The organism is Streptomyces sp. NPDC048479 (assembly GCF_040651435.1).
Classification (GTDB): domain Bacteria; phylum Actinomycetota; class Actinomycetes; order Streptomycetales; family Streptomycetaceae; genus Streptomyces.
Genome location: NZ_JBEZKA010000039.1, coordinates 1 through 54,350, shown reverse-complemented (window position 1 = coordinate 54,350; position 54,350 = coordinate 1). Strand labels below are relative to the sequence as shown.

Sequence of the window (54,350 nt, the reverse complement as noted above, 5' to 3'; positions counted from 1 at the left end):
GAGCAGGCCTTCGTGCTCTGGGACATGGTCCACGACCGCACCCACAGCCATGGCGACCTGCCCTTCGACCCCTTCATGATCAAGCAGCGCCAGCCGTTCTGGATGTACGGCCTGGAGGAGCTGCGCTGCGACCTCACCGCCTTCAAGGAGGCCGTGAAGCTCGAGGCCGAGGGCAACGCGCACGGCCGCGATGTGCAGTACGCCGTGCTCTTCGACCGGATGTTCCGCTTCCCGGTCAGCGGTGACCGCGTGCGCAACTACGACGGGCTCGGCGGCCAGCTGCTCTTCTCGTACCTCCACAAGCACGATGTGGTGCGCTGGACCGACAACACTCTGAAGATCGACTGGGACCGGGCACCGCAGGTCACCAATGATCTCTGCGCCGAGATCGAGAAGCTCTACCGCGACGGTATCGACCGGCCCAAGCTGGTCCACTGGTTCGCCGCGTACGACCTGGTCTCGACTTATCTCGCACCGCACCCCGGTTCCCGCTGGGCCAAGGGCCCCGATGCCCTCGATCTGTCACAGCCGCCCCGTAAACTTGTCGACGACGTGCTCCCGGACGAGTTTCCGCTCAGCATGTTCTATGAGGCGCTGTCGAAGAAGCTGAAGGCTGTGATCGCCTCCACCAAGGGGATCACCGCCGCGAGCGCCGAGCGGGTGGCCGCGTGAACGCTCGCACGGAGGAGGCGACGACCATGATGGAAAACGGCAGAGGTCCGCTGGAAGGCGCCGTGGTCGCGGTGGCCGGAGCGGCAGGCCCGGCCGGCCGGGCCTGCCTGCTGCGCCTGGCCGAGGCCGGTGCGACAGTCGTCGCCTCCGACGCTGACCCCGGGCGTCTCGCCGAGGCGGTCGATGCCGCCCGGTACGCGCACGGCGGTGCGACCGTCACCGGGGACACCGTCGACCTTCTCGACCTGAACGCCACGCGGGAGTGGGCGGACAGGACCGAGAAGGAGTTCGGCCGGATCGACGGACTGGTCCATCTCGTCGGCGGCTGGCGCGGCAGCGCCTCCTTCGCCGAGACCAACCTCGCCGACTGGGAGCTTCTCGAGAAGCTGCTGATCCGTACCGTCCAGCACACCTCGCTCGCCTTCCACGACGGCTTGCTGCGCAGCGACCGCGGCCGCTACGTGCTGATCAGCGCGGCCGGCGCCAGCCAGCCGACCGCGGGCAATGCCGCGTACGCCGCCTCCAAGGCCGCGGCCGAGGCCTGGACGCTCGCGCTCGCCGACGCCTTCCGTAAGGCAGGGGGCGAGGAGGGGCCGAAGACCGCGGCTGCCATCCTGGTGGTCAAGGCACTCGTGCACGACGCCATGCGTGCCGAGCGCCCGAATGCAAAATTCGCGGGCTTCACGGACGTGACGGAACTGGCCGAAGCCATCGCCGGAGTCTGGGACCGGCCCGCCCGGGAAGCGAATGGACAGCGCCTGTGGCTGACCCCCAAGCCGTGACACCGACGAAGACCGATGCTCGGCGCCACCATGATCCGTCCGTAAGAGGCTTTGCGAGCGACAACTACGCGGGCGCTCACCCCGAGGTCCTCGCGGCGCTCTCGCTCGCCAACGGCGGTCACCAGATCGCCTACGGCGAGGACGAGTACACCGAGCACCTCCAGCGGGTCATGCACAGTCACTTCGGCCCGACGGCGGAAGCCTTTCCGGTTTTCAACGGCACCGGCGCCAATGTGACGGCTCTTCAGGCGCTCACCGACCGCTGGGGCGCTGTGATCTGCGCCGAGTCCGCGCACATCAATGTCGACGAGGGCGGCGCGCCGGAGCGGATGGGCGGGCTGAAGCTGCTGACCGTACCGACTCCGGACGGCAAGCTGACGCCCGAGCTCATCGACCGCCAGGCGTTCGGCTGGGACGACGAGCACCGGGCGATGCCGCAGGTCGTCGCGATCACTCAGAACACCGAGCTGGGCACGGTCTACACGCCCGACGAGATCCGGGCCATCTGCGAGCACTCGCACGAGCGCGGGATGAAGGTCTATCTCGACGGTGCCCGGATAGCCAACGCCGCCGCGTCGCTGAACGTCCCGATGCGGACGTTCACCAACGCCGTCGGCGTCGATGTCATCTCCTTCGGTGGCACCAAGAACGGCATGCTCTTCGGCGAGGCCGTCGTCGTCCTCAATCCGGACGCCGTCAGCCATATGAAGCACCTGCGCAAGCTGTCGATGCAGCTCGCCTCCAAGATGCGCTTCGTTTCGGTGCAGTTGGAGGCGCTACTGACGCGCGATCTGTGGCTGCGCAACGCCAGGCACGCCAACAGCATGGCCCAGCGGCTGGCGCAGGGCGTGGGTGGGGTCGACGGTGTGGAGATCCTCCACCCCGTACAGGCCAACGCGATTTTCGCGCGTCTGCCGCACGATGTGAGCGCGCGTCTGCAGAAGCGTTTCCGCTTCTACTTCTGGGACGAGGCGGCGGGAGACGTCCGCTGGATGTGTTCCTTCGACACCACCGAAGAGGATGTCGACGCCTTCGTCCAGGCGCTGAAGGAAGAGATGGCGAAGTAGACCTCGCTGTATAAATATGTGGCCGACCGGAAATTGATTGACGTCCGGTCGGCCGCTTCCTTAGGGTCGGCGGGTATGGAGCTGATCCAGCAGAACCCTGAACTGTCTGCGTATCTCGCCGCTGACGAGGTCATCGACCATGAACACCCGCTGGTGCGGCAGACGGCCGCTCGTCTCCGTAGCGATGGTGTCGATGCATACGCATACGCCAAGGCGGCCTTTGAATTCGTCCGCGACACCATCCCGCACTCCAGCGACACGGGGGACGTGCGGGTCCCCTGGCGTGCTTCCGACGTCCTCGCGCAGCGCACCGGCATCTGCTGCGCCAAGTCCCACGCGCTCGTCGCCCTGCTGCGCGCCGGGTCCATCCCTGCCGCCTTCTGTTACCAGCGACTGAATGTCGTCCATGGGCTGGCGGCGCTGAAGCTTCCCGGCGGCAGCGGGGAGTGGGCGCGGCTGGATCCGCGCGGCAACAAGTCCGGAATCGACGCACAGTTCTCGCTCGCGAAGGAGCGCCTCGCTTACGAGGTGCGGCCGGAGTCCAATGAGATGGACTATCCAGTGCTCTATGATGTACCCCATCCAGTCGTGCTCGACGCTCTCCGGGCGGCGCCCGACCTGGAGACCCTCTGGACCCTGTACCCGGCCGAACTGTGAGGCACGACGAACCATGACGCTCACGCTCACCGTGTCCGACGAGGTCCTGGACCTCGCGCCCGGCTTCATCCATCTGGCCGTCGAGGCCCGCGGACTGGTCAACGGGGAGAGCAATGCCGACAGTTCGGCCCTGCTGGACGTTGCCGCGCGGAGGCTCGCCGAGCGCCTGGACGGGCACGCCCCGCACGAGGACCCGCACATGGTGGCCTGGCGTGCGGCGTACTCCGCCTTCGGTGCCAAGCCGTCCCGTACTCGCAATTCCGCCGAGGCGCTGGCCAAACGGGCGCTCGCCGACGGCGGGCTGCCGCGCATCAACCGGCTGGTCGATCTCTACAACGCGATCAGCGTGGCCCATCTGATTCCGGTCGGCGGTGAGGACACCGACCACATCCAGGGCGGATTGCGGCTCGTACGGGCCACGGGTGAGGAGCCGTTCGTCACCGTCGCCGGGGGTGAGGAGACAGTCGAGCATCCGGACGCCGGCGAGGTCGTCTGGTGCGACGACGAAGGCGTCACCTGCCGGCGCTGGAACTGGCGCCAGGGCGTACGCACCCGGCTCACCGAGGAGTCGGTGAACGCACTCTTCCTGCTGGAGGGCATGGCCCCCATGACGAACGGCGAGCTCGAGGCCGCAGCCGCCGAACTCGCCGAGTCGCTGGAGAAGCTGAGCCCCGGAGCGCGGATCACCGTCCGCCCGCCCCGGTAACGGCTCCTGTGGTCTCAGCCCGCCTCGCGGACCTCGGCCGGAGTCGGCGCCGTACCCCCGAGGTGGGCGGGCACCCACCAGGTGTCGCCCGCGTCCTTGGGGCGTACGGGATAGGCGCGCTGGGCCGCTTCCAGGAGCTCCTGGCAACGCTCGCGCAGCCGCCGGGTGATCGCGCCCGCGTACTGGTCGGCGGGGGCCTCGACCGGCTCGCCGACGCGGATGGTGACGGGGATGTGGCTGCGCCTGAAGTTACGCGGCCGGCCCTTGGTCCAGATCCGCTGGGTGCCCCACAGGGCCATCGGGATCAGCGGCACGCCGGCCTCCTGGGCCAGCCGGGCCGCACCCGACTTGAAGCTCTTGAGCGTGAACGACTGCGAGATCGTCGCCTCCGGGAAGACCCCGATGATCTCGCCCGAGCGCAGCGACTCGAGCGCGTGCGCGTACGCCGTCTCACCCTGCTTGCGGTCCACCGGGATGTGCTTCATTCCGCGCATCAGCGGGCCGGAGATCTTGTGCCGGAAGACGGATTCCTTCGCCATGAAGCGCACCAGGCGCTTCTGGGGGAGCGCCGCGAGTCCGGTGAAGATGAAGTCCAGGTAGCTGATGTGGTTGCTGACGAGCACAGCGCCGCCCGAGCGCGGGATGTTCTCCGAACCTTGAGTGTCGATCTTCAGGTCCCACGCCTTGAACAGGGTTCGAGCGGCGCCGACGACCGGCCGATAGACGAGCTCTGCCATCTGGAGAGGGCCCTTCTGTTGTGCCCGGGGAGGGTTCTCCCGGCGGAAGTTACGCAGCCGTAGGTTTTCGGCATTGGGCAGATCGTGCCGCATACGCAGCCTACTGACCAGTCCTGGCGGCTCGGGCGGGCGAGATTCTTGTCACGTGCTTACGTGTCCCCTCATGACCGTGCCGTGGTGGCGCGGCGGAAGAGCAGGTACAGCTCGCATCCCAAGCAGTACCCGAATGCGGCGTTGAGGAACGCGGCGGCGAGAGCGCATCCGGTGGCGGTGAGGGCCAGCCACGACGGACCCCAGAAATAGCCGACCAGGCCGAGCAGGGCGAAGGCCAGGCCCACGGCCTGCGCGAAGCGCGGCGGAGCCGGCGACTCGAACTCGGCCGGCGGCCCGATGCGCGGCCGTACCGCGGTGCGGAACAGCCATCCGTACGGAGAACGCGGCACGCCGAACACCGCTCCCGCGGCGAAGCAGAGAGCCTGCCAGGCGAGCAGGACGCCGCTGCCCGTGACAAGAACCGCGGCGAGTACGAGCGTGGTGACGGCGGCTCCGAAGCGCGGGCCCCTGACGTCGATGTCCATGCCCGACAGCATCGCGCAGAAGATCCGCTGTGCGGGGCCGGGAATCTTTGCGGTCCTGTGAACGCTGCAGCGGTGGATGACAGGACTCGTGGTGTGTGCGGTGGTGCTCGCGGCGGCGAGCGTCTTTGGGCTCTGGCAGCGGCGGAGCGGTGGGAGGATGAAGGTGCGCGGGCGGGACGCGGAGAGACGCCTCGGTGCGGCCGAGTTGGGCGTGGAGCTGGGCCGGCGGGCGACACTCGTCCAGTTCTCGAGCGCGTTCTGCCAGCCCTGCCGGGCGACCCGGCGCACCCTCGCCGAAGTGTCGGACATGATCGACGGCGTGTCGCATGTGGAGATCGACGCGGAGGAGCGGCTCGCTCTGGTCCGTGACCTCAACATCCTCAAGACACCCACCGTGCTGGTGCTCGACGCGAGCGGCCGCATCGTCACCAGGGCCTCCGGACAGCCCCGCAAGGCGGATGTGATCGCCGCGCTCGGACAGGCGGTGTGACGCCCCGTGACTCGTGTCGCACATCCTGGAACACGCTTGACTGCACCCGCCATCCATCGTCACGCTGACGCTGTGCCTCAAGAACTCCTTCTCTACGGGCGGCCCCATGTGGACCTCGTCCGAAACGCGAGTGCGCGCTGTCCGGCTGTCTGAGCAGCCACGGCCGCCCCGTTCGCATCCCCTGCAGAAGGACAACTCCATGACGGCTTCGCCCGATCTCGGCACCGCTCAGCTGGCCTCTCCCGACCTGCTCCGCTCCGTCTTCCGGCAGCACGCCGCGGGCGTCGCGGTGATCACCGCCCAGGGCGACCACCCCGTCGGATTCACCGCCACATCCCTCAACTCCGTGGCCGCCGAACCTCCGTTGATCTCGTTCGGTGTGGGTACGTCCTCGTCCAGCTGGCCGGTCATCGCCAGGGCCGAGCACATCGGCGTACACGTACTCGGCGAGCACCAGCAGGAGCTGGCCGCGACCTTTGCGCGCAGCGGCGCCGACCGTTTCGGGCAGCCCACCCGATGGAGTACCGGTCCGGAGGGCGTCCCGGTCCTTGACGGCGTACTGGCCTGGCTGGTGTGCCGTGTCGTCGGCCGCGTCCAGGCCGGGGACCATCGCATCGTGATCGCCGAGGCCGTCGTCGGCGACCCCGCGGGGGCCGGCCGTCCGCTGCTCTACCACCAGGGACGCTTCAACGCTCTGCGGGACTGAGAGTTCCCGGAGCCTGCCGGTTACGGAGCGTTGGCAAGGTCACAGGACTAAGCGCTTGCATATGTGGAAAGAGGTGGGTGTACTGACGAGTAATATTTCGTTCGGAGCGCGGGCCGCCCCGACCGGGATCCGCCCAGTAAGGCGCCTATGCTGCCAACAGAAGGCAGCTCAGTAGAGACGATGCAGTAGGAGAGCCGGCGTGAGCTTGAGGATCGTTGTCTGTGTGAAGTACGTGCCCGACGCCACCGGCGACCGGCACTTCGCCGATGACCTGACCGTGGACCGCGAAGACGTCGACGGCCTGCTGTCGGAGCTCGACGAGTACGCGGTCGAGCAGGCGCTGCAGATCGCCGACGAGGCGGACGACGCGGAGATCACCGTGCTGACCGTCGGCCCCGAGGACGCCAAGGACGCGCTGCGCAAGGCGCTCTCCATGGGCGCCGACAAGGCCGTCCACGTCGAGGACGACGATCTGCACGGCACCGACGTCATGGGCACCTCGCTGGTGCTCGCCAAGGCCATCGAGAAGACCGGCTACGACCTGGTCATCGCCGGTATGGCCTCGACGGACGGCACCATGGGCGTGCTCCCGGCGATCCTCGCCGAGCGCCTGGGCGTTCCGCAGGTCACGCTGCTCTCCGAGGTCTCGGTCGAGGACGGCGTCGTCAAGGGCCGCCGTGACGGCGACACCGCGAGCAAGCAGCTCGAGGCGTCCCTGCCGGCCGTCGTCTCCGTGACGGACCAGTCGGGCGAGGCCCGCTACCCGTCCTTCAAGGGCATCATGGCCGCCAAGAAGAAGCCGGTGGAGTCCCTGGACCTGGAGGACCTTGAGATCGACGCCGACGAGGTCGGCCTCGAGGGCGCCTGGACCGCGGTCGACTCGGCCGCCGAGCGCCCGGCCCGTACCGCCGGCACGATCGTCAAGGACGAGGGCGAGGGCGGCAAGCAGCTGGCCGAGTTCCTTGCGAGCCAGAAGTTCATTTAGCTGCCGGGGGTCCGGGGGTTGCCCCCCGGGTCAACACAGCATCTGAGGCTCGCTGAGCCCCCAACTGCCCCCAGATACTTCGCATTCGCAGGAGAGCAATCCCATGGCTGAAGTTCTCGTCTATGTCGACCACGTGGACGGCGCCGTCCGCAAGCCCACCCTTGAGCTGCTGACGCTGGCCCGCCGCATCGGCGAGCCCGTCGCCGTCGCCCTCGGCTCCGGCGCCGATGCCACCGCGCCCGCGCTCGCCGAGCACGGTGCGGTCAAGGTCCTCACCGCCGACGCGCCCGAGTTCGCCGACTACCTCGTCGTGCCGAAGGTCGACGCGCTGCAGGCGGCGTACGAGGCCGTCTCCCCGGCCGCCGTGCTCGTCCCGTCCTCCGCCGAGGGCAAGGAGATCGCGGCCCGCCTGGCGGTCCGTATCGGCTCCGGCATCATCACCGACGCCGTCGACCTCGAGGCCGGCGACGAGGGTCCGGTGGCCACGCAGTCCGCGTTTGCCGCCTCCTTCACCACCAAGTCCCGTGTCTCCAAGGGCACTCCGGTCATCACCGTGAAGCCGAACTCGGCCGCCGTGGAGGCCGCTCCGGCCGCGGGCGCCGTCGAGGCCCTGACCGTCACCTTCTCCGAGAAGGCCACCGGCACCAAGGTCGTCGCGCGCACCCCGCGTGAGTCGACCGGCCGTCCCGAGCTGACCGAGGCCGCGATCGTGGTCTCCGGCGGCCGTGGCGTCAACGGCGCCGAGAACTTCCACATCATCGAGGCGCTGGCCGACTCGCTCGGTGCCGCTGTCGGTGCCTCGCGCGCCGCCGTGGACGCCGGCTGGTACCCGCACTCCAACCAGGTCGGCCAGACCGGCAAGTCGGTCTCCCCGCAGCTGTACATCGCCTCCGGTATCTCCGGCGCGATCCAGCACCGGGCCGGCATGCAGACCTCGAAGACCATCGTGGCCATCAACAAGGACGCCGAGGCCCCGATCTTCGACCTGGTCGACTACGGCGTCGTCGGCGACCTCTTCGAGGTCGTCCCGCAGCTGACCGCAGAGGTCCAGACCCGCAAGGGCTGACCCGCGGAAGTCTTCTACGGCCCGGGGCCGCACGGTGAACACCACCGCGCGGCCCCGCACGCTTTCGGGTGACCATTGACGCAGGTCGCGACCGCCTATTAACTTCGCTATACGGATTGTTGATTCCGTGGAGCGGAAAACAGGAGGGTGCAGGATGGGCCAGCAGGAGAAGGTGGCAACGAGCCTCGCCGGAGCGGTCAGCGAGGGCATCAGCGCCTCCCTCGCGCCGGTGGACGCGGAACTCGCCCGCCGCTACCCGGGAGACCCCGGCACCCGCCAGCCCGTCCACACCGTCTACGTACCCGGTGATGTCTTCGTCGCCGACACCATCCGTTCCTGGGGCGACCAGGCGCTGGCGGCGCTCGACGAGCACGCACCGGACGCCGCATCCTTCGCCGCCGTCCTCGGCCTCTCCGACGAGCTCGCGGGACCGGTGTACGACCGCGTACGGGCCAAGCTGGAGCGCGAGCCCGTCGAGGACCTGCGCATCGACTTCGAGGACGGCTACGGCGGCCGCGGTGACGCCGACGAGGACGCCCACGCGGCCCGGGCCGCCCGTCTGATCACCGATGCGTACGCCAGTGGCACCGCCGCCCCGTACATGGGCATCCGCATGAAGTGCATGGAAGCAGCCGTACGCGACCGTGGCATCCGTACCCTCGACATCTTCCTCACCGGGCTGATGGAGGCCGGCGGTCTGCCCGACGGACTCGTCCTGACCCTCCCCAAGGTCACCTACGCCGAGCAGGTCACCGCCATGGTGCGGCTCGTCGAGGAGTTCGAGAAGGCGCGTGGCCTGGCGGTCGGCCGGATCGGCTTCGAGATCCAGATCGAGACCAGCCAGTCCATCCTCGCCGCCGACGGCACCGCCACCGTGGCCCGGATGATCGACGCTGCCGAGGGGCGGGCCACCGGACTGCACTACGGCACCTTCGACTACAGCGCCTGCCTCGGCGTCAGCGCCGCCTACCAGGCGAGCGACCACCCGGCCGCCGACCACGCCAAGGCCGTCATGCAGGTCGCGGCCGCGGGCACCGGCGTACGCGTCTCCGACGGCTCCACCAACGTCCTGCCCGTTGGCACGACCGAGAAGGTGCACGACGCCTGGCGGCTGCACTACGGACTCACCCGCCGCGCGCTGGCCCGCGCCTACTACCAGGGCTGGGACATGCACCCGGGCCACCTCCCGACCCGTTACGCCGCCGTGTTCGCCTTCTACCGCGAGGGCTTCGAGCAGGCCGCCGCACGGCTGTCCGCGTACGCCAACCACACGGGTGGCGACGTCATGGACGAGCCCGCCACCGCCAAGGCGCTGAGTGGCTATCTGCTGCGCGGCATCGACTGCGGCGCCCTGGACACCGCCGAGGTCGCCCGGCTCACCGGTCTCACCCGGGCCGATCTCGACGGGTTCGCCTCGCCCCGCCGCGGGGACCTCACGGCCACAGCCAAGTAGCCGCGGGACCTCATGGGCGTGGTCCGGGCGCGCCGTCGACGAGGTGCGCGGCCACGAGGACCGGGCGGAAGTTCGACCGCCGGCGGCTCCACCGGCACGACCGGCGGCAGGTCGACCGGTGGGTCGAGCACCTCGGGCGGCGGGCAGCACATCCACCAACCGCGGTTCGACGACTGGCGATCCGGACCCGGCCCCGGCGTCCGTCTGCCACTCCATCGGCGGCGGCAGATACATCTGCCAGGTCCGGGCCCGTCTGCGTCCAGGGCGGGTACAGCGACAAGCCGGTGCCCGGCCTACCCGTCTGCCGGCGGCGGGAGCTCGCCCGAGCCGCGCGGGATCAGCACCGTCTCCAGCGCCACCTGCGCGGGCTCGTCGTCCACGCCGTCGAGACGGCGGAACAGCCGCTCGGCGGCGGTACGCCCGAGAGTCGCGGCGTCCTGGGCGATGACCGTGATGCCGAGCAGGTCGGCGAGTTCGATGTCGTCGAACCCGACCAGCGCGACCGGCCGGTCGCGCTCCGCCAGGACCCGTACGGCCGTCACCGTCACCCGGTTGTTGCCCGCGAACAGCGCGGTGACCGGCTCGGGGCCCGCCAGCATCGCCTCGACCGCAGCCCGCACCGGTTCCGGAGCGGTGGAGCCCAGCGACACCCAGCTGTCGTCCACCGCGAGCCCGGCGTCCTCCATGGCGGCGCGGTAGCCACGCACCCGCTCGGCAGCGGTGTGGATACGCGGCTGGTCGCCGATGAATCCGATACGGCGGTGGCCGTGCGCGATCAGATGCGCCACGCCCTTGCGGGCGCCGCCGAAGCTGTCGGAGAGCACCACGTCCGCGTCGATCTGACCGGCCGGGCGGTCCACGAACACCGTGGCGACGCCCGCCTTTATCTCCGGCTCCAGATAGCGGTGGTCGTGGCCGGCCGGGATCACGATCAGCCCGTCCACCCGACGGGCGCAGAGCGCGAGTACCAACTCCTGTTCGCGCTCCGGGTCCTCGGCGCTCGAACCGTTGATGAGCAGGGCGCCGTGGGCGCGGGCGACCTCTTCGACCGCGCGGTTCAGCGGCCCGTAGAAGGGGTCGGCGAGATCTTCGAGCACCAGCCCGATCGAGGCGGTGCGGCCCTTGCGCAGCACCCGTGCGCTGTCGTTGCGGCGGAAGCCGAGGGACTCGATGGCCTCGTGCACCCGGCGTTCGGTGTCGGGCGTGACGCCGGGTTCGCCGTTGACCACCCGGGAGACGGTTTTGAGGCCGACGCCGGCCCGCGCGGCGACATCTTTCATGGTGGGCCGATTGCCGTAGCGGGGCTCGGGGCCTCGGGTGCGGCCCGCCGTCGGCGGGTGACGGTCGGTCTCGGCCACAGTGCGCTGTCCTGTCGTTGTCCGGTGTGCGAGGGTGTGGCGTCGAGCATAGGCCCTGGACAACGTTGTCAGGGGAATGGAGACTGTTACTGAATCCGCAGGTCCGACAGCTCCCCGGGGGATCCCACACCGATGCATACCGACCTCGTCGCCGCGCTCGATATCGGCGGCACCAAGATCGCCGGCGCGTTGGTGGACGGCAGCGGCGGGATTGTGCTGCGGGCGCAGCGCCCGACACCCGCCCGTGAGGACGGCGACACCGTGATGCGCGCCGTCGAGGCGGTTCTGGCCGAGCTCGCCGCCTCCCCGCTCTGGGTGCGGGCATCGGCCGTCGGCATCGGCAGCGCTGGTCCGGTGGACGCCTCCGCCGGTACGGTCAGCCCGGTCAATGTCCCAGGCTGGCGCGACTTTCCGCTGGTCGCGCGGGTGCGCCGGGCCGCCGACGGGCTGCCCGTCGCGCTGGTCGGCGACGGCGTCGCGATGACCGCGGCCGAGCACTGGCAAGGCGCGGCCCGCGGCTACGACAACGCCCTGTGCATGGTCGTCTCGACCGGTGTCGGCGGTGGACTCGTCCTTGGCGGGAAGCTCCATCCGGGACCCACCGGCAACGCCGGGCACATCGGCCACATCAGTGTCGACCTGGACGGCGATCTCTGCCCGTGCGGCGCGCGCGGCTGCGTGGAGCGGATCGCCAGCGGCCCGAACATCGCACGCCGGGCGCTGGAGAACGGCTGGCAGCCCGGCCCCGACGGCGACACCTCGGCCGCCGCCGTGGCCGTCGCCGCCAGGGCCGGACACCCGGTCGCGGTCGCTTCCTTCGAGCGGGCGGCCCAGGCCCTCGCCGCCGGGATCGCCGCCACAGCGACCCTCGTCGAGATCGAGATTGCCGTCATCGGCGGAGGAGTGGCGGGCGCGGGCGATGTGCTCTTCGCGCCGCTGCGCCGTGCCCTGCACGACTACGCCACGCTCTCCTTCGTACAGCGGCTGACGGTGGCTCCGGCCCTGACGGGCACGGACGCCGGTCTGGTGGGTGCGGCCGCAGCCGCCTCGCTCGGCCGTGACGGCGAGGCGGCAGCGGTTGTCAGCAGCCGATCCTGAGGTCGGCCCAGTCGGCGTGGTCGGAGTCGACCCCGTCACCGCCGTCGGTGACCACCAGACGTACGACCTTCGCACCACTGACATCCGCCGAAATCGGCTGTGCGGGCATGGCGTTGGTCAGTACGTCCGTCGAGGCGGCCTTCTTCCCGTCCGCCCAGATCTCGAAGGCGACCGTACCCTTCGCCCCCTTCTCGTCGTCCAGGCCGACCTGCGCGGTGACGGTGGTGCACTTACCGCCCGCGTAGTACGCCACGGCGCTCGCGGCGTGCACACCGAGGCCCTTGGTGAAGACCTGGCCGCCGATGGTGATCGGCTTGCCGTCGCCGGCCTTGCTCTCGCCGTTGCTGGTGTCCTGCTCCACGGGACCCCAGCCGTTCTCCGCGCTCAGTGCGCCGAGATCACTGAGATACGTCCCGCCAGCGGGCGGCGCCACGACCACATGCACGCTCGCCGGTGCGGAGGTGGTGAGCCGCTGTCCGGTCAGCGAGCGGTACTTGGTCGTCAGCGTCAGTCCGTACGAGCCGGTCGCCGGCGCGGGACCGGCCGGCGCGGCCGGGGCACCGGCGGCGAGAGCCGGTGTGCCCAGCCCCGCCGCGCCGAGCAGCGCGGCGGCCAGCGCTCCGACGACTCTGTGGCGGGTACTGCGGGTGGGAAGGTGACGCATCGTAACGTTCCTCCGTACTCGCGCATTTTGGGATGGTGGCATGTACGTGTCAGTCGCGAGCGTTTACGGTAGGCCGTGTTGGAGTCTGTTGGAAGAGATGCGGTAACGGTTGTTCGATGTCTCGCCAAAACCCTTGACGACACCCCTTTCTGGGAGTGAGATCCAATTCTCGCGTTGGGTTGTGTTGAGTTGCACCCCGGAGGAGGGGACATGGCGCAGTCATCGTTCAACGGTTCTGCCGCGCCCGGGAGCGTGGCAGGACATCGGATGTCCCGGCGGAATCTGCTGCGTGGCGCAGCGGCGGGCGCAGGTGCGGTCGCGCTGCCCTCGCTGCTCGCCGCATGCGGCAGTGGGCCCGGCGGGGACGGCAAGACCATCACTTTGGGGTCCAACTCGTCCGACCCGGTGCCGAAGAAGGCTTTCGCCGACGCGTTCTCCGCGTACGGCAAGCAGTCGAAGGACGGACGGAAGGTCAAGGTCAACACCGTTGACCACAACACCTTCCAGGAGAACATCAACCGCTACCTGCAGGGCAAGCCGGACTCCGTCTTCATGTGGTTCGCGGGCTACCGCATGCAGTTCTTCGCCAAGAAGGGCCTGTTGCACGACATCAGCGACAACTGGGCGGGCTACCAGGGCTTCTCGCCGGCGCTGAAGGCCCAGTCCACAGGTGAGGACGGCAAGCAGTACCTCACGCCGTACTACTACTACCCATGGGCCGTCTTCCACCGGAAGAGCGTCTTCGAGCAGCACGGCTACCAGGCTCCCAAGACGCTCGACGAGTACATAGCGCTCGCCAAGCAGATGCAGAAGGACAAGCTCGTCCCCATCGCGTTCTGCGACAAGGACGGCTGGCCGGCGATGGGCACGTTCGACTACATCAATATGCGCAGCAACGGATACGAATTCCACAAGAACCTGATGGCCGGCAAGGAGGCGTGGACCGACAAGCGCGTCAAGGACGTCTTCGACACCTGGCGCAGCATCCTCCCGTACTGCCAGCCCGGAGCCAACGGCCGCACCTGGCAGGAGGCCGCGACCAGTCTGCAGAAGAAGCAGGCGGGTATGGCGGTCTTCGGACTCCCGCACCCCGGCGCCCAGTTCCCCAAGGGCGAGCAGGCCGACATCGACTTCTTCCCGTTCCCGGTGATCAATCCCGAGCACGGACAGGACGCGGTCGAGGCGCCCATCGACGGGTCCTGCTCGCGAAGAAGTCGAAGGACCTCAAGAACGACAAGAGCCTGGAGAGCGCCAAGGACCTGCTCAAGTGGCTGGCCACGGGCAAGGCGGAGGACATCTATCTCGCCAGTGACCCCAACAACATCGCCGTGAGCGACCAGGCCGACATCTCCAAGTACTCCCCGCTGCAGAAGAAGGCCGTCGAACTCGTCTCCGGCGCCAAGCAGATCTCGCAGTTCCTGGACCGGGACACGAGGCCGGACTTCTCCTCGACCGTGATGATCCCGGCCATTCAGACCTTCATCAACAAGCCGAAGGACGTGGATGGGTTGGTCAACAGCATCGAGAGGCAGAAGAGGACCATCTTCGCCTCCGAAGACTGACTGACACCGGCCGAAACCGACTTGGAGCCACCACCCGTGCCGCTGCTGCAATCTCCCGGGGGACAACCCCCGGACCCCCGGCCGGAACCGCAGGCCGACCGGGGCACCCCGAACGACACCGCGGGGCGAACGAGAGTGAGCACCCCGCGGCGCGCCGCTCGACGAGGTCCGCGGCGGTTCACCCGCCGCGACCTCGCCGTACTCGGCGTGCTGCTGGGCATACCGATCCTGCTTGACGTAGCCATCGTGTGGGGGCCGACCCTCGCCTCCATCGTGCTCTCCTTCACCAGCTGGGACGGCATCGGAGACATCCACTGGGTCGGCACGAAGAACTACGAGAACCTCTTCACCAACTATCCGCAGTTCTGGCCCGCCGCCCGCCACAACCTGCTCTGGCTGGCCTTCCTCGGACTGATCGCGACCCCGTTCGGACTGCTGCTGGCCGTCCTCATCGACCGGGGCGTACGGTTCAGCCGCTTCTACCAATCGACGCTCTACATGCCGGTGGTGCTCTCGCTCGCCGTCGTCGGCTTCATCGCCCAGCTGGTCTTCTCCCGCGACCAGGGCGCGCTCAACGCGATCCTCGCGGACACCGAGAACCCCACCGACTGGCTCGGCGATCCCGACCTGAACATCTGGATGATCCTGCTGGCCGCGGCCTGGCGGCACACCGGCTATGTCATGATCCTCTACCTGGCCGGCCTCAAAGCCGTCGACCCCTCGCTGAAGGAAGCGGCCGCCATCGACGGTGCGAGCGAGCGGCAGACCTTCTTCCGTGTCGTCTTCCCGACCCTGCGGCCCGTCAATGTCATCGTCGGCGTCATCACTGTCATCGAGGCGCTGCGCGCCTTCGACATCGTCTACGCCGTCAACAAAGGCAGAAACGGCCTGGAGCTGCTCTCGGTCCTCGTCACCGACAACATCATCGGCGAGGCCAGCCGGATCGGCTTCGGTTCCGCGATCGCCGTGGTGCTGCTGCTTGTCTCCATGGGATTCGTCGTGACGTATCTGGTCCAGGAGATCCGTGGGGAGAAGAACCGATGACGATCGACACCGCCCCGGCGCCCGCCACCACACCGGCCGCGGCCCCATCGCCCCGCAAGCGCGCCCTGCGCCCCGGCCGGCTCGGCGTGCACGCGTTCCTGATGACTGTCTCGCTGGCCTTCCTGGCGCCCCTGCTGCTCGCGGTGTACGCCTCGCTGCGGCCGTACGACGAGACCTCCGAGCACGGCTACTTCTCGCTGCCGAAGAAGCTCTCCTTCGACTACTACCAACAGGCCTTCAGCGACTCGGGGATGATGAAGTACTTCATCAACACCCTGATCATCGCCGTGCCGGGAGTGCTGCTCGCGCTCTTCTTCGCCTCCTTCGTCGCCTTCGCCGTGTCACGGCTGAGGATGCGCGGCTCGATCGTGCTGCTGATGCTCTTCACCGCCGGCAATCTGCTGCCCCAGCAGGTGATCGTCACTCCGCTGTACGTCCTGTTCAACCGCATCCCGTTGCCGTACTGGATGTCCGACTCGATGACGATGTTCGACTCGTACTGGGCCGTCATCTCCGTCCAGGTCGGATTCCAGATCGGGTTCTGTGTCTTCGTCCTCGCCAACTTCATGCGCACCCTGCCCCAGGAGATCCTGGAGGCGGCGATCGTGGACGGCGCGAGTGTGTGGACGCAGTACTGGCGCATCACGCTGCCGCTCTGCCGCCCCGCCCTCGCGGCGCTCGGCACGCTGCAGTTCACCTGGATGTACAACGACTTCCTCTGGGCGCTCGTCTTCATCTCCGACGGCGACAAGCTGCCCATCACCTCGGCGCTGAACAACCTCCGCGGTCAGTTCTTCACCGACTACAACCTGCTGGCGGCGGGTTCGGTGATCGTGGCACTGCCGACGCTGCTGGTCTTCCTGCTGCTCCAGCGCCACTTCATCGCCGGGCTCACCCTCGGCTCCACCAAGGGCTGAGTCGGACGGGCAGGCCGGCTTCCGTCCCGGCCCGGGGCGGAAGCCGCGTCACGCTAGACCACCGCCTCCGCGGTCCGCTGCGGAACGACCACCAGGAAGGCGTCCGATTCGAGGTCCATCACGACCTCCGCCACCAGACCCTCGTCCCGGCGTGCCCGTGCGAACTCCTCGGCCGGCCAGCTGCCGCGCGGGCCCCCGGCGGGAAACTGCTCCAACACCGTACGGCGCATCCCGCACCCCCTTGTCTCTCCCGCTCCAACGACGCTCCGCGCCCGGGTGTCACGCCCCGGCGGGGGCATCCGTTCGTATGGTGAGACGCGTCAGGGCGCGGGACGGTGGTGGTGAACCGGCAACAGCACGGCCACAGTTGTGTACGTGATCAACCGGCCGGTTCCTGCAACGGGTTTCCGTGGCAGGGTGTTGCGGGCAATCCACTGAGGGCTACGGCAGAGGGGGAACCGTGATCGTCTGGATCAACGGTGCGTTCGGAGCGGGCAAGACCAGTACCGCACGCGAACTGATCGATCTGATCCCGAACAGCACGCTCTACGACCCCGAACTGATCGGCGGCTCCCTCGGCTACCAGCTGCCCCAGAAGCGGCTCGCCGAGGTGAGCGACTATCAGGATCTGCCGATCTGGCGGCGGCTCGTGGTGGACACCGCCGCGGCGCTGCTCGCCGAGCTGGGCGGGGTGCTGGTGGTGCCGATGACGCTGCTGCGCCAGGAGTACCGCGACGAGATCTTCGGCGGGCTCGCCTCCCGCAGGATCGCGGTGCGCCATGTGCTGCTGTCCCCGGGTGAAACGATCCTGCGCGAGCGGATAGCCAACCGCGAGGAGCCGGACATCCCCGACGCCGAACAGCGCGTCAGACAGTGGGCGTACGAACACATCGAGCCCTATCTCGTGGCCCTCGACTGGATCAGCGCGGACGCGCACGTCATCGACACCAGCCGGCTCGATCCGCAGGAGACGGCGCAGCGGATCGCCGAAGCGGTACGGACCGGGGCCGCCGCGGCCTGCGAGATCGTCCAGACGCCCGAGCCGAGCGCCGAAACTCTCGCCGCCGGAGTGCTGCTCTTCGACGAGGCGGACCGGGTGCTGCTCGTCGACCCCACGTACAAGCCGGGCTGGGAGTTCCCCGGCGGGGTGGTGGAGCGCGGCGAGGCACCCGCACGCGCGGGGATGCGCGAGGTCACCGAAGAGCTCGGCATCGAACTCGGGGAGGTGCCCAGGCTGTTGGTGGTCGACTGGGAGCCGCCGCGGCCGCCGGGATTCGGCGGACTGCGGCTGCTCTTCGACGGCGGCCGGCTGCCGAGCGGTGAGGCGCGGCGGGTGCTGCTGCCCGGATCGGAGCTGCGCGGCTGGCGGTTCGTCGGCGAGGAGGAGGCGGCGGAACTGCTGCCGCCGCCCCGTTACGAACGCCTGCGCTGGGCGCTGCGCGCGCGCGAGCGCGGGACCGTGCTCAACCTGGAGGCCGGCGTCCCCGTCGGCTGACGCGCAACATCCCCGCGTCCGGAGTCAGCTGGTCACCGTCGTGCCGGACCCGCACGGATCCAACTTCTCCGCGATCTCCGCCGAGCGCTCAAGCTTTCTTGGACTCGGCGTAGTTGACCAGGAAGAGGGCCTCGGCGACGGACAGCCGCTCCAGCTCCTCGGGCGACACCGACTCGTTCACCGCATGGATCTGTGCCTCGGGCTCGCTCAGGCCGATCAGCAGGATCTCCGCCTCGGGGTAGAGCGCGGCGAGCGTGTTGCACAGCGGGATCGAGCCGCCCATGCCGGCGGACTGCATCTCCTCGCCCGGGTACGCGATGCGCATCGCGTCGGCCATCGAGGTGTACGCCGGGCTGGAGACGTCCGCCCGGAACGGCTGGCCCTGGCCCACCTGCTCGAGCGTGACGCGGGCGTTCCACGGAGTGTGCTTCTCGATGTGCGCGAACAGCAGCTTGGTCGCCTCGGCCGCGTCCTGGCCGGGCGGCACCCGCAGGCTGAGCTGCGCCCGGGCGGTCGCCGGGATGGAGGGGGTCGCACCGGCCACCGGGTGGCAGTCGATGCCGATCACGGTGACGGCGGGGCGCGCCCAGATACGGTCGGCGACCGTGCCGCTGCCGATCAGGCCCACACCGTCGAGGACCTTGGCGTCCTTGCGGAACTCGCCCTCCGGGTACTGCAGCCCCTCCCAGGTCGAGTCCGTGGTGAGCCCGTCGACCACCGTCGAACCGTCCTCGGCGCGCAGCGAATCGAGTACGCGGATGAGCGCGGCCAGCGCGTCGGGCGCGGCGCCGCCGAACTGGCCCGAGTGCAGATTGCCCTCGAGAGTGTCGACCTGGACCCGGATCATCGTCATACCGCGCAGCGTCGCCGTCACCGTCGGCAGGCCCACCCGGAAATTCCCGGTGTCGCCGATCACGACGGCATCGGCGGTCAGCAGTTCCGGGTGCGCCTCGGCATACTGCTCAAGACCACCCGTGCCCTGCTCCTCAGAGCCCTCCACGATCACCTTGATGCTCACCGGTACGCCGCCGTTCGCCTTGAGGCCGCGCAGGGCGAGCAGGTGCATGATGAAGCCGCCCTTGCAGTCGGCGGCGCCACGCCCGTACCAGCGGCCGTCCCGCTCGGTCAGCTCGAACGGCGGGGTCACCCACGCGGACTCGTCCAGCTTCGGCTGCACGTCGTAATGCGCGTACAGCAGCACCGTCGGCGCACCCTCCGGGCCGGGCAGCAGCCCGTACACCGACTGCGAACCGTCAGGGGTGTCCAGGAGCGCGACATCCTGGAACCCCTCGGCGCGCAGCGCACCGGCCACCCAGTTCGCGGCGGCCTCGCACTCGCTCTTCGGCGCCACGGCCTCGTCCGCCACCGATTGGAAGGCCACCAGCTCCGTGAGCTCCGCCTGGGCGCGGGGCATCAAAGAGGCAATGGTCTCGGCGATCGGATCGACGGTCATGGGCACGCTCCTCGTGGGTGCGACGTTGTGCGGTGTGTGTACGGCGAATGTGTGGTTGATCCTCGCACAGGGGCGGGAAGCGACCGCGCCGTAGGATGCCGTCGAAGGCGTGGATCATGCGTCGGATCGGGAGCAGAAGCAGATCGTGAGCAGCGAGAACGCAGATGCCGTAGGTGAGTACGGCGAGCCGGTGTGGGATGTCGTCGTGGTCGGCGGCGGGCCCGCGGGCGCTTCGGCGGCCTATGCGGCGGCGGTCGCGGGCCGCCAGGTGCTCCTGTTGGAGAAGTCGGAATTGCCCCGCTACAAGACCTGTGGCGGAGGGATCATCGGCCCCTCGCGCGACAGCCTCCCGCCAGGCTTCGAACTGCCGCTGCAGGACAGGGTGCACGCCGTCACCTTCTCTCTGAACGGCAGGCTGGCCCGTACCCGCCGCTCCAAGCGGATGCTCTTCGGGCTCATCAACCGACCCGAGTTCGACGCCGCTCTTGTGGAGCAGGCGCAGAAGGCCGGCGCCGTGCTGCGTACCGGCGCGACCGTCTCCCGCGTCGAGCAGCACGGCCCTGCCGTCCCGGACCGGCGCACGGTCGCCGTGGTGCTCGCCGACGGCGAGACCGTGCTGGCGCGTGCGGTCGTGGGCGCGGACGGCAGCGCCAGCCGGATAGGCGCGCATGTCGGGGTGAAGCTCGACCAGGTCGATCTCGGCCTGGAGGCGGAGATCCCGGTGCCGGCGACGGTGGCCGAGGACTGGGCGGGCCGGGTGCTCATCGACTGGGGGCCGATGCCCGGGAGTTACGGCTGGGTGTTCCCCAAGGGGCGGACGCTGACGGTCGGAGTGATCTCGGCCCGCGGTGAGGGCACGGCTACCAAGCGCTATCTGGAGGACTTCATCGCTCGCCTGGGGCTCGCGGGATTCGAGCCGGCGATCTCCTCGGGGCATCTGACCCGGTGCCGCAGCGACGACTCGCCGCTGTCGCGCGGGCGGGTGCTGGTGTGCGGGGACGCGGCCGGGCTGCTCGAGCCGTGGACCCGGGAGGGCATCTCCTTCGCGCTCCGGTCGGGGCGGCTCGCGGGGGAGTGGGCCGTACGGATCTCGGAGGCCCACGATGCCGTGGACGCCCGTCGGCAGGCGCTGAACTACGCGTTCGCGATCAAGGCCGGGCTGGGTGTGGAGATGGGGGTCGGGCGGCGGATGCTCGCGATCTTCGAGCGGCGTCCGGGGCTGCTGCATGCGGCGATCACCGGTTTGCGGCCGGCGTGGAAGGCGTTCGCGGACATCACGCGCGGATCGACGACGCTGGCCGGTCTGGTGCGTACGCATGCGGTGGCGCGGCGGGCACTGGAAATGATGGACCGGCGCGCCTAACGGGCTGCCCGGGCTGCCCCGAACCGTCCGGGCCGTCCGGGCCGTCCGGGCCGTCCGGGCCGTGCCGCCCCGGCAGTCCTGGGCCGGGTATCGCCCGGCGCCTGCGTCACGCTGTCGCCCGGTGACAGGGTGTTGCCCTGTGTCACGGTGTCGCCCGGCCCGGTGTCACTTGGTCACGGTGATCCGGAAGACGGGGTGCTTGTGCGCCGCGGCGAGCAGCTCCTCGTCCGTGGACTTGGCGTTGACGTCGCCGAAGAACCGGCCGACCTCCCAGCCCCAGCGCTCGAGGTAGGTGCGCAGCAGTACGGGCTTCTCCTCGTCGGTCAGCTCCACCGCGGTGAACTGCTGGGTCTTGCGGCCGACTTGGAGCTGCCCGCCGCCCGCGGTGCGCAGATTGCGGACCCACTGGGAGTGGCCGCGGGCGGAGATCAGATACGGGCCGCCCTCGTAGGGGAGGGGGTTGACCGGGATGCGTCGCCACTCGCCGCTGGTGCGGCCGCGCACGGAGAGCTCCGCGGTGCCCATCAGGCTGACGCCGCGTCTGGCCAGCCAGCCGATGGTGCCGTTGACGATGTTGTCGAAGCGGCCGGGCTTGATGTAGTGCGCCTGCGACATGGTGATCTCCACTGGTGTCGAGAGAATCATTGAGAGAGCACCGCTCTCGCTTGAGAGCAGTGTGCACCTGATCGGTGATCCAAAGCAAGAGCGGTGCTCTCGTTGTTGGTCAGTGCTCCGTAACGTGAAAGACTGCACCCCATGACCACGATCCGTGGGGCCAGGGAACGGGCCCGTATCGAAGTCACCGCAGCCATCAAGGACGAGGCTCGCAAACAGCTCGCGGCCGAGGGCGCGGCGAAGCTCTCCCTGCGCGCTGTCGCCCGCGAGCTGGGCATGGTGTCCTCCGCCCTCTACCGATACTTCCCGAGCCGTGACGATCTGCTGACCGCCCTCATCGTCGACGCCTACGACGCGGTCGGCGCCGCAGCCGAGACCGCCCTCGCCGCCGCCCCGGCCCCGGACGACCACCCCGCCCGCTGGACCGCGATCTGCTCGGCCGTACGCGCCTGGGCCCTCGCCCACCCTCATGAGTACGCCCTGATCTACGGCTCGCCGGTCCCCGGCTACACCGCGCCCCAGGACACCGTCGGACCCGCCTCCCGCGTCGGCCTCGCGCTGATCTCCGTCGCCCGCGACGCCCACCGCTCGGGCGGCATCGCGCTGCCGCCGCTCGCCGGGGAACTGCGCCCCGAAGCGCACCGGCTCACCGCCGATATCGCCCCCGACCTGCCGCCCGCCGTCGTGGTGGCCCTGGTGGCCGCGTGGTCCCAGCTCTTCGGCCTCATCTCCTTCGAGCTCTTCGGCCAGTTCAACCGGGTCGTCGAGGAGCGGGACGTCTTCTTCGGCCAGGCCGCGGCCCGCCTCGCGCACGAGGTCGGACTGCGGCACCGCTAGGGCTTGGACCCGTCGGGCTCCAGGAGGCGTCGGCCCCCGTCGCTGTACTGCGCAGGGAGTATGTGTGATCGCCACGCCTGGCTGACGCCCGCCGCCCCGGCCCCGGTCTAGCGTTGCCGGTATGGAAGAGCAGCGCACCCGGAACTGCGGTGGTCCCCCCTGGGCACGGGGCGGACCACCGCCGTTGCGTCACTGGGAGGCACGGCGGAACAACGCAAGGGTGCCCTGGCCGTCAACCGTCGTGCTGGCCGTGTTCGTGCTGGTGGGGTCGAATTTCGCCGCCCAGGGCCAGCACCGTGAGGCGCTCGACGCCTTCGCGCGGGTGTTGCTGCTCGCGGGACCGGCGTTCCTGCTGCTGCGCAACCGGTGGCCCGTCGTCGCCGTCTTCGGCGCGGCCGCGACAGCGCTGGCCTACTTCGCCGCGGGCTATCCGAACGGCCCGGTCTTCCTCACCGTCGCGGTCGGCGCTTTCGCCGCCGTCACCTCCGGGCACCGGCGTGCCGCCTGGTGGGCCGTCGGCGGCCTCTGGGTCGGTCATCTGCTGATTGCCCACTGGCTGTACGCCGATCTGCCGCCGCACGGCGACAAGGCCGCGCCCTGGGCGCAGGAGCTGGTCATCGCCGCCTGGGTGGTGGCCGTCCTCGCGGCCTCGGAGCTCGTACGTGTCCGACGCGAGGTCTGGGCCCGTGAGCGCATCGAGCGCGCCGCCGCCGAGAAACGCCGCGCCGACGAGGAGCGGCTGCGGATAGCCCGCGAGTTGCACGACGTCCTCGCGCACTCCATCTCGGTCATCAACGTCCAGGCGGGCGTCGGCCTCGCGCTGCTCGACACCAACCCCGAGCAGGCCCGCACCGCGCTCACCACCATCAAGGCGGCCAGCAAGGAGGCGCTGGGCGAGGTGCGGCAGGTCCTCGACACACTGCGTACGCCGGGAGACGCCCCACGCGCGCCCGCGCCCGGCCTCGACCGGCTGACCGAACTCGTCGAACAGGCCGCGAGCGCCGGACTGAGCGTCGAGGTCGAGACGGACGGCGACCGGACCGCGCTCCCGCCCGGCACGGATCTCGCCGCCTTCCGGATCGTTCAGGAGGCGCTCACCAATGTCGTACGTCACTCGGGCTCGCGCACCGCGCGGGTACGGATCGGCTATGCGCCCGGCCGCCTCGACCTCCGGATCGACGACGAAGGACCGGCCACCGGCTCGGACGCGGGCGGCAGCGGCAACGGCCTTGCCGGAATGCGGGAGCGTGCCGCCACCCTCGGTGGCACGATCGATGCGGGCCCGCGCCCTGGCGGCGGCTTCCGGGTACGGGCGGAGCTCCCTGTGCGGCCGAAGGAGACGATGTGATCCGCGTACTGCTCGCCGACGACCAGCTGCTGGTCAGGGCGGGATTCCGGGCGTTGCTCGACGCCCAGCAGGACATCGGGGTGGCGGGCGAGGCCGGTGACGGCGAGGAGGCGGTGCGGCTGGTGCGTGAACTGCGCCCCGACGTGGTGCTGATGGACATCCGCATGCCGCTGCTCGACGGTCTCGCCGCCACCCGCCGGATCACCGAGGACGAGCGGCTGAACGGGGTGAAGGTGGTCATGCTCACCACCTTCGAGCTCGACGAGTACGTCTTCGAGGCCATCCGCTCCGGTGCTTCGGGCTTCCTGGTCAAGGACACCGAGCCGGAGGAACTGCTGCGTGCGGTACGGGCGGTGGTGCACGGGGACGCGCTGCTGTCGCCGGGAGTGACGCGGCGTCTGATCGCGGAGTTCGCTGCCCGCTCCAAAGCACCCACGGACGCCGAGGGCCTCGCCGAACTCACCGAACGGGAGCGGGAGGTGATGGCCCTGGTCGGCATCGGCCTCTCCAATGAGGAGATCGCCCGCCGGCTCGTCGTCAGCCCGCTCACCGCCAAGACTCATGTGAGCCGCACGATGGTGAAGCTCGGCGCCCGCGACCGGGCCCAACTCGTCGTGCTGGCCTATGAGTCGGGGCTGGTGCGGCCCGGCTGGCTCGGCTGAGGCGGGGTACGCGGAAAACGCCAGAGCACCGTCACGACGCGCACCACGAAGGCGACCGCGGCCGCCGCGCCGCCCGCGATGAGCAGCCCGCGCTCGGCGGTGTACGGCATGGCGAACATCAGCTTCGGTCCCGCGATCACTCCGAAGACGACCGCCGCGACCAGGACCGCGCTGAGGAGCGCGTATCCGGTCTCGATGGTCAAGGCGTCCCGCTCCGCCTGTGTACGTCGCCCCATGTCCGAAGTGTCACAGGGCGGCGGCCGACGGGCAAGGAGTCCGCCGGGCGCCGCCCCCTCGGGAGAGCTGAGTGTGGGTCAGTCGCCGACCGCCACCCGCTCGGGCTCTTCCTGAACCGGCTGTCCGGAGGACTTCGCGACCAGGACGCTCGGCACGGCACGGCGGGTCCGCAGACCGGTCAGCGTGATCAGCAGTCCGGCTGCCGCGATCGCGGTCACCACCACCAGGCCGGGCCGGAAGCTGTCGAGCACCTCCTGCGGAGAGCGGCCCGTGTCACCGCCCGCCGTGATCACCGCGGTGACGACGGCCAGGAAGATCGCGCCGCCGACCTGGATCGAGGTGTTCAGCAGGCCGGAGACCATGCCCTGCTCATGGTCCTCCACCCCGTTGGTGGCCTGGATGTTGAGCGAGGGGAAGACCAGCGCGCAGGCCGCGCCGAGCAGCAGCATCGACGGCAGGATCACGGCGGCGTAGCTCGGCGTGAGGTCGATCTGGACGAAGAGCGCGTACGCGATCACCAGCAGCGTGAAGCCGGCGGCTATCACGCGCGGTGTGCCGAACCGGTCCACGACCGAGCCGATCTTCGTCGAGGAGAGCGCCACCAGAGCGCCCGCCGGAAGGAAGGCCAGCGCCGTCTGCAGCGCCGACCAGCCGAGCAGGGACTGCATGTACTGCGTGACGAGGAACTGGAAACCGACGTACGAGCCGAAGAAGAAGGCCGCGCCGAGGTTGGCGCGGATCTGGCTCCCCGAGCGCAGCACACCCAGCCGGATCAGCGGGTGCGAGCTGCGCCGTTCGATGGTGACGAACACGGTGAGCAGCATGGCGACGGCGAGGAAGGACAGCAGGGTGCGCGCCGAGGCCCAGCCCACCTCGGGGGCCTGTACGACGGTGAAGACGAGCAGCAGCATCGAGGCCGTGCCGGTGACGGCGCCCGGCAGGTCGTACCCCTTCCCGGAGTCCTCACGGCTGCTCCGTGGGATCAGCTTGATGCCGGCCAGCAGCGCGATCAGGGCGATGGGCGCGGGCAGCAGCATGGTCAGGCGCCAGCTCACCTCGGTGAGCAGTCCGGAGAGGACCAGGCCCATCGAGAAGCCGGTGGCGGCGCAGGTGGTGTAGATGGCCAGCGCGCGGTTGCGCTGAGGGCCTTCCTTGAACGTCGTGGTGATGATGGAGAGCCCGGCGGGCGCGGTGAACGCGGCGCTCAGACCCTTGATGAAGCGGCTGGCGATCAGCAGCGGACCGGAGTCGACCAGTCCGCCGAGCAGCGAGGCGAGCGCGAAGACGGCGAGCGCGATCAGGAAGACCCGGCGCCGGCCCAGGAGGTCGGCCGCACGGCCGCCGAGCAGCAGCAGGCCGCCGTATCCAAGGATGTAGCCGCTGACGACCCACTGCAGGGCCGAGGTGGTCAGATGGAGATCGGTCGCGATCGAGGGCAGGGCGACGCCGACCATCGAGACGTCGAGGGCGTCGAGGAACATCGCGGCGCAGAGCACGAGGAGAGTGCCCCACAGCCGCGGGCTCCAGCGCTCCTGCGCTACGGGGACGTTGAGCGGAGAGGTCATGAGGAGGACAGTACATGCACATGCATTGAGTGCAAGTGCATTTAATTCCGACGCAACAAAGTGCGTCTTTTCTGCTAACGTGCGGTCATGGCGGCGAAGAAGTCCGAGCGAGTGCTCGTCGAGGAGTGGCGGGACGTCCTTGCGCTGCACGCCCGTACGATCTGCGAGCTCGACCGCGAGCTGCATCAGCACGGGCTCGGCGCCAGTGACTTCGAGGTCCTCGACGTACTCGCCGAAGAGACGTCGGACGGCGGCGACTGTTCCTTCCGCGTCCAGGAGCTGGCATCCCGGGTCCACCTGAGCCAGAGCGCGCTGTCGCGCCTGGTGGCGCGGCTGGAGAAGGACGGGCTTGTCACCCGCGGGATGTGCAGCGAGGACCGGCGGGGAGTGCGGGTCGCGCTCACCGACGCCGGCCGGGCCCGCCATGCCGAGGTGCAGCCGCTGCAGCGCGCGGTGCTCTCCAGGATGCTGTCGGGCCCGTCCACGTAAGGGAGCCCGTCCACGTAAGGGAGCCCGTCCACAAAAATCTCCGTGGCCCGTCCACGTAAATCTCCGTGGGCTTCCGTACGAGGGGCTGGGACCGCTAGGACCAGGTGATGGCGGACAGCTCGCGCCACCGCCGCGCGAGCTCCGCGTCGCCGGTGACGGACACGCTGGTGAGCGGCAGCCGGTTCCACAGCGTCAGATAGAGCTGCTCCGCCGTCCCCCTCAACTCGCAGTCCGCGGGCCCCTCTTCGGTGCGTTCCGTGCGCGGAGCCTCGGTCGACAGCCGTACCGTCCACACGTGGTCCGTGTCGCTGGCATGTACGCGCAGGGCACGCGGCTCCTCGGTGCGCACCCGGCTCCGGGAGCGGGCGTGAAAGGCGCCGAGCAGCTCGTCGATCCCGTCCAACGCGAAGTCCGCGGCGACCGGCCCCGGCTTCCCGCCGAGTGCCGACTCGGCGTCCGTGCGGTGGACAGCCGTCTCGTGCGCCTGCCGCCTGGCCCAGAACGCCAACGGTGAGGGTGCGGGCAGAAAGCTCCAGCACTCCACATCCGCGGGCGCCTCGCTCAGCGCGGCCACCAGGAGACCGTGCCCCTCCCGGAACCACTCCAGCAACTCGTCGCCGTCGAGCTCGGTCGGGTCGTCGGCGGGCTGGAAACTTGTGCAGCCCTCGGTGATGAAGGCGCTCGCCCAGCGGTGGACCATGCTGATGTGCCGGAGCAGATCCCGCACCTGCCAGCCGGGGCAGGTCGGCACGCTCGCTTCGGGGCCTGCCTCGGCTGCGGCCGCGGCCAGCAGTTGGCCCTCCCGGACAAGGGACTTGATCAGCTCAGCGGTCTCCATGCGGGAGATTGTGCCAGCGCGGCCCGACCGCCGGCAGGACCGTCGTACGGATACCGCGGCGCATCAATGCCACAGGAGCCCCAGCAGGAACTCCTGTCAGGACCAGCACGGCGACAACGCCGGTGGGCCAGTGAGACGGCGTTGCCCAAAGCCGATCGCGCGAGGTCACCCAGGCGGCGAGAGGTCATGCCTTGCTGATCGGCTCCCGGGCGGCGGATGCGCCTGAGCAGGCAGCAGGAGTACTCAGTCGGCTCGGGGTGCGGACGCGTTCCGGGCCGAGTACCCGATGAGCGCCGCGCCACCCGCCAGCGCCGCCACCGTCGTCAGTGCCACCGGAAGCGAGAACCAGTCGGCGAGGAACCCGATCGCCGGCGGCCCCAGCAGCATCCCGCCATAGCCGAGCGTCGACGCGGCCGCGACCCCGCCTGGACCGGCGAGCGCGCCCGCCCTGGCCACCGCCACCGGGAAGATGTTCGCGAGCCCCAGACCCGTCACCGCGAAACCGAGCAATGCCAGCCACACCGTCGGCGCGAGCGCGCCCAGCACCATGCCGGCTGCCGCCGTCGTACCGCCCGCGACGAGCGTGCGGGTCTGGCCGAGCCGCTCCAGCAGGGCCGTGCCGGAGAGCCGGCCGGCCGTCATGGCCAGGGCGAAGAAGGAGTATCCGGCGGCGGCGATGCCCGGGTGGGCGTGCAGATCCTGCTCGAGATGGAGCGCTCCCCAGTCGGCCATCGCCCCTTCCCCGTACGCCGTGCAGAGCGCGATCACGCCGAAGAGTACGACGAGTTGGCGTGTACGGCCCTGGAGGCGCCGCGGGCCCGGCACCGCCGTGGTGCGCTCGCTGACGGGTGCGGGACGGCGCAGCAGCACCCGCCCGGCGGCTGACGTGACCAGCAGGCCGATGCCGGTGAGGCCGATCAGATGCGCGGTGGGGGAGAGGCCGCCGGCGACGAGGCCGCCGAGGCCCGCGCCGATCATCCCGCCGAGGCTGAACGCGGCATGGAAGCTGGGCATCACGGGCCGCCGCATCGCCGCGACCAGATCGACCGCGGCGCTGTTCATGGCGACATTGATCCCGCCGTACGCCGCACCGAAGACCAGCAGCACAAGTCCGAGGGCGAGCGCCGAATGCGTCAGTGGCGGGAGCGCGATGCTCAGCGCCAGCAGTGCGCCACTGACGACCGTCACCGGATGGCTGCCGAAGCGGCGGCAGAGCCGCCCGGTGAGCGTCATCGTCACCACCGCGCCCGCCGACACTCCGAGCAGGGCGAGGCCCAGATCGCTCGCGGACGAGCCGGTCTGCTGCTTGATGGCGGGGATACGGACCACCCAGCCGGCGAAGATGAAGCCGTCGAGGGCGAAGAACACGGTCAGCGCGGTACGGAGGGGGGACAGGGAGGGTGGGGCGGTGTTTCCGCCAGGTCCCCCCGGTACGGCCGTCCGTAGTTTGTTTAGAAGCGGCACAAACTCAGGATAGGGGTCGGGCCCGATCCGTACAAGGCGGCTGCTCAGCCTCCGGATCATGGGAGACTCGCCTGCATGAACGGCAAGGCGATGACCACCAGGACGAGGCTGGAGAGAGGCCGCAGCGCGCTCGGCCCCGCGCTGGAACTGGTTCATACGGGCCGGGCGCCCACCCGCGCCGTGCTCACCGCCGAGCTCGGAGTCACCCGCGCCACCGCCGGCGCGGTGGCCGCCGAACTCGAAGCGCTCGGGCTGATCCGGGTCGACTCACGCCCGGGCGCCGCCGCCGGCTCGCAGGGCCGGCCCTCGCACCGCCTTGCTGTCGACGACGCGGGCCCGGTCGTTCTCGCCGCGCAGGTGCACGCCGACGGATTCCGCGCCGCGCTCGTCGGGCTCGGCGGCCGTACGGTCGCGACCGCGCCCGGCTGCGTCACCGTCTCCGAAGACCCGGCGCAGGTGCTCGGCGAGGTCGTCGAAGCAGGCGCGGCCCTGCTGCGCGAGAGCGGTCGACGGTGCGTGGGCGCGGGCCTCGCTGTGCCCTCCGCCGTCGCCGAACCGGAAGGCACCGCCCTCAACCCGCTGCACCTCGCCTGGCCGGCCGGGGCTCCCGTCCGCGACATCTTCGCCGAACGCGTCCGCGCGGCGGGCATCCGGGGCCCCGCCTTCACCGGCAACGATGTCAACCTCGCGGCGCTCGCCGAGCACCGCCACGGCGCGGGCCGTGGCGCCCAGCATCTGCTCTGCGTCGCCACCGGCCATCGCGGCGTCGGCGGCGCGCTCGTCCTCGACGGCCGTCTGCACACCGGCAGTTCGGGCCTCGCCCTCGAGGTCGGGCATCTCACGGTCAACCCCGAGGGCCGCCCCTGCCACTGCGGCAGCCGCGGTTGCCTCGACGTCGAGGCCGACCCGCTCGCCTTCCTCACCGCCGCGGGCCGCCGCCCGGGCCCTGAGGTCTCGCTGCTGCAGCAGTCCCGGGATCTGCTGCGCACGGAGTACGACGACCCGGCCGTACGGAACGCGGCCGAGGAGCTTATCGATCGGCTCGGCCTCGGGCTCGCCGGGCTCGTCAACATCCTCAACCCCGACCGCATCATCCTCGGCGGATTGCACCGCGAGCTGCTCGACGCCGATCCCGAACGGCTGCGCGCCGTGGTCGCCGACCGCAGCCTGTGGGGGCGCAGCGGCGGTGTGCCGATCCTCGCCTGCACGCTCGACCACAACAGCCTGGTGGGGGCGGCCGAGTTGGCGTGGCAGCCGGTACTCGACGACCCGCTGGGTGCGCTCAGCTGACGGCGGCCGGCGTATGGCCCGGCGGACCGTGCGTCGGCGTACCCGGCTCACACACGACGGCGGGCGGGTACGGGGGCGGGCGCCGACCGGTCGGCACGGACGGCCTCCGCCGCTCGGCGGGGCCGGCTCAACGACCGGCCGACGGCGCAGGCGCCACCACCCGTCCGGGGGCACAATGGACACCTCTCAGTGCACTTTCGGGTAATCGACAACCTATGACGAACAAGCCCTCCGGCGCGGATCACCATGCGCACCGGCTTCAGGACCTGCGCCGCAGGTTTTACGCGTCTCCCATCGGCCTGGCCTGGGAGCGCGGCCGTGAGCTGGAGCTGATGCACCGCGCCATGGGCTTCGCCGCACTGGGCTTTCTGACACTCGTCCCCCTTCTGGTCGTCGTCGCGGCGGCGGACCCGGCGAGTGGACAGGGCTTCGCCCGCTGGCTGGGCCAGGCACTGGGGGTCTCGGAGTCATCCCTGGACGAGGTCCAGCGGCTGTTCGGCGTGCCCGGGCAGGCGCTGCAGCGCACGACCGCGTTCGGTCTCGCCGCCCTCACCGTCTTCGGTCTGACCTTCGGGTCGGCCGTTCAGACCGGCTACGAGAAGGTGTGGGATCTGCCGACGGCCCGCTGGCACACCATGTGGCGGCATGTCGTCTGGCTGGCCCTGCTCGTCGCCGCCAGCCTGGCCTTCGTCAGTGCGCCGCTGCCGGCCGACTCCGCCCCGGCCACGGTGTTCGGCGGCCTGGGAGACCTGATCGGCACCGTTCTGTTCTTCTGGCTTTCCCAGCGCGTGCTGCTCGGCGGCCGGGTCCGCTGGCGCGCCCTGCTGCCCGGGGCGGTGGCCACGGCCGTGGGCATGCTCGGCCTTCGGGTCTTCTCACAGCTTGTCTTCTCGCCGCTGATCGCCTCCAACGCCGTCACCTACGGCCCGTTCGGGACCGTGCTCGTCATCCAGTCCTGGCTCGTGGGTGTCGGCTTCGTCGTCTACGGGGGCGCGCTCGTGGGACGCCTCATTCACGAAGCGCGCGTACGCCGACGGATGGAACACGAGCTGGAAGACCTGACCTAGGACCGGTAGAGGGCGAAGGCGCGGGCCGGATTCCGTACGAGGATCCGGTCCATGACGTCCTTGCCGAGGGCCGGTTCGAGCCGCGGCCGCAGTCTGCGCAGCAGATACGGCATACCGGGGGTTTCCGGAGTCGTCATGTCGCCGCCCAGCAACAGCTGACCGGCGTAACCCGCGTCCGCGAGCGCCACCAGCTCGTCGGGCAGGCGCCAGTCCGTGCCGTGATGGGCCCGCGAGGGGCCGTCAAAGACGAGATAGGCACCCGTCGCTGCCGCGTCCCGCTGGCCGGCCAGGTCCGGAGAGCGGCCGAGATGACCGAGGATCACGTGCTGCGGCAGAACCTCCAACGCGCCGCAGAGCAGATCGAGTACGTCCAGCGCTGCCGTGCCCAGTTCCAGATGGACGGCGATGGGCGCGCCCGTACGGTGATGGGCCAGGGCCGCGGCCGTCATGGTGAGCCGGGCATGCGCGTCGACGCCGTGGAAGGCGCCCGCCACCTTGATCAGACCGGCCCGGATCCCGGTACCGCCGATACCCTCGGTCACTTCGGCCGTGAACAGTTCGGCAAGATCCTCCGGGAGGCGGCCGAGCATCTCAGGCGCGTAGTGCACGGCCTGATGGAGACCGGTGGCGGCCACCACATGGGCGCCGGTCGCGCGGGAGAGCGCTGCCAGCTCCTCGGGCCTGCGCCCCAGGCCGTACGGCGTCCACTGCACGACCGACCGGCCGCCGAGCTCGCGGAAGGCGCGCAGCCGCACGGCCGCGTCCGCCGGATCGTCCAGCTCCTGTCCCGGCAGCCGCGGGCTGCGCAGGAACAGATGGTCGTGGGCGTCGCAGATCCCCAACCCGCTGGCCGGGATGTCGCCGAGCACGGTACGGACGAGGCTCACCACTGCTGACCCCGCGGCAGCTCCGTACGGTGCGGGGCGGAGAGATGCAGCACCTGGAAGACGTCACCGATCGCTTCGGGCGCGTCCTCGGCCCACAGTGCGAAGTGCAGCAGCTCCCAGTGCCGCGGATCGATGGCGACGGCGGCCGCGACCACTCCGCCCGCGCGCGCCAGCTGTTGATGCGCGGCGAGCGCCCTCTCCACGGCGAAGGCGGGCCGCTCGTCCTCGCGTATCCGCACCCGACGACGCGTGGCGGACCGGGGCAGGGCCCCGGCCGCCGGGCCCTCCTCGTACGCAAGTCCTGTCCAGTGCTGGACCACGGGACGTCCGAAGTCGTTGACGATGCCCTGGAATCCGGGGCCCCAGAGGAAGGAGTTCATGCCTTCCGGCGCGGTCCACAGGTAGAGCGGTGCGTACTGGTTGACCGGCGAGCCGTCGATGCGTTCGCGCATCAGATAGGCCTTCAGACCGAGGCCGGGAAAGTCGTCGAGCAGATGGCCCTTCGTCGCCACCCGCTTGCGGATGATCTCCATGTCATAGTCGGCGGGCAGCGTGATCTCGTACTGCATGGCATGCATGAAGGGCTCCTCGGTACGCGTGGTCGGGCGGGGCGCTCGTCGGCGCGGACTTCCCTCAGGCGTCAGTGGTGTTACGAGGGGTGAGCAGCGCGAGCAGTCCGCCGACCGCTGCGTCGAAGGCGGCCGGAGAGCCGGATGCACGCGCCAGCACATAGCCGCCCTGCACCGTCGCGACGATCGCCGCCGCCGTCCCGGCGGGATCGACCGGGGCCGTGAACTCGCCCGCGTCCAGGCCCTCCTGGACGATCCCGGCGAGGCGTCCGCGCAGCCAGTCGAGCGTCTCCTCGACCGGGGCGCGCAGCTCGTCGCTGGCGATGACGTCCGGGTCCATCGTGAGGCGGCCGACCGGGCAGCCGCGCAGTACATCGCGCTCGCGCAGCAGATACGCGCTGATCCGCTCGTACGCCGTGCCGTCGCCGCCGAGCGTCACTTCGGCGGTCGCGCGCATCTCCTGTGCGGTACGCCGGATCGCGGCCAGCGCCAGGGCGGGCTTGCCGGTGAAGTGGTGGTACATGCTGCCCTGGCCGGCGCCCGCCTGCTGCTGGATCGCCTTGGGGCTGGTGCCCACATAGCCGCGCTCCCACAGCAGCTCGCGGGTGGCCTCGATCAGCCGTTCAGGAGTGCTCATGACCCCACTGTACATACTAGTAGGTACAGAATCCACAGTGGCCCGGAGCAGCCGCGAAGGCCCCGCATACTCCCCGGGTGGTACGTGCACTGCCGCTGGCCGTACGACGACGTGAGACCCGGTCGGCGGGAGCCTGGGAAGCGACGAGGAAACACGCACCACCATCGCCACTGAGGAGCTGAGCCGAGATGAACGCACTGGCCTACGACGGGCCCGGCCCGTGGATTCTGTTCTTCCCGCTGATCTGGGCGGCCGTCGTCATCGGCGTCGTCACCGTCCTGCGCCGCACCGTATGGCGCGGCCGTCGCGGCCCCTGGCAACCGACCCGCGCGACGCACGGCGAGAGCTCGCCGATCGCGATGCTCGGCCGTCGCTTCGCCGCCGGCGAGATCGACGACGAAGAGTACTGGCGGCGGCTGTCCGTCCTGGACGAGCAGTTCGGCCGCATCGGCAAGGACGGTGCGGCATGACGACAGTCAAGCCCTCTTCATAGCCTTTCCGTCGACCTGGCGTCTCGCGGGGGTCCGAGCTGTAGACCTGGCGGCCCCTGGATGGAGCGTTGTCGCCCGCCCGAGGCGTTTCTTCTGGATCTGCAACCAGGAGGCCGGCGGCGCTCCTCTCCCGGCAGGAGTGGACCCTGAACGGAATGCCGCGTGCGTCCGACGTCCGGCGCGCGCAGTGGTGATTTTCAGGACAACGCGGCTCGATACCCCGAACTTGAGGCGCATCTGCTGGAGCACCGCCCCTGGAGGAACCCCGAGATCAATGCGGTGCCCATGGTGGCGGGTACCGGGGCCGTCCTGGACCGGATCGCCCGCAGTGCTGCTCAGTGATCACGTGGCCGCGCGGTCCGGTAGTTCGGCGACGGGCGTGATCGTCCGGTGCGGCTGAAGCTCCCTATCGCCTGCACGTCGAAGCTGTGCCCATCCCCTGCCGAGCCAGGTCACATCAGGCGGCCTGACGCTCGGCGGACTGCTCGGCCGGGTGTTCGTCAAGGCGTCCGAGTGTGCGGGCGACACCGCCTTCGCCATACCGGCGGTGCAGCTCCTGGCGGTCGCGCCGGCCGGTGTGCTGCCCGGCGGCCCGCGCGCCGCCCCGCACGCCTGGACGTACTGCGCGCCATCGCCACCGATGAGCGATTCCGAAGCGCCCGCCCCGGTCAGCGCGCAACAGCCGGCCGGGCGGCGGCGCGTTGACGCGTCCCGTTCTGTGACCCCGCCGAACTCGCCGCACTCGGGAAGGGCTCGTCGGCCGTCGCCCCGTACACCACCGAATACGGCGGCAGAGCCACTGCGGGCGAGGGTGTGGAGAGCGTGAACCAGACGATTTTGCCCGTCTCGCCCTCGGGCCGTACGCCCCAGCTGTCACTCACCGCCGCTATCAGCCCGAGCCCGCGCCCGGAAGTGGCGAAGAGGTCTGTGTCCCCTACGGTCGGAAGACGTGGATCGTTGTCGTGGACGGAGACCGTGAGCCGGTCGAGCAGCAACTCGATCTCCACCGTGCACATCTTGTCCGGCTCGGCGTGCCGGTGAACATTGGTCAGCAACTCGGTGACGCCCAGCGCTGCCTGGTCGATCAAGGGATCGAGATGCCAGTAGCGCAATTGCGCCGAGAGAATTCTGCGGACCTGACCGATCCGCGACGGCAGGGCCTGGAGCTCCACCGTGCAGTGCCTGCTTGGCTGGCTGATCACGGCTGCGACTCCCCGAATGAGGTCCGGAAGAAGACGAGGATCGGATCCAGCAGTTGGCTGGCTGCTGATTTGTCCGGCGGGGCTGGATCACAGCGTTACCGCCGGTGCACCCTGAGTGATGTGAGACAAGCGTGAACCACTGACCACGGCTCCGCAACTCGCAGCACCCGGGTGAGTACTCTCAGCTCCGACGGCCGCCGGCGCCGCGCACCGCTTCCAGGAAGCGCCCGGCCAGTGCCCGGCCCTCCGGCCTGCGGCTGCGCTGCCCCATCGTCAGCCGGTAGCGCTTGCCATTGAGCGTCGCCACCGTGCTCGCATCGTCGGCGAACCAGGGCTTACCGGCCCTGACCCCGCGGACGGGAGCGCTCTCGATCACCCGGCCGTAGCTGGTCAGGAGCGCCAGCGTGCCGTCCTTGATCAGCACTTGTCCGGCCCTCGTGAGCGAGCGCGGCCAGCGCTCGATCCGTACGCCTGTGGCGCTGAATTCGGTCTCTGTCATCCCCATCGTGCCTCTGCCCCCTTCGCACCGTTTCCTGTTGGCAGTCTGCACAACTACGGGCGCATGCACCAGTACGTGCGGTCGCACCGGCACAAGTCCCGGCCCACAAGTGACTCCTATGGACCCCCAAAGTGAACGTTTGTGCAGGTGGGGGGCTTACTGTTGCCAGTGGGGGCCGCATTTCGACAGGACGAGGAACGGCGCGCATGAGTACGAGTGAGAAGCCAGTGGCGGGAGAGGCGATCGCCACCATAGATGTGGACCGCAGCGATCCGGACTACCGGGCATGGCTGAAGGAGGCAGTGCGCAAGGTCCAGGCCGACGCCAACCGCTCCGCCGACACCCACCTGCTGCGATTCCCGCTGCCCGAGGAGTGGGGCATCGACCTCTACCTCAAGGACGAGTCCACCCATCCGACAGGCAGCCTCAAGCACCGGCTCGCCAGGTCGCTGTTCCTCTACGGACTGTGCAATGGCTGGATCCGGCCGGGCAAACCGGTCATCGAGGCGTCCAGCGGCTCGACCGCAGTCTCCGAGGCGTACTTCGCCAAGCTGATCGGCGTCCCGTTCATCGCCGTGATGCCGCGCACCACGAGCGCCGAGAAGTGCCGGCTGATCGAATTCCACGGCGGGCAGTGCCACTTCGTGGACGACTCGCGGAAGATGTACCAGGAGTCGGCCGCACTCGCGGAACGGACCGGCGGCCACTACATGGACCAGTTCACCTACGCGGAGCGGGCCACCGACTGGCGCGGCAACAACAACATCGCCGAATCGATGTACCAGCAGCTGCAGTTGGAGCGCTACCCGGAGCCCGCATGGATCGTCGCGACGGCCGGCACCGGCGGCACCTCGGCGACCATCGCCCGCTACGTCCACTACATGCAGCACGACACCCGCGTCTGTGTCCCCGACCCGGAGAACTCCTGCTTCTTCGACGGCTGGACCCAGGGCGACCCGCTCGCCAGCAGCGACTGCGGCTCCCGTATCGAGGGCATCGGCCGGCCGCGTATGGAACCGAGCTTTGTGCCCGGAGCCATCGACCGGATGATGAGGGTGCCCGACGCGGCGAGCGTCGCCGCCGTACGCGCCCTGGACATGGCCATCGGTCGCAAGGCGGGCGGCTCCACCGGAACCGGCCTGTGGAGCGCGCTGAAGATCATCGCCGAGATGGTGGCCAACGGGCAGAAGGGCAGCGTGGTCACCCTGATATGCGACCCGGGCGACCGCTACCTCGACAAGTACTACTCCGATGCCTGGCTGGACGAACAGGGTCTCGACATCGCCCCGTACAGCGCGACGATCGAGGAGTTCCTCGCCACCGGCGTCTGGCCCGGCTGACCACCGCGACCGCTTCGCGGCTGATCACCCGGACTACTGCGCGGCGGACCGGGCGAGCCTTCGGTCCAGTTGGCGCACCGCGCCCCGGAACGAGGCGCCCAGGCCCGCCCGGCCCAGCCGCAGCACGATACGCATGAGTGCGGGGGCGTCCGCCGCGAAGGTCCACTGCACCCGGGTGCCGGTCGCGGTGGGCGTCAGGCGCCACTCCTCCAACAGGGCCCGCAGACCCGGGGCGTTGGTCTCGTCGACGCGGTACGCGAAGCGCTCGTCCGGCTCGGTCGCCATTATCTTCTCGGCGAAGAAGGTGCCGCCCCTGAGCCTGATCTCGCGGCCCGCCCCCCCGTCGGTGGGCGTGGCCGAGGTGACGGCGGTGAACCAGGACGGCCAGCTCGTCACATCCTCGGCGAGCGCCCGGTACACCGCTCCCGGCGAGGCCTTCACCTCGGCCGAGAAGACCAGACGCAGCGGGGCGGACTCGACGAAGTCGAGCTCCACGGGGCTCAGTCGGCGTGCCATGGGACCGTACCTCCAGCTGGGAGGGGTGGAGCGGGGCCCGCACACCATAGCTGGCGGGCTGTCAGTTGTCCGTAGCCGCTGCCGGTTTCACCGGCTTTCCGTGAGGCCCGCGAGGCCCGCGAGAAGTCCGTCCAGCGCTCGGCCGAACACCAGCCGGCCCACCCGGCGGACAAGCGGATCGAACAGCCGCGGCACCAAGCGGATCCGCAGCTCCTCAACCCAGACCACCACGGCGCCCGAACCTTCCGGGCGCACCTCGATCTCGGCCCAGCCGGTGATCACCCTGCCGCGCTTCTCCAGTCGAAGGCGTCCGGTCCCGCGCTTCCCGGGCGGCTCCCAGCGGACCACCTCCATCGGATCGTCGAAGCCGACGCGGCCCAGCCCGGTCCGCGCAACGAACACCGTCCCCATGCCCGAGGGATACGGCGAGACCACAGTGATCGACGTCAGCGGCACCTGAGCGGTATGCGCGGGCCAGTCGGTGACGCGCGCCCAGACTTCCTCGGCGGGCCGCGGGACGGCCCGCGTGATCCGGAAGACGGTCATCCGGCGTCAGCCGTCCTGCCCGTCGGCGCTCTCCGGACCGCCCGCCACGACCAGCCCCGGCAGATGCTCCGCGATCTGCTCGCGTGCCTCGGCCGACAGCCCCGCGTCCGTCACCAGCGTGTCGACCTCGGCCAGGCGCGCGAAGGAACTGAGGCCCACCGTCCCCCACTTGGTGTGGTCGGCGATCACCACCACGCGGCGCGCGGCCTGCACAAACCGGCGGTTCGTCTCGGCCTCCGCCAGATTCGGTGTGGAGAGCCCGGCCTCCACCGAGATTCCGTGCACGCCGAGGAAGAGCACATCGAAGTGGAGGGAGCGGATCGCCTGGTCGGCCACCGGCCCGACCAGCGAGTCGGAGGGCGTACGCACCCCGCCGGTGAGGACCACGGTGGCCGCACCGGGACGCTGATCGCCCGCCGCTCCCGCCCGCTGCGCCGCGTGGAACACATCCGCGACCCGCACCGAGTTGGTGACCACCGTCAGATCCGGCACCTCCAGCAGATGGTGCGCCAGGGCATAGGTCGTGGTCCCGCCGGAGAGCGCGATCGCACTGCCGGGCACCGCCATCTTCGCCGCCGCCCGCGCGATGTCCTCCTTGGCGCTCAGCTCCAGCGCCGACTTGGCCTCGAACCCCGGCTCGTGCGTGCTCGCCTCGACCACCGGCACCGCGCCGCCGTGGACCTTCTCGATGACCCCCTGCCGGGCCAGGGCGTCCAGATCCCGGCGCACCGTCATATCGGAGACGTTGAGCTTGCGGGTGAGCTCATTGACCCGCACTCCGCCGCGCCTGCGCACCTCGTCGAGGATCAGGGCACGCCGCTGCTCCGCGAGCAGGTTCTGGTTGTCGCTCACTGCCGGGGCCGGTCCTTCCATGTCGTCGTCCACCATGTCGTACACCGCCTGTGGCCAAGGGTTTCTCATCCTCGCACGGGCTCGGCGGAACGGGCTCGGGGAGATTCCGTGAGAGCCGTGCGGCGAGCAGCCACGATCCGGGACTCTGGTACCGAACCGCCGCGCGACCGCGCGCTGACCGATCCTCCCATCGAGAGAGCGAGTCACAGAAGTGTCCCCTGGCACACCGGTCCCGCAGAGCGGAGGCCCCGCGCTCGAGCTGCTTGTCCACGGCGTCGGCGGAGCCACCCCGCAGGACATGCTCGGCGACCCCAGAACGGTCCGGATCACCGGTGACGAGAAGGCCGCGGTGTTCCGGCGCACCGAAGACGCGGAGGCGGAACTCCACCCCGAGCGCTACCAGGACAGGCCCATCCCGGAGGCGTACTGCTGGTCCAACCTCACCTCGGGCAACGGCGCGCGGGCCCTGTGGCTGCTGCTGCTCCCCTTCATGGTCGTCAACCTCGCGCACTGGATGCGTCCCCGGGCCAAGGGCCGCCGAGGGACCACACGGCTGTACGGAGTGCTGGTGCGGCTCGTCGCACTCAGCCTCACCGTGCTCCTGACGGCCGCCGCCTGCGAGGTCGCACTCGACCTGGTGGCATGGCAGTGCGCGGGCTCGCCCGCATGTACCCGGGACAGGTCCTGGCTCGGCTTTCTGTCGAGCGCTCAGCATGGCTGGTGGTCGCAGCCCGGCCGACGCCTCTCGCTCGCCGCGGTGGTGCCGGCCGCACTCGTCGGCCTGCTCTGGTACCTCTCCAACCGCACCTGGAGCGCGTACGAGTCCCAGCGGCCGCCGACCGGCGAGGACGCGCTGGAAGGTGACGAGGCCACCGAGGAGGACGAGGAGGAGACCGAGGGGCCGAAGGAGCAGACCGAGGGGCCGAAGAAAGAGACCGTGCGGCCCGCCCTCGGCCGGCCGGGCTTCTGGTACGGCCGCCGGCTCGTCGCCCGGCTCCGCGCCGCGCACACCGCTGCCGGTTTTCTGACCGTGGCCGCCGCGGTCGCCGGGGCCGCCGCCCGCCACGACCGCGGCGCCACCAGCACCCTGCTGGAGATCTGCGGCCGGCTCCTCGAGGCAACTCTCCTCGTGGGCGGATTGGCTGTGGTGTGGGTGGCCTTCCGCAGAGGCCGCAGCGAGAAGCGGCTCGACGCCCGTCTCGACCGTGCGGCTGTCCGCTATCTGCCCGGCGCCGCACTCGCGCTGCTCGGCCTCTCGGTGCTGTACGCCTCCTGGTCCCGCCCCGGCTGGGTCTCCACCGCCACCCTCCCCGGCGATGTCACCTTCCGCGTCATCGCACTCGCGCAGGGCGCCCTGGTCATCGCACTCGCCATTGCCGCCTGCTTACTCCACCGCCGTGCGCGCCATGTGCGTGCGGCCCTGGCCGGCCTCGGCGGGCCCGCCGTCGCGATGCTCGCCTGCGCCCTGGGCGGGGTGATGACCGGCGGTGTGGCCCAGCGCGTCGCGGACTGGCTGGACGGGTCCGGCACTCCGGGCATGGGCGGCGAAGGCTCCATCCCAGGGCCCCCGGTGCTGCTCAGCTGGCAGGCCTCCGTCATCCCGGTGCTGCTGATCGCCCTCTTGGTCCCTGCCGTCATCCTCGCCGTACGGACCTGGCTGGCCGCCCGCCGGCTCACGCAACCGGTCGAGGCGGACTACGCGGAAGGGCGCCCGGACGCCGTCCGTACGCGGCGGATAGCGGGCACTCGGGCCCGGGCCGCGCTCACCGACGTCGCCCCCTGGATCGTCGGCATCGTCTCCGGCGCCACCCTGCTTCTCGGCGCGGGCGCGGTCGCCGGCGCATGGGTGAGTGGCGAGGTGCCGGGCAAGGCGTTCGGCGACAGCCACGACTTCGTCGAATCCGCGGCGGAGGCGGCGCAGGCGATCGGCTCCTGGCTGATCGGCTTCGGCTTCATACTCTTCGTCACCTGGGGCCGGCGCGCCTACCGCGACGCCTCGGCCCGGCGCACCATCGGCATCCTCTGGGACGTCGGCACCTTCTGGCCGCGCGCCGCACACCCCTTCGCGCCCCCCTGCTACGCGGAGCGTGCCGTCCCCGATCTGACCTGGCGGATGTGCACCTGGACCGCGGGGACCGGCGGACGGCGCCTCGTCATCTCAGGTCACTCGCAAGGCAGTGTGCTGGCCGCGGCCGCCGTCTGGCAGCTGCCGGCGGCCACCCGCCGCCGCGTGGCGCTGCTGACGTACGGATCCCCGCTGGAGCGGCTGTACGGGCGCTGGTTCCCCGCGTACTTCGGACCTGTCGCCCTCAGCGAGCTCCGCAGCGAGGTGCACTGCTGGCGCAATCTGTGGCGGCGCACCGACCCGATCGGCGGGCCGGTGATGATCCCTGCCGAGGGCGACCATCCCGAGGTGGACCGGGATGCGCTCAAAGACCCTGTGGTGTACGGACGTTCGGCGCGCCATCCGCTGCCGGAACCGATCCTCGGGCACTCCGAGTACCAGGCCGACCCGGCCTTCGCCACGGAACGCAGGGAACTCCTCGACCGGCTCAGCCCGGGCGTTCCCCGGCAGGCACGGGGCGGTTCGGGGTAGCGCAGGGCTTCACCCAGCAGTTCGGCGCGGCTCAGGGCAGTTCCGGCAGATCCTCCGGGTAGAGCAGGGTCAGGTCGTCGGTGTTCGCCTCGGCGAGCGCCGCGACCCGGCCCGCGTGTCGCTCGACCATCGACTCGAAGGTCTGGCGCGCGGTACGGCCGTTGCCGAACGCGGGCCCCTTGGGCAGCGCGGTGAAGTACTTCAGCAGCGCCTCACTCGTGCCCGTGCCCAGCCGGTACTCGTGGTCGTCGGCCTGCTGCTCCACGATCCGCAGCAGCTCCTCGGGCACATAGTCGCTGAAGGTGATGGTCCGTGAGAAACGGGACGCCACGCCGGGGTTGACCGAGAGGAACCGCTCCATCTCCGCGGTGTAGCCGGCGACGATCACCACCACCGCCTCCCGGTGGTCCTCCATCAGCTTCACCAGCGTGTCGATGGCCTCCTTGCCGAAGTCCCGACCGGAGTCCTCGGGGGACAGGGCGTAGGCCTCGTCGATGAAGAGCACCCCGCCGCGCGCCCGGTCGAATGCCTCCTGGGTGCGGATCGCGGTGGAGCCGATGTGCTCGCCGACCAGGTCCACCCGGGAGACCTCGACGAGATGGCCACGCTCCAGCACTCCGAGCGAGGCCAGGATCTCGCCGTACAGCCGGGCCACGGTCGTCTTCCCGGTGCCGGGTGAGCCGGTGAAGACCAGATGGCGGCGGACGGAGGCGGCCTTCAGGCCCGCCTCCTGGCGGCGTCTGCCGACCTCGATCATATTGGTGAGCGTGCGGACCTCGCGCTTGACGCTGTCCAGGCCGACCAGCGCGTCCAGTTCACCGAGGACGGCGCCGGAGGTGCGTACGGGCTCCGCGGTCGAGAACGGCTCGGCCTCGGCGGGGCGCTGTCCGGGGACCGCGGAGAGCAGCCCGGGGGACTGGGTCGCCGTCAGCACGGCCGTGGTCTGCTCGCCCTTGGACCGCACGCCGCTCTCATCACTGGTGCAGTCCTCGACGACCGGACCGTCGTCGTCGCCCAACTCGTAACCGCCGCGCGCACAGCGCTCGGTCCGGCAGCGGCTCAGTGTCGTACGGCAGCCGTCCATCACATGGAAGCCATAGCCTCCGCTGCCCGTGACCCGGCAGCCGCGGAAGGTGCCCCGGCCCTCCGCCGAGACATAGAAACCGGCCTCGGCGGGCGACGTGACCGTGCAGCGCTCGATCACCGGATCGGCGCCCTTGGTGACGATCACGCCGGTCTGCGCGGTGTCGATCGTGCAGCCGTTCAACGTGCCGCCACTGCCGTGGTCGCGGAACCAGGCGCCGGTGGACGCCTCCCGGATCCGGCAGTCGTCGAGCTGCGCCGTAGCGCCGTCGCTCACCGACACCGCGGTGTTGCGGACCTGGGAGAGATCGCTGTCGACGACATCGACACGTGAGCCGCGGTCGAGGACGAAGAGCGCGTCCGGGACGTCGTGGACGCGGCACGAGTCGAGGACGGCGGTCGCTCCGTCACTGACCCATACGGCCGGATAGTCGCCCGTACTGTCGTGGATCTCGCACTGGTTGGCGTCCACGCGCGTGCCCGCGTCCCAGACGGACAGGCCATTGCGCCCGAATCGGCGCACCGTGGACCGGGTGAGCGTGAGTACGGACCGCGAGCGGAGATCGACCGCATTCTCGGGGATCTCGTAGATGTCGCAGTCGGAAAGGGTCAGCACGGCGTCGGTGTCGAGGGTGATGCCGTCGGCCGAGGTGCGGTGCACGGTGGAGTCGGTGAGATGTGCTGAGGCGCGCGAGGCGATCTGCACGCCGGTGCCCTTCACCTCGTACACCTCGCAGCCGACGGCCTCCAGGCCACTGCCCTCGCCGGTGACGGACAGTCCCGCGCCCGAGGCGTGGTGCACCCGGCAGCGCTCCAGCCGCGGATGGGCGCCGCCGCGCACGGAGACGCCCGACTGGCCGGCCGCCACCACCTCACACTCCTCGAACACGCCGCCCGCGCCGTCCAGTACGGCGATTCCGACGCCCGCTGGATTGTCGACGGTGCAGCGGCGGACGGTGGGACGGGCCGCGCCGCGCACCTCCAGACCGGCCGCGGAGCGGGTGACGATCCGCAGATCGATCAGCTCGGGAGTGCCGTCCTCGACCAGGAGAGCGGGGGCGGCCGTGTCCTGCCCCTCCACATGGAGGTCCTGGACGGTGGCGGAGGCGCGCACGGTGAGCGGCACACCGTCGGCGGGCGCGATGCGCACCGAGCCGACCGCGCCCTCCGTGCCGCGCAGGGTGACCGCCCGCTGGACGATGAGGTTCTCGCGGTACGTCCCCGGGGCGACCGTGAGGATGTCGCCGTCGCCTGCGGCCTCCAGGGCTGCGGCGAGGGAGGGGTACTCGCCTGTGCGGCGCCGCCACCGTGATGTGCCGGTGTGCGTCACCTGGACCGTGCCCTGTGCCATCGTGCTGCTCTGCCCCCACCTCGTGATCCTGCTCCGCCGCGCCTCTGAGGGGGGCGCCCCCTGACCCCCGAGGGGGTCGCACCACCGTAGCGCGCGCGAGGCTCGGGAGTTGACGGGACGAGAACGGTCAGCTGCCCGCGCCCGTACGTCCCCAGTCGGGACCGGCCGCGGCCCCCTTGCCTCGCCCTTCACCCCCGTCGTCTGTCCAACGCGCCCGCGGGCACGCCGGGTTCCCGCGGGGAGGGCCGAACCGGCGGATCCAGTCCGGTCCGGGCTACTCGACGACGGTCACGGCGTCGCCGACCCGGATGAAGCCGGTCCGCTCCGGCACGAGGCATTGTCCGAACACCAGCCGGTCGCCGAAGCGGCGGTGGCGGGCGAGAGTGCGCAGCGGCTCCTTGCCTCGCTCGGCGGTGTGCTGGTCCGTGGTGGTGATGACACACCGGCCGCAGGGCCTGGCCACCCGGAAGGTGGCTTCGCCGATCGCGATCCGCTTCCAGTCGTCCTCGGCCCAGGGCGCCGCGCCGTCCACGACGACGTTCGGCCGGAACCGGTTCATGGGCAGCGGGCCCTCGTCGGCATGATCACCCTGTGCGATGAGGGAGTTGAGCGCGTCGAGCGAGGCGAGGGTGGTGACGAGCAACGGATAGCCGTCGCCGAGATTGACCGTCTCTCCGGGGCGTGCGTACTCAGGGTCGATGGGGCGCCGGTGGGCCGGGTCGTCGAGATGGACGAGCCGTACCTCGGTGCCGAGGTAGTCGCTGAACCAGGCGTCCACCTGCCCGTCGACGGGCACCATCTCGAGCTTGTCCTGGAAGATCTCCACCGTCGTGGTGCCCACCGGCTCCGGGACGGCGACACTCAGCGGTTCACGCCCGGGCGCGGTCAGCCGGATCCCGCCGTCCGGCAGTGTCTCGGCGCGGGCCAACGCCAGCCGTGGCTGCTGGCGTTGCGTGACCACCTTGGCCGAGGAGTCGATCAGTGTCCACCGACGGTCCCCGGCAAGCCCCCACGGCTCCACAGCCGCCTCGCCGGGTGCATACCCCGCCACCGATTTGACCGGGTGGACATGGATGGAACGGAGAACTGGGTTCGGCATGAAGCCATAGTGCCAGCCACCACTGACCTCCGGTCGGTCAGTAGCCCCGGCCCTGGTACGGGCGGTTGTACGGGTCCTCGTACGCAGCGGGTGCCGGCGCGGGACGTGCAGCCGCCGGGCGCATCGCTTCGTAGCCGGTGGCCACCGGACGCTGCTGCGGCTGGGCCTGGGGCTGAGGGCCCGGGTAGCCGCGCGGCACGGCGGTCTGCTGAGGGATGTACGGCGCGGGCGCGTGCTGCAGCGGTACGGGCTGCTGCATCTGCTGCGGATAGCCGTAGGAGGGAGTGCCGTAGAAAGGGCCGGACTGCGAGGGAGCTGCCGGCAGTGCGGGCAGCGCCGCGGGGAGCGCCGGCAGATAGCTGTTGGCGGTGTAGCTGCTGCCGGTGTCATACGCGGAAGGCACTCGGATCGGGGCGATCTGAGGCGTGCCCCGCTCCGCGACCAGGGAGTCGTAGATGGGGGTGTCGGGGAACGACGGAGCGGAGTAGTAACCGCCGCCGTAGGTGGCGCGGGGGGAGGTCATGGCACATAAGTTAAGCCCACGATGTGCTGGTTGGGGAGCCCGATAAGAGGGTTGTTTCGGTAGATGCGAGTGACCAGGGTTCCCCAATGCGAGCGAATCTGGGAAAAACGGTCGTCCGGAAACGTTCAGATCCTGTAAACGGCGAGCTGAGAGCGGGTTACCGACGGGTCGGCGGGGGCGCCGGAGGCTCCCGGAGGATTAGGTTGGCCGCACGGTGAACTCTTCGGGCACCCCGACTCGCGATGGGGGCGAGCATGTCCATGCTTAAAGGAGCCAATGCTCCGGTGCCGGCGCGGCAGGTCCGCGTCGAATTGGGATGGCGTACAGACCCCGGGGTGCCGGATGTCGATGCCTCGGCGCTCCTCCTGGCATCGGGAAAGGTCCGCTCCGACGCGGACTTCGTCTTCTACAACCAGCCGGCGCATGCCTCCGGCGCGGTACGCCATGAAGGGAAGCGGACTGCGGCGGGCGGCGTGACGGACGAGGTGTCGGTCGACCTCGCGCGCGTGGAGCCCGCGATCGAGCGGATCGTGCTGGCCGCGTCGGCCGACGGAGGCAGCTTCGGGCAGGTGCCGGGGCTGTACGTCAGGGTGCTCGACGCGGCGTCCGGCGCGGAGATTGCCCGGTACGAGAGCCAGGATGCGACGGTCGAGACGGCCTTCGTGCTCGGCGAGCTCTACCGGCGGCAGGGCGCCTGGAAGTTCCGGGCGGTGGGACAGGGCTACAGCACCGGACTCGCGGGCCTCGCGACGGACTTCGGCATCACGGTCGACGAACCGCAGCAGCCGGCCCCGGTACCGGCCGCCCCACCGGCCCCCGTTGCCGCTCCGGCACCCGCCGCGCCCGTGACGCCCGCTGTGCCCTCGCTGCCGCCCCGTCCCGCTGCCGCGCCGTCCGCTCCCGTACGCCTCACCAAGGTGACGCTGACGAAGGACACCCCGTCCGTCTCCCTCAGTAAGCAGGGCGGCACCTCCGGTGCCATGCGGGTCAACCTCAGCTGGCAGGTGCGCAAACAGTTCCAGGGCTGGGGCGCCAAACTGGGTCGCGCCGTCGCCATGCACGGGGACCTCGACCTGGACCTGTGCGCGCTCTACGAACTCACCGACGGCCGCAAGGGGGTCGTCCAGGCACTCGGCAACGCCTTCGGCGCGCTACAGCAGCCCCCGTACATCCACCTCGACGGCGACGACCGCACCGGTGGCACGTCCGGCGAGAACCTCACCATCAACCTGGACCACAAGGACCGGCTTCGCCGGGTCGTCATCTTTGTCACCATCTACGAAGGTGCGCGCAGTTTCGCCGACCTGGATGCGACCGTCACTCTCCAGCCGCAGAACGGCGCCGCCATCGACTTCTCGCTCGGTGAGTGCACTGTGCCGTCGACCGTCTGCGCGCTGGCGCTGATCACCAATACCGGCTCCGATCTCGTCGTCCAGCGCGAGGCCCGTTTCCTCGTGCCCGAGCGCGGCGTGAGCCCGCAGCGCACCGTCGACTACGCCTACGGCTGGGGCATGAACTGGACACCCGGCAGGAAGTGACGTCTCCGGGCGACATCCCTGGCCGGCACCCCCGGTGGAGGTCGCTGGTGAAGGTCCCCGGTGATGATGTCAGCGGTCCGGCGCGGCCTCCGGACGGGCGTATGTACGCCCCTTCCAGGCCGCGCCGCGACCGCGGTAGTGCTGCACCGCCGAATCAACCGTCATCAGCAGATAGAGCAGAGCGGTGAACGGCAACAGGGGAGCGAGGAGCAGCGGCTGCCGGTAGTAGCGCAGTATCGGCAGATATGTCCCCGTCATCACCGCCCATGCCAGACCTCCGGCCCAGCCGGCGGCCGCGTCATGGGTCAACACACCGGCGCACAGCGCGGCGGGCGGCGCGAGATACACCAGCGCGAGCCCCACCACCGTGCCGGCAAGCAGCAGCGGACTGTGCTGCAGCTGTGCGTACGCGCTGCGCGACACCATCCGCCACAGGTCCGCCAGCCGCGGATACGGACGCACACTGTCCACCCGCTCCGCCAGCCCCAGCCAGATCCTGCCGCCGGTCCGCTGCACGGCCCGCGCCAGCGACACATCGTCGATCACCGCCTCCCGGATCGACTCCGGCACGCCCGCCCGCTCGGCGGCCTCCGCGCGCAGCAGCACACAGCCGCCCGCCGCGGCCGCCGTGCGTGCCGCCTGCCGGTTGACCCACCGGAAGGGATAGAGCTGCGCGAAGAAGTAGACGAACGCCGGCACGACCATCCGCTCCCAGCCGCCGACGACCCGCAGCCGCGCCATCTGCGAGACAAGGTCCAGTTCGTTGGTACGGGCCGCGGCCACCAACTCACGCAGGCTGTCCGGCTCGTGTGCGATGTCGGCGTCGGTCAGCAGCAGGTATTCGGGCTCGCGCGCCCGGGCGACCGCGATGCCGTGCCGCAGAGCCCACAGCTTCCCGGTCCAGCCGGGCTCCGGCTCGCCGGGGGAGACGACCCGCAGCGGCAGCCCGCCGTGCCGTTCGGCCAGTGCACGCGCCAGTTCCGGCGTGCCGTCCGTACTGCCGTCGTCGACGAGCAGGATCTCCGCCCGGCCGGGATAGTCCTGCGCAAGCAGCGAGGACAGGCTGACCGGCAGCACCTCGGCCTCGTCCCTGGCGGGCACGACAATGGCCACATCCGGCCAGAGTGACGGGGCCGCGCGCCGGGGCAGCCGCTGGTCCGTACGCCAGAAGAAGCCCTGGCCCAACAGCAGCCATCCCCATGCGGCCAGCGATCCGAAGGCGATCCAGGCAAGGGCGCTCATTCGCCGCAGTCTGCCCCACCGCGCCAGTACCGCAAGGGCAGTCGACTATGGTGACCGGGTGAAGATCGCGCTTATGGACTCCGGAATCGGCCTGCTGGCGGCCGCCGCCGCGGTACGTCGGCTGCGGCCCGACGCGGATCTCGTTCTTTCCTCCGACCCCGACGGTATGCCGTGGGGCCCGCGTACGCCGGAGGATGTCGCCGCCCGCGCGCTCGCCGCCGCCCGCGCGGCCGCCGCACACCGCCCCGAGGCGCTGATCGTCGCCTGCAACACCGCATCGGTGCACGCCCTGCCCACGCTGCGCGCGGAGCTGGAGCCCGGTATAGCCGTCATCGGCACGGTCCCCGCGATCAAACCGGCCTCGGCCGGCGGCGGCCCCGTCGCCATCTGGGCCACCCCCGCCACCACCGGCAGCCCCTACCAGCGCGGCCTCATCCGGGACTTCGCCGACTCGGTCGCCGTCACCGAGGTGCCCTGCCCCGGTCTCGCGGACGCCGTTCAGCAGGCTGACGAGGCTGCCATCGACCATGCCGTGGCCGCCGCGGCCGCCCTCACACCACGCGATGTAAGGGCCGTCGTCCTGGGCTGCACCCATTACGAGCTGGTCGCCGAACGTATCCGCGCCGCAGTACAGCCGCCCGGTCTGCCGCCGGTTGCGCTGCACGGCTCGGCCGGGGCGGTCGCCGCCCAGGCGTTGCGCCGTATCGGCGAGCTGCCCGCCCCCGGCGCCGAGCCGAGTTCCCGGCTCACGGTGCTGCTCAGCGGCCGTGATTCCGCCCTGCCCGACCAGGCCCTCAACTATGCCGAGGGCCGCCTGCTCCAGGCCGTCAGCCCGGCGCTCTGACGCTCTTTGGGTGGTCCTCTGACGATCCCCGGGTCCGGCCGTTCCGACGACCCCGGGCCCTGCGCACGCCCGGTGCAGCGGCCCGGACGCGGGCCCGATCCGTGTGCGGTTGGTCCTTGTGGCCGAGACCATGCCCGGCAGACGGAACCTGAGTACGCTGCTAGCCATGAGGGACCACTTCCGCGACGAGGGGCACGCCGCAGAGCCCCTTCCCACCGTCTGGACCGGCCGTGCGACCAACCGTGCTCAGTGGCTGCTCGCCGCGGCAGGCGCCGCCTGCATGGCGCTCGGCATCGAACTTGCCGTCGACTCCGCCTGGACCTCGGGCATCGCCCCACTGCTGATGTCCGTGATCGGCTGTGTGGCAGCGGGTCTGCTGATCCTCTTCGGGACCCTCGCCTTTGTCCATGTGGCGGTCAAGGTCGACAGCGACGCGGTCGAGGTGCGCTGCGGTCATATCGGTCTGCCGCGCCGGCGCATCCCGCTCGACCATGTGGTGGGCGCGGAGTTCGCTCCGGAGGTGACCCCGAGGCAGTGGGGCGGCTGGGGCTACCGCTGGCGTCCGGAGCAGGGCACCGCCGTTGTGGTACGCCGCGGCGAGGGCGTCGTCGTCACGCTGGGCGGCGGCAGGACCTTCACGGTGACCGTGGACGACGCGGAGGCCGCCGTACGAGCCATCCGCGACCGGCTCCTGCTCGCGGGGACCAACAAGACCGTCGAGCTCTGAACCACCGCTCCCTCGTGCCGGCTCCGCGGGACGGCTAGAGCGTCCGGCTGTCCGCCGCCGCGTCCGGCCACCGGGCCGTGCGCGTACCGCGCTCCGCCGAGCCCCCGCCCGCCGTGTGCGCAGTCGCCAGACCCGCGAGCAGCCCGGCGCCCGCCGTCACCGGCGTGAAGCTCAGCGCGTTGCCGACGCTCGCCAGGACCGCCAGCGCCGTGAGCGCGGCTCCCGCGCTCAGCACGACCGGGGTGGAGCGCGGCGAGCGCCACAAGCCGTACAGCATCCAGCCGAACGCCGCACCCAGCAGCGCCACGCCCACCACACCCTGCTCGGCCGCCTGCTGCAACGAGGCCGAGTGCGGCTTGCCGTCGGAGCCCAGCGACTGCTGTGCGGTGGTGCTGAGCTTGCCGAAGCGGTCGGGACCCACACCCCGTACCGGATCGTCCTTGGCGAGACTGATCGCATCCCGCCACAGATCCACCCGGTTCTGGGTGAGCTGGCCCTGCAGCGAGACCGTCAGCCCGTCCGGCAGAGTGTCCTCGGCCACACCCCACGAGGTGGCCACCACCAGACCGGTGGCGACGGCGAGGCCGACGAGCGCCACCGTCCGATGACGCATCCGGACCGCCGCGAGCGAGCAGAGCAGTATGCCGAGGGCCGCCGCGCACCCGGCGACGGAACCGAGCGCCAGTGCGGTGCAGGCGACGGCGAGAGCGAGCATTCGCAGCGCGAGGCGCAACGCGGCCGGACGGGCCGCAGAGGCGGCGCAGCAGGCTGCACCCGCACCGAGGACCAGCAGCGCCGCAGCCGCACCCGTGTGCCCCGGCTGGATGGGAGTCCCGGCGATCGCACCGGGCACACCCTGGCGTGAGGCGATCGCCAGGCCGAGTGCGGCGAGTGCGGCGGCCGAGGCGGCCGCGACCGGCAGGAGCGTGCCGCAGATACGGCCGCAGGCATATCCGGCGGCGACGGCGAACACGGCGAGCAGCACGCCCTCGGGCCGTGCCTCGCGTCCGGCCGCGCTGATCAGCGACCACACGGCGCAGCCGCTGAGGACGACGACGCCGGCGATATCGGTCGCGCTGCCGCGCTCCCGCGTGGCGGACCGGACGTCCGGTGCAGCCATCCCGTCGACCCCCCGACCTGTGACGGGCCCTGCCGCAGCAGCCGAATCGTGTCGGGTGGCAGGGCTGGCGCACACGGTAACGGCAGAGGCAGGGGTTTGTGGATGGGTTGCGCAGGAACGTTGCGTCAGTCGGTGCCGGGGCCCGTGGGGAGCCCGTGCGTCAGTCGGTGCCGTGGGCCCGTGGCGAGCCGCTGCGGCAGTCGGTCCGCCGGTCGGTGCGAGAGCCGGCACACCGGTGTCGGTGCGTCGGCCGACGAGGACCGGACTGCCGGGGCACAGCCCAGCGCCGTAGACTCCGCCGGGTGAGCGCCACCATCACCACCGTAGACACCCGACAGCCCGCCCCCGTCGCCGGCCGACCGCTGCTGCGGCGCCTTCTGCGGCCGGGTGCCGCCGCGCTGTCCGGAGTGCTGCTCTTCGCGAGCTTCCCGCCACGTCCCCTGTGGTGGCTGGCGCTGCCCGGCCTAGCGCTGCTCGGCTGGACGCTGTACGGACGCCGGCTGCGGCCCGCGTTCGGCCTGGGCTACCTCACCGGCCTCGGCTTTCTGCTGCCGCTGCTCATCTGGACGGGCGAGGAGGTCGGCCCCGTGCCGTGGGTGGCGCTGGCCGCGGTGGAGGCGGTGTTCGTCGCTCTCGCCTGCATGGGGATCGCCGCGGTCTCCCGGCTCCCGGTGTGGCCGGTGTGGGGTGCGGCCGTGTGGATCGTGAGCGAGGCTGCACGCGCGCGTGTGCCGTTCGGCGGCTTCCCCTGGGGCAAGATCGCCTTCGGGCAGGCTGACGGCGTCTTCCTGCCGCTCGCGGCGCTGGGCGGGACACCAGTACTGAGTTTCGCGGTCGTACTGTGCGGCTTCGGGCTGTACGAGACCGTCCGCCGGGTCCGTGCCCACCGGCGTACCGGCGAGCTGCCGCGCGGCGCCGCGGCCGCAGCGCTGCTCACCGTCCTCGTCCCGGTCACGGCGGCCCTCGCCGCCCTGCCGCTCGTCGACGACTCCGCCGAGGACGGCACCGCGAACGTTGCCGCGGTCCAGGGCAATGTGCCGCAGCTGGGACTCGACTTCAACTCCCAGCGCCGCGCGGTCCTCGACAACCACGCCCGCCGCACCGAGGAGCTCGCCGCCGATGTGAAGGCGGGCAAGGTGGCCAAGCCGGACTTCGTCCTGTGGCCGGAGAACTCCTCGGACCTCGACCCGTACCGCAACGCCGACGCCAGGCTGGTCATCGACGAGGCGGTGAAGGCGATCGGCGTGCCGACCGTCGTCGGCGCGGTGGTCACTCCCGACACGGGCAATCTGCGCAACACCTTGATCGAATGGGACCCCACGCGCGGCCCTGTCGACACCTACGACAAGCGGCATGTCCAGCCGTTCGGTGAGTACATCCCGATGCGGTCCTTCGTACGCCTCTTCAGCTCCGACGTCGACCGGGTGCGGCGCGACTTCGGACCTGGGCACAAGGTGGGTGTCTTCGACCTGGCGGGCACCAAGGTCGGCATGGTCACCTGCTTCGAGGCGGCGTTCGACGACGCGGTGCGTGACACCGTCACCAGCGGGGCGCAGCTCATCTCCGTGCCGAGCAACAACGCCACCTTCGGTCGCAGCGAGATGACGTATCAGCAACTGGCGATGTCGCGGGTGCGGGCCGTCGAGCACGGGCGCTCCGTCGTCGTCCCCGTGACCAGCGGTGTCAGCGCCGTGATCATGCCGGACGGGAAGATCGTCCAGAAGACGAAGATGTTCACGGCGGGCGCGCTGGTCGCCGAGGTGCCGCTGCGCTCCTCGCTCACGCCGGCGACTCGGCTCGGGACCTGGCCGGAAGGGATCCTGGTGCTGGTCGCGGCGGGCGGTGTGGGCTGGGTCGTGGCACGGGCGGTGCAAGCCGGGCGGCGGCGGAAGGCCGTACAGGGCACGGCCGTACAGGGCACGGCCGGGCAGGGCACCGTCGAGCGGGGCACGGTCGACGCCGGTTAGGGTCGAGGCCATGGCAACCCCCGACTTCATCCGTGAGCTCCGGGCCACCGCAGGCCACCAGCTCCTCCTCCTGCCGGGCGTCAGCGCGGTCGTCTTCGACGATCAGGGGCGGGTGCTGCTGGGGAGGCGTGCCGACACCGGCAAATGGTCGCTCATCGGTGGGATTCCGGAGCCGGGGGAGCAGCCTGCGGTGACGGCCGTGCGCGAGGTCTACGAGGAGACCGCGGTGCGCTGTGTCGCGGAGCGGGTCGTGTTGGTCCAGGCGCTGCGGAAGCCCGTCACCTACCCCAACGGCGACCAGTGCCAGTTCATGGACATCAGTTTCCGCTGTCGCGCGGTGGGCGGCCGGGCACGCGTCAATGACGATGAGTCGCTCGAGGTGGGGTGGTTCTCCGTGGACGCGCTGCCGGAGCTCAAGGAGTTCTCGCTCTTCCGGATCAAGCAGGCTCTCACCGAGGGACCGGCATGGTTCCAACCCACCATCGAGCACTGAAGTGTGGGCGCTGACCACATCGGTCGGGGGATGATCACTGCCTAGGGTGCGAAGCATGACCGCGCCCACCACACCAGGTCCCGCACCTCACCCCGACGCTCGTCCCGTCACCCTCGACCTCGGCGGCCGAACCGCACTCGTCACCGGCGCGGCGGGCGGCATCGGCCGTGCGTGCGCGCTGCGGCTCGCGGCCGCCGGCGCGAAGGTCAGGGCCGTCGACCGCGATGCCGAGGGTCTCGACGCACTCGCCGCACACTCGGCGGGGCTGGCCGGGGTCGTCGAACCGGAGCTCCTGGACCTCACCGATCTCGACGCGGCGGAGGCGGCGGCCGCCGGGGCGGACATCCTCGTCAACAACGCCGGGCTGCAATTGGTCCGGCCCATCGAGGAATTCCCGCCGGACGTCTTCCACACCGTGCTCACGGTGATGCTGGAAGCGCCGTTCCGGCTGATACGGGGTGCGTTGCCGCATATGTACGCGCAGAGCTGGGGCCGTATCGTCAATATCTCGTCCGTACATGGGCTGCGCGCCTCTGCCTTCAAGTCCGCGTATGTGGCCGCCAAACACGGTCTCGAGGGACTCTCGAAGACCGCGGCCCTCGAGGGCGCTCCGCACGGGGTGACCTCAGTCTGCGTCAATCCCGGCTATGTGCGTACGCCACTGGTCGAGAAGCAGATAGCGGACCAGGCGGCGGCCCACGCGGTGGCCGAGGACCGGGTCCTCACCGATGTACTGCTCAAGGACTCCGCAATCAAGAGGCTGATCGAGCCGGAGGAGGTCGCCGAAGCGGTGCTGTATCTGTGCACGCCGCAGGCATCCTTCATCACCGGCACCTCACTCACCCTCGACGGCGGCTGGACCGCCCACTAGGTGTATTGACCTGGAGCGTTGTTCACGCGGCTGATGGGTGGCTGGCCTTCGAGTGCGGTGTGGCAGCGGTGGTGGTTGTAGGTGTGCAGGAA

At 70.5% G+C, this 54,350-nt stretch carries 56 protein-coding genes and 2 pseudogenes (1 of these 58 running past the window's edge); 33 read left to right on the top strand and 25 right to left on the bottom strand.

Translation table 11 applies throughout. The annotated features are described in order from the left end of the window. The 5 genes from AB0D12_RS36515 to AB0D12_RS36495 all read left to right on the top strand — a co-directional run. On the top strand, positions 1-672 hold the end of the coding sequence (locus AB0D12_RS36515) for a DUF6421 family protein (RefSeq protein ID WP_362692990.1). The gene continues 726 nt to the left of window position 1, outside the view; only the last 672 of its 1,398 coding nucleotides appear in the window; its start codon lies off the left edge, out of view; its stop codon occupies positions 670-672. Positions 673-701: 29 nt separating this feature from the next. Next, entirely contained in the window at positions 702-1,454 is a 753-nt protein-coding gene (locus tag AB0D12_RS36510) for an SDR family NAD(P)-dependent oxidoreductase (RefSeq protein ID WP_362693005.1), read from the top strand. Beyond that, the gene (locus AB0D12_RS36505; RefSeq protein ID WP_362692987.1) at positions 1,433-2,521 is read left to right on the top strand and encodes a low specificity L-threonine aldolase; all 1,089 of its coding nucleotides are present in this window, start codon (positions 1,433-1,435) and stop codon (positions 2,519-2,521) included. Before AB0D12_RS36510 ends, AB0D12_RS36505 begins: the two co-directional genes overlap by 22 nt. A 75-nt stretch (positions 2,522-2,596) precedes the next feature. After that, on the top strand, positions 2,597-3,178 hold the full coding sequence (locus AB0D12_RS36500; protein ID WP_362692984.1) for a transglutaminase family protein: 582 nt from the start codon (positions 2,597-2,599) through the stop codon (positions 3,176-3,178). A gap of 13 nt (positions 3,179-3,191) precedes the next feature. Beyond that, on the top strand, positions 3,192-3,884 hold the full coding sequence (locus tag AB0D12_RS36495; protein WP_362692981.1) for a phenylalanine--tRNA ligase beta subunit-related protein: 693 nt from the start codon (positions 3,192-3,194) through the stop codon (positions 3,882-3,884). A gap of 14 nt (positions 3,885-3,898) precedes the next feature. Here AB0D12_RS36495 and AB0D12_RS36490 read toward each other — a convergent pair whose 3' ends face one another. Both AB0D12_RS36490 and AB0D12_RS36485 read right to left on the bottom strand, forming a co-directional pair. Next, on the bottom strand, positions 3,899-4,621 hold the full coding sequence (locus AB0D12_RS36490; RefSeq protein WP_327321903.1) for a lysophospholipid acyltransferase family protein: 723 nt from the start codon (positions 4,619-4,621) through the stop codon (positions 3,899-3,901). Between the two features lie 161 nt (positions 4,622-4,782). Next, positions 4,783-5,199, bottom strand: a complete 417-nt coding sequence (locus AB0D12_RS36485; RefSeq protein ID WP_362692977.1) for a DUF4395 domain-containing protein — start codon at positions 5,197-5,199, stop codon at positions 4,783-4,785. 76 nt (positions 5,200-5,275) lie between these two features. Between AB0D12_RS36485 and AB0D12_RS36480 the strand changes: the two genes are divergently transcribed. The 6 genes from AB0D12_RS36480 to AB0D12_RS36455 all read left to right on the top strand — a co-directional run bounded on the left by AB0D12_RS36480 (position 5,276) and on the right by AB0D12_RS36455 (position 9,899). Continuing rightward, positions 5,276-5,689, top strand: coding sequence for a thioredoxin family protein (locus AB0D12_RS36480; protein ID WP_362692974.1), 414 nt, complete (start codon positions 5,276-5,278; stop codon positions 5,687-5,689). 6 nt (positions 5,690-5,695) lie between these two features. Continuing rightward, entirely contained in the window at positions 5,696-5,842 is a 147-nt protein-coding gene (locus AB0D12_RS36475) for a putative leader peptide (RefSeq protein WP_362692971.1), read from the top strand. A 46-nt stretch (positions 5,843-5,888) separates the two neighbouring features. Further along, a complete protein-coding gene (locus tag AB0D12_RS36470; RefSeq protein WP_362692969.1) occupies positions 5,889-6,395 on the top strand; it encodes a flavin reductase family protein in 507 nt (168 codons plus the stop codon). A 199-nt stretch (positions 6,396-6,594) separates the two neighbouring features. Beyond that, the gene (locus AB0D12_RS36465) at positions 6,595-7,380 is read left to right on the top strand and encodes an electron transfer flavoprotein subunit beta/FixA family protein (RefSeq protein WP_362692966.1); all 786 of its coding nucleotides are present in this window, start codon (positions 6,595-6,597) and stop codon (positions 7,378-7,380) included. Between the two features lie 103 nt (positions 7,381-7,483). Continuing rightward, complete coding sequence (locus tag AB0D12_RS36460; RefSeq protein WP_362692963.1) at positions 7,484-8,446, top strand: electron transfer flavoprotein subunit alpha/FixB family protein; 963 nt, start codon at positions 7,484-7,486, stop codon at positions 8,444-8,446. 154 nt (positions 8,447-8,600) lie between these two features. Then, complete coding sequence (locus AB0D12_RS36455) at positions 8,601-9,899, top strand: aldolase/citrate lyase family protein (RefSeq protein WP_362692960.1); 1,299 nt, start codon at positions 8,601-8,603, stop codon at positions 9,897-9,899. Positions 9,900-10,192: 293 nt separating this feature from the next. Here the strand turns inward: AB0D12_RS36455 and AB0D12_RS36450 are convergent, their stop codons facing one another. Then, positions 10,193-11,179 carry a LacI family DNA-binding transcriptional regulator gene (locus AB0D12_RS36450; RefSeq protein WP_362693002.1) on the bottom strand — a complete coding sequence of 329 codons (987 nt, stop codon included), beginning with the start codon at positions 11,177-11,179 and terminating at the stop codon, positions 10,193-10,195. 210 nt (positions 11,180-11,389) lie between these two features. Here AB0D12_RS36450 and AB0D12_RS36445 point away from each other — a divergent pair, with 210 nt between their 5' ends. Continuing rightward, entirely contained in the window at positions 11,390-12,355 is a 966-nt protein-coding gene (locus AB0D12_RS36445) for an ROK family protein (RefSeq protein ID WP_362692957.1), read from the top strand. Here AB0D12_RS36445 and AB0D12_RS36440 read toward each other — a convergent pair. Continuing rightward, a pseudogene (locus tag AB0D12_RS36440) lies at positions 12,339-12,905 on the bottom strand (NPCBM/NEW2 domain-containing protein); the annotation flags it as partial. The gene AB0D12_RS36445 and the pseudogene AB0D12_RS36440 sit on opposite strands and share 17 nt — an antisense overlap. 381 nt (positions 12,906-13,286) lie before the next feature. Between AB0D12_RS36440 and AB0D12_RS36435 the strand changes: the two are divergent. From AB0D12_RS36435 to AB0D12_RS36425, 3 genes and pseudogenes are all read left to right on the top strand, one after another. Beyond that, positions 13,287-14,581, top strand: a pseudogene (locus AB0D12_RS36435) (ABC transporter substrate-binding protein). 135 nt (positions 14,582-14,716) lie between these two features. Then, entirely contained in the window at positions 14,717-15,625 is a 909-nt protein-coding gene (locus AB0D12_RS36430; protein ID WP_327321886.1) for a sugar ABC transporter permease, read from the top strand. After that, positions 15,622-16,542, top strand: a complete 921-nt coding sequence (locus AB0D12_RS36425; protein ID WP_362692954.1) for a carbohydrate ABC transporter permease — start codon at positions 15,622-15,624, stop codon at positions 16,540-16,542. The genes AB0D12_RS36430 and AB0D12_RS36425 overlap by 4 nt, the downstream gene beginning before the upstream one ends. Before the next feature lie 53 nt (positions 16,543-16,595). On the opposite strand, the gene AB0D12_RS36420 is transcribed toward AB0D12_RS36425, so the two are convergent. After that, positions 16,596-16,772, bottom strand: a complete 177-nt coding sequence (locus tag AB0D12_RS36420) for a hypothetical protein (RefSeq protein ID WP_362692952.1) — start codon at positions 16,770-16,772, stop codon at positions 16,596-16,598. A 230-nt stretch (positions 16,773-17,002) separates the two neighbouring features. Between AB0D12_RS36420 and AB0D12_RS36415 the strand changes: the two genes are divergently transcribed. Further along, positions 17,003-18,037 carry an NUDIX domain-containing protein gene (locus AB0D12_RS36415; RefSeq protein WP_362692949.1) on the top strand — a complete coding sequence of 345 codons (1,035 nt, stop codon included), beginning with the start codon at positions 17,003-17,005 and terminating at the stop codon, positions 18,035-18,037. A gap of 88 nt (positions 18,038-18,125) precedes the next feature. Here AB0D12_RS36415 and AB0D12_RS36410 read toward each other — a convergent pair whose 3' ends face one another. Beyond that, on the bottom strand, positions 18,126-19,490 hold the full coding sequence (locus AB0D12_RS36410; protein WP_362692947.1) for a dipeptidase: 1,365 nt from the start codon (positions 19,488-19,490) through the stop codon (positions 18,126-18,128). 145 nt (positions 19,491-19,635) lie between these two features. On the opposite strand from AB0D12_RS36410, the gene AB0D12_RS36405 reads away from it, so the two are divergent. Further along, complete coding sequence (locus tag AB0D12_RS36405) at positions 19,636-20,853, top strand: geranylgeranyl reductase family protein (RefSeq protein ID WP_362692944.1); 1,218 nt, start codon at positions 19,636-19,638, stop codon at positions 20,851-20,853. Between the two features lie 165 nt (positions 20,854-21,018). Here the strand turns inward: AB0D12_RS36405 and AB0D12_RS36400 are convergent, their stop codons facing one another. Next, on the bottom strand, positions 21,019-21,468 hold the full coding sequence (locus AB0D12_RS36400; protein WP_362692941.1) for a nitroreductase family deazaflavin-dependent oxidoreductase: 450 nt from the start codon (positions 21,466-21,468) through the stop codon (positions 21,019-21,021). Positions 21,469-21,609: 141 nt separating this feature from the next. Between AB0D12_RS36400 and AB0D12_RS36395 the strand changes: the two genes are divergently transcribed. From AB0D12_RS36395 to AB0D12_RS36385, 3 genes are all read left to right on the top strand, one after another. Next, positions 21,610-22,305: a TetR/AcrR family transcriptional regulator gene (locus AB0D12_RS36395; RefSeq protein WP_362692938.1), complete on the top strand. Its 696-nt coding sequence runs from the start codon at positions 21,610-21,612 to the stop codon at positions 22,303-22,305. A 121-nt stretch (positions 22,306-22,426) separates the two neighbouring features. After that, positions 22,427-23,653 (top strand): sensor histidine kinase, encoded by a 1,227-nt coding sequence (locus AB0D12_RS36390; protein WP_362692935.1) that lies wholly within the window; start codon positions 22,427-22,429, stop codon positions 23,651-23,653. Next, positions 23,650-24,315, top strand: a complete 666-nt coding sequence (locus AB0D12_RS36385; RefSeq protein WP_327321877.1) for a response regulator transcription factor — start codon at positions 23,650-23,652, stop codon at positions 24,313-24,315. Before AB0D12_RS36390 ends, AB0D12_RS36385 begins: the two co-directional genes overlap by 4 nt. Here the strand turns inward: AB0D12_RS36385 and AB0D12_RS36380 are convergent. Further along, on the bottom strand, positions 24,276-24,551 hold the full coding sequence (locus tag AB0D12_RS36380) for a DUF6332 family protein (RefSeq protein ID WP_327321876.1): 276 nt from the start codon (positions 24,549-24,551) through the stop codon (positions 24,276-24,278). The genes AB0D12_RS36385 and AB0D12_RS36380 overlap by 40 nt on opposite strands. A 78-nt stretch (positions 24,552-24,629) precedes the next feature. Beyond that, positions 24,630-26,117, bottom strand: a complete 1,488-nt coding sequence (locus tag AB0D12_RS36375) for an MFS transporter (RefSeq protein ID WP_362692931.1) — start codon at positions 26,115-26,117, stop codon at positions 24,630-24,632. Positions 26,118-26,204: 87 nt separating this feature from the next. Here AB0D12_RS36375 and AB0D12_RS36370 point away from each other — a divergent pair, with 87 nt between their 5' ends. Next, on the top strand, positions 26,205-26,606 hold the full coding sequence (locus tag AB0D12_RS36370; protein WP_327321874.1) for a MarR family transcriptional regulator: 402 nt from the start codon (positions 26,205-26,207) through the stop codon (positions 26,604-26,606). A gap of 94 nt (positions 26,607-26,700) precedes the next feature. Here AB0D12_RS36370 and AB0D12_RS36365 read toward each other — a convergent pair whose 3' ends face one another. Next, positions 26,701-27,444, bottom strand: coding sequence for a maleylpyruvate isomerase family mycothiol-dependent enzyme (locus tag AB0D12_RS36365; RefSeq protein WP_362692928.1), 744 nt, complete (start codon positions 27,442-27,444; stop codon positions 26,701-26,703). A 243-nt stretch (positions 27,445-27,687) separates the two neighbouring features. Beyond that, on the bottom strand, positions 27,688-28,908 hold the full coding sequence (locus AB0D12_RS36360; protein ID WP_362692925.1) for an MFS transporter: 1,221 nt from the start codon (positions 28,906-28,908) through the stop codon (positions 27,688-27,690). 75 nt (positions 28,909-28,983) lie between these two features. On the opposite strand from AB0D12_RS36360, the gene AB0D12_RS36355 reads away from it, so the two are divergent. Both AB0D12_RS36355 and AB0D12_RS36350 read left to right on the top strand, forming a co-directional pair. Next, the gene (locus AB0D12_RS36355) at positions 28,984-30,198 is read left to right on the top strand and encodes an ROK family protein (RefSeq protein WP_362692922.1); all 1,215 of its coding nucleotides are present in this window, start codon (positions 28,984-28,986) and stop codon (positions 30,196-30,198) included. A gap of 215 nt (positions 30,199-30,413) precedes the next feature. Next, complete coding sequence (locus AB0D12_RS36350; RefSeq protein ID WP_362692919.1) at positions 30,414-31,265, top strand: YhjD/YihY/BrkB family envelope integrity protein; 852 nt, start codon at positions 30,414-30,416, stop codon at positions 31,263-31,265. Here AB0D12_RS36350 and AB0D12_RS36345 read toward each other — a convergent pair. From AB0D12_RS36345 to AB0D12_RS36335, 3 genes are read right to left on the bottom strand one after another with little or no spacing between them, the layout of a single operon-like run. Then, a complete protein-coding gene (locus AB0D12_RS36345) occupies positions 31,262-32,155 on the bottom strand; it encodes a phosphotriesterase (RefSeq protein ID WP_362692916.1) in 894 nt (297 codons plus the stop codon). The two genes, AB0D12_RS36350 and AB0D12_RS36345, sit on opposite strands and share 4 nt — an antisense overlap. Continuing rightward, positions 32,149-32,730 carry a DUF4865 family protein gene (locus AB0D12_RS36340; RefSeq protein ID WP_362692913.1) on the bottom strand — a complete coding sequence of 194 codons (582 nt, stop codon included), beginning with the start codon at positions 32,728-32,730 and terminating at the stop codon, positions 32,149-32,151. Before AB0D12_RS36340 ends, AB0D12_RS36345 begins: the two co-directional genes overlap by 7 nt. 55 nt (positions 32,731-32,785) lie before the next feature. Continuing rightward, positions 32,786-33,373, bottom strand: a complete 588-nt coding sequence (locus tag AB0D12_RS36335) for a TetR/AcrR family transcriptional regulator (protein ID WP_362692911.1) — start codon at positions 33,371-33,373, stop codon at positions 32,786-32,788. 173 nt (positions 33,374-33,546) lie between these two features. Here AB0D12_RS36335 and AB0D12_RS36330 point away from each other — a divergent pair, with 173 nt between their 5' ends. Together AB0D12_RS36330 and AB0D12_RS36325 are read left to right on the top strand one after the other, a co-directional pair. Continuing rightward, positions 33,547-33,828, top strand: a complete 282-nt coding sequence (locus AB0D12_RS36330) for an SHOCT domain-containing protein (RefSeq protein WP_362692908.1) — start codon at positions 33,547-33,549, stop codon at positions 33,826-33,828. 183 nt (positions 33,829-34,011) lie between these two features. Then, positions 34,012-34,191 carry a hypothetical protein gene (locus AB0D12_RS36325; RefSeq protein WP_362692905.1) on the top strand — a complete coding sequence of 60 codons (180 nt, stop codon included), beginning with the start codon at positions 34,012-34,014 and terminating at the stop codon, positions 34,189-34,191. Between the two features lie 115 nt (positions 34,192-34,306). Here the strand turns inward: AB0D12_RS36325 and AB0D12_RS36320 are convergent, their stop codons facing one another. The 3 genes from AB0D12_RS36320 to AB0D12_RS36310 all read right to left on the bottom strand — a co-directional run bounded on the left by AB0D12_RS36320 (position 34,307) and on the right by AB0D12_RS36310 (position 35,556). After that, the gene (locus tag AB0D12_RS36320; protein ID WP_362692902.1) at positions 34,307-34,459 is read right to left on the bottom strand and encodes a hypothetical protein; all 153 of its coding nucleotides are present in this window, start codon (positions 34,457-34,459) and stop codon (positions 34,307-34,309) included. A gap of 58 nt (positions 34,460-34,517) precedes the next feature. Next, on the bottom strand, positions 34,518-35,051 hold the full coding sequence (locus tag AB0D12_RS36315; protein ID WP_362692899.1) for an ATP-binding protein: 534 nt from the start codon (positions 35,049-35,051) through the stop codon (positions 34,518-34,520). Between the two features lie 181 nt (positions 35,052-35,232). Continuing rightward, the gene (locus AB0D12_RS36310; RefSeq protein WP_362692896.1) at positions 35,233-35,556 is read right to left on the bottom strand and encodes a hypothetical protein; all 324 of its coding nucleotides are present in this window, start codon (positions 35,554-35,556) and stop codon (positions 35,233-35,235) included. Positions 35,557-35,756: 200 nt separating this feature from the next. On the opposite strand from AB0D12_RS36310, the gene AB0D12_RS36305 reads away from it, so the two are divergent. Continuing rightward, positions 35,757-36,890, top strand: a complete 1,134-nt coding sequence (locus AB0D12_RS36305) for a PLP-dependent cysteine synthase family protein (protein ID WP_362692893.1) — start codon at positions 35,757-35,759, stop codon at positions 36,888-36,890. Positions 36,891-36,923: 33 nt separating this feature from the next. Here the strand turns inward: AB0D12_RS36305 and AB0D12_RS36300 are convergent, their stop codons facing one another. The 3 genes from AB0D12_RS36300 to AB0D12_RS36290 all read right to left on the bottom strand — a co-directional run bounded on the left by AB0D12_RS36300 (position 36,924) and on the right by AB0D12_RS36290 (position 38,804). Next, positions 36,924-37,406 carry an SRPBCC family protein gene (locus tag AB0D12_RS36300; RefSeq protein ID WP_362692890.1) on the bottom strand — a complete coding sequence of 161 codons (483 nt, stop codon included), beginning with the start codon at positions 37,404-37,406 and terminating at the stop codon, positions 36,924-36,926. Between the two features lie 87 nt (positions 37,407-37,493). After that, on the bottom strand, positions 37,494-37,952 hold the full coding sequence (locus tag AB0D12_RS36295; protein WP_362692886.1) for an SRPBCC family protein: 459 nt from the start codon (positions 37,950-37,952) through the stop codon (positions 37,494-37,496). A 6-nt stretch (positions 37,953-37,958) separates the two neighbouring features. Then, positions 37,959-38,804, bottom strand: a complete 846-nt coding sequence (locus AB0D12_RS36290) for a DeoR/GlpR family DNA-binding transcription regulator (protein WP_362692999.1) — start codon at positions 38,802-38,804, stop codon at positions 37,959-37,961. Between the two features lie 211 nt (positions 38,805-39,015). Here AB0D12_RS36290 and AB0D12_RS36285 point away from each other — a divergent pair, with 211 nt between their 5' ends. Then, positions 39,016-41,400 carry a hypothetical protein gene (locus AB0D12_RS36285; RefSeq protein WP_362692883.1) on the top strand — a complete coding sequence of 795 codons (2,385 nt, stop codon included), beginning with the start codon at positions 39,016-39,018 and terminating at the stop codon, positions 41,398-41,400. Between the two features lie 31 nt (positions 41,401-41,431). On the opposite strand, the gene AB0D12_RS36280 is transcribed toward AB0D12_RS36285, so the two are convergent. From AB0D12_RS36280 to AB0D12_RS36270, 3 genes are all read right to left on the bottom strand, one after another. Beyond that, positions 41,432-43,834 (bottom strand): right-handed parallel beta-helix repeat-containing protein, encoded by a 2,403-nt coding sequence (locus AB0D12_RS36280; protein ID WP_362692880.1) that lies wholly within the window; start codon positions 43,832-43,834, stop codon positions 41,432-41,434. A gap of 274 nt (positions 43,835-44,108) precedes the next feature. Next, positions 44,109-44,933 (bottom strand): MOSC N-terminal beta barrel domain-containing protein, encoded by an 825-nt coding sequence (locus AB0D12_RS36275; RefSeq protein WP_362692877.1) that lies wholly within the window; start codon positions 44,931-44,933, stop codon positions 44,109-44,111. Positions 44,934-44,970: 37 nt separating this feature from the next. After that, complete coding sequence (locus tag AB0D12_RS36270) at positions 44,971-45,456, bottom strand: DUF6643 family protein (RefSeq protein WP_362692874.1); 486 nt, start codon at positions 45,454-45,456, stop codon at positions 44,971-44,973. A gap of 254 nt (positions 45,457-45,710) precedes the next feature. Here AB0D12_RS36270 and AB0D12_RS36265 point away from each other — a divergent pair, with 254 nt between their 5' ends. Beyond that, positions 45,711-46,994, top strand: a complete 1,284-nt coding sequence (locus AB0D12_RS36265; RefSeq protein ID WP_362692871.1) for a TerD family protein — start codon at positions 45,711-45,713, stop codon at positions 46,992-46,994. A gap of 69 nt (positions 46,995-47,063) precedes the next feature. Here AB0D12_RS36265 and AB0D12_RS36260 read toward each other — a convergent pair whose 3' ends face one another. After that, entirely contained in the window at positions 47,064-48,236 is a 1,173-nt protein-coding gene (locus AB0D12_RS36260) for a glycosyltransferase (protein ID WP_362692868.1), read from the bottom strand. Between the two features lie 58 nt (positions 48,237-48,294). On the opposite strand from AB0D12_RS36260, the gene AB0D12_RS36255 reads away from it, so the two are divergent. Together AB0D12_RS36255 and AB0D12_RS36250 are read left to right on the top strand one after the other, a co-directional pair. Next, positions 48,295-49,080, top strand: a complete 786-nt coding sequence (locus AB0D12_RS36255) for an aspartate/glutamate racemase family protein (RefSeq protein WP_362692865.1) — start codon at positions 48,295-48,297, stop codon at positions 49,078-49,080. Between the two features lie 166 nt (positions 49,081-49,246). Next, positions 49,247-49,807 (top strand): hypothetical protein, encoded by a 561-nt coding sequence (locus tag AB0D12_RS36250; RefSeq protein WP_362692863.1) that lies wholly within the window; start codon positions 49,247-49,249, stop codon positions 49,805-49,807. 34 nt (positions 49,808-49,841) lie between these two features. Here the strand turns inward: AB0D12_RS36250 and AB0D12_RS36245 are convergent, their stop codons facing one another. Next, positions 49,842-50,927 (bottom strand): O-antigen ligase family protein, encoded by a 1,086-nt coding sequence (locus AB0D12_RS36245; RefSeq protein WP_362692860.1) that lies wholly within the window; start codon positions 50,925-50,927, stop codon positions 49,842-49,844. Positions 50,928-51,229: 302 nt separating this feature from the next. Here AB0D12_RS36245 and lnt point away from each other — a divergent pair, with 302 nt between their 5' ends. Genes lnt through AB0D12_RS36230 form a run of 3 tightly spaced genes read left to right on the top strand, consistent with a single transcriptional unit; the run spans position 51,230 to position 54,258 of the window. Next, entirely contained in the window at positions 51,230-52,894 is a 1,665-nt protein-coding gene (lnt, locus tag AB0D12_RS36240; RefSeq protein ID WP_362692857.1) for an apolipoprotein N-acyltransferase, read from the top strand. Between the two features lie 10 nt (positions 52,895-52,904). Next, complete coding sequence (locus tag AB0D12_RS36235; protein WP_362692854.1) at positions 52,905-53,387, top strand: NUDIX domain-containing protein; 483 nt, start codon at positions 52,905-52,907, stop codon at positions 53,385-53,387. A 55-nt stretch (positions 53,388-53,442) separates the two neighbouring features. Beyond that, complete coding sequence (locus AB0D12_RS36230; RefSeq protein ID WP_362692851.1) at positions 53,443-54,258, top strand: 3-hydroxybutyrate dehydrogenase; 816 nt, start codon at positions 53,443-53,445, stop codon at positions 54,256-54,258. Positions 54,259-54,350 lie beyond the last annotated feature (92 nt).

What these genes read in the sequence shown, in the direction of transcription:
- AB0D12_RS36510 (WP_362693005.1), top strand. Translation starts at nt 702, where the DNA reads ATGGAAAACGGCAGAGGTCCGCTGGAAGGCGCCGTGGTCGCGGTGGCC.
- AB0D12_RS36500 (WP_362692984.1), top strand. Translation starts at nt 2,597, where the DNA reads ATGGAGCTGATCCAGCAGAACCCTGAACTGTCTGCGTATCTCGCCGCT.
- AB0D12_RS36495 (WP_362692981.1), top strand. Translation starts at nt 3,192, where the DNA reads ATGACGCTCACGCTCACCGTGTCCGACGAGGTCCTGGACCTCGCGCCC.
- AB0D12_RS36490 (WP_327321903.1), bottom strand. Translation starts at nt 4,621, where the DNA reads ATGGCAGAGCTCGTCTATCGGCCGGTCGTCGGCGCCGCTCGAACCCTG.
- AB0D12_RS36485 (WP_362692977.1), bottom strand. Translation starts at nt 5,199, where the DNA reads ATGGACATCGACGTCAGGGGCCCGCGCTTCGGAGCCGCCGTCACCACG.
- AB0D12_RS36480 (WP_362692974.1), top strand. Translation starts at nt 5,276, where the DNA reads ATGACAGGACTCGTGGTGTGTGCGGTGGTGCTCGCGGCGGCGAGCGTC.
- AB0D12_RS36470 (WP_362692969.1), top strand. Translation starts at nt 5,889, where the DNA reads ATGACGGCTTCGCCCGATCTCGGCACCGCTCAGCTGGCCTCTCCCGAC.
- AB0D12_RS36460 (WP_362692963.1), top strand. Translation starts at nt 7,484, where the DNA reads ATGGCTGAAGTTCTCGTCTATGTCGACCACGTGGACGGCGCCGTCCGC.
- AB0D12_RS36455 (WP_362692960.1), top strand. Translation starts at nt 8,601, where the DNA reads ATGGGCCAGCAGGAGAAGGTGGCAACGAGCCTCGCCGGAGCGGTCAGC.
- AB0D12_RS36450 (WP_362693002.1), bottom strand. Translation starts at nt 11,179, where the DNA reads ATGAAAGATGTCGCCGCGCGGGCCGGCGTCGGCCTCAAAACCGTCTCC.
- AB0D12_RS36445 (WP_362692957.1), top strand. Translation starts at nt 11,390, where the DNA reads ATGCATACCGACCTCGTCGCCGCGCTCGATATCGGCGGCACCAAGATC.
- AB0D12_RS36425 (WP_362692954.1), top strand. Translation starts at nt 15,622, where the DNA reads ATGACGATCGACACCGCCCCGGCGCCCGCCACCACACCGGCCGCGGCC.
- AB0D12_RS36420 (WP_362692952.1), bottom strand. Translation starts at nt 16,772, where the DNA reads ATGCGCCGTACGGTGTTGGAGCAGTTTCCCGCCGGGGGCCCGCGCGGC.
- AB0D12_RS36410 (WP_362692947.1), bottom strand. Translation starts at nt 19,490, where the DNA reads ATGACCGTCGATCCGATCGCCGAGACCATTGCCTCTTTGATGCCCCGC.
- AB0D12_RS36400 (WP_362692941.1), bottom strand. Translation starts at nt 21,468, where the DNA reads ATGTCGCAGGCGCACTACATCAAGCCCGGCCGCTTCGACAACATCGTC.
- AB0D12_RS36395 (WP_362692938.1), top strand. Translation starts at nt 21,610, where the DNA reads ATGACCACGATCCGTGGGGCCAGGGAACGGGCCCGTATCGAAGTCACC.
- AB0D12_RS36390 (WP_362692935.1), top strand. Translation starts at nt 22,427, where the DNA reads ATGGAAGAGCAGCGCACCCGGAACTGCGGTGGTCCCCCCTGGGCACGG.
- AB0D12_RS36380 (WP_327321876.1), bottom strand. Translation starts at nt 24,551, where the DNA reads ATGGGGCGACGTACACAGGCGGAGCGGGACGCCTTGACCATCGAGACC.
- AB0D12_RS36375 (WP_362692931.1), bottom strand. Translation starts at nt 26,117, where the DNA reads ATGACCTCTCCGCTCAACGTCCCCGTAGCGCAGGAGCGCTGGAGCCCG.
- AB0D12_RS36370 (WP_327321874.1), top strand. Translation starts at nt 26,205, where the DNA reads ATGGCGGCGAAGAAGTCCGAGCGAGTGCTCGTCGAGGAGTGGCGGGAC.
- AB0D12_RS36365 (WP_362692928.1), bottom strand. Translation starts at nt 27,444, where the DNA reads ATGGAGACCGCTGAGCTGATCAAGTCCCTTGTCCGGGAGGGCCAACTG.
- AB0D12_RS36355 (WP_362692922.1), top strand. Translation starts at nt 28,984, where the DNA reads ATGAACGGCAAGGCGATGACCACCAGGACGAGGCTGGAGAGAGGCCGC.
- AB0D12_RS36350 (WP_362692919.1), top strand. Translation starts at nt 30,414, where the DNA reads ATGACGAACAAGCCCTCCGGCGCGGATCACCATGCGCACCGGCTTCAG.
- AB0D12_RS36340 (WP_362692913.1), bottom strand. Translation starts at nt 32,730, where the DNA reads ATGCATGCCATGCAGTACGAGATCACGCTGCCCGCCGACTATGACATG.
- AB0D12_RS36335 (WP_362692911.1), bottom strand. Translation starts at nt 33,373, where the DNA reads ATGTACAGTGGGGTCATGAGCACTCCTGAACGGCTGATCGAGGCCACC.
- AB0D12_RS36330 (WP_362692908.1), top strand. Translation starts at nt 33,547, where the DNA reads ATGAACGCACTGGCCTACGACGGGCCCGGCCCGTGGATTCTGTTCTTC.
- AB0D12_RS36310 (WP_362692896.1), bottom strand. Translation starts at nt 35,556, where the DNA reads ATGGGGATGACAGAGACCGAATTCAGCGCCACAGGCGTACGGATCGAG.
- AB0D12_RS36305 (WP_362692893.1), top strand. Translation starts at nt 35,757, where the DNA reads ATGAGTACGAGTGAGAAGCCAGTGGCGGGAGAGGCGATCGCCACCATA.
- AB0D12_RS36300 (WP_362692890.1), bottom strand. Translation starts at nt 37,406, where the DNA reads ATGGCACGCCGACTGAGCCCCGTGGAGCTCGACTTCGTCGAGTCCGCC.
- AB0D12_RS36295 (WP_362692886.1), bottom strand. Translation starts at nt 37,952, where the DNA reads ATGACCGTCTTCCGGATCACGCGGGCCGTCCCGCGGCCCGCCGAGGAA.
- AB0D12_RS36280 (WP_362692880.1), bottom strand. Translation starts at nt 43,834, where the DNA reads ATGGCACAGGGCACGGTCCAGGTGACGCACACCGGCACATCACGGTGG.
- AB0D12_RS36275 (WP_362692877.1), bottom strand. Translation starts at nt 44,933, where the DNA reads ATGCCGAACCCAGTTCTCCGTTCCATCCATGTCCACCCGGTCAAATCG.
- AB0D12_RS36270 (WP_362692874.1), bottom strand. Translation starts at nt 45,456, where the DNA reads ATGACCTCCCCCCGCGCCACCTACGGCGGCGGTTACTACTCCGCTCCG.
- AB0D12_RS36265 (WP_362692871.1), top strand. Translation starts at nt 45,711, where the DNA reads ATGTCCATGCTTAAAGGAGCCAATGCTCCGGTGCCGGCGCGGCAGGTC.
- AB0D12_RS36260 (WP_362692868.1), bottom strand. Translation starts at nt 48,236, where the DNA reads ATGAGCGCCCTTGCCTGGATCGCCTTCGGATCGCTGGCCGCATGGGGA.
- AB0D12_RS36250 (WP_362692863.1), top strand. Translation starts at nt 49,247, where the DNA reads ATGAGGGACCACTTCCGCGACGAGGGGCACGCCGCAGAGCCCCTTCCC.
- AB0D12_RS36245 (WP_362692860.1), bottom strand. Translation starts at nt 50,927, where the DNA reads ATGGCTGCACCGGACGTCCGGTCCGCCACGCGGGAGCGCGGCAGCGCG.
- AB0D12_RS36235 (WP_362692854.1), top strand. Translation starts at nt 52,905, where the DNA reads ATGGCAACCCCCGACTTCATCCGTGAGCTCCGGGCCACCGCAGGCCAC.
- AB0D12_RS36230 (WP_362692851.1), top strand. Translation starts at nt 53,443, where the DNA reads ATGACCGCGCCCACCACACCAGGTCCCGCACCTCACCCCGACGCTCGT.